The sequence below is a fragment of the Micromonospora solifontis genome (assembly GCF_003725545.1).
Classification (GTDB): Bacteria; Actinomycetota; Actinomycetes; order Mycobacteriales; family Micromonosporaceae; genus Micromonospora; species Micromonospora solifontis.
On sequence record NZ_RJLN01000029.1, the window covers coordinates 1 to 56312 of the forward strand.

A 56312-nucleotide genomic window follows, 5' to 3' on the forward strand; every position below is an offset into this window, starting at 1 on the left:
GCCTCGCCGGGGGCCTCGCCGGGGGCCTCGCCGTCCGGGCCGAGTTCGCCGCGCTGCTGCTTCGCGGTCCGCAGGTCGTCGATCCAGCCGAACTCCTCGCCGACGGTCGCCTCGTCCGGCTCGGCGTCGGCCCTGCCCCGGCCCCACCGCCGGCCCTTGGCACGAGGGTCGCGCCGCTCCTCGGGGCCGTCCTCGGGCCGCTCCGGACCACGCGCCATCACTGCTGACCCTCCCCGGCGGCGTCGCCGCCGCTCTCGTTCGCCCCGTGGACGCGCTCCGGACCCGCCGGGCGACCACCGTTCACGGCCGCCGGCACGCCGGCCTCCGCTCCCGCCACCGGGGCCGGCAGGCCGCGCACGATCCGGCGCAGCAGCGGCAGCCGGCCCGCCACCGCCCGCTCCGCACCGTGGCCGCTGGGCCGGTAGTAGTCGGTCCCGACGAGATCGTCCGGAGCGTACTGCTGGGTGACCACCCCACGGTGGTCGTCGTGCGGATAGCGGTAACCGGCACCGTGGCCCAGGCCCCGGGCGCCGGCGTAGTGGGCGTCCCGCAGGCCGCGCGGCACCGGGCCACCCAGGCCGGCGCGTACGTCGGCGAGGGCCGCGCCGATCGCCGTGGTGGCCGAGTTGGACTTCGGGGCGGTGGCGAGGTGGATCACCGCATGGGCCAGGTTGAGCTGCGCCTCGGGCAGGCCCACGTATTCGACGGCGTGCGCGGCCGCGGTGGCGACGGTCAGCGCGGTGGGATCGGCCATGCCGACGTCCTCGCTGGCGAAGATGACCATGCGGCGGGCGATGAACCGGGCGTCCTCGCCGGCCACCAGCATCCGGGCCAGCCAGTGCAGCGCGGCGTCCACGTCCGAGCCGCGCATGCTCTTGATGAACGCGCTGGTCACGTCGTAGTGGGCGTCACCGTCGCGGTCGTACCGGACGGCGGCGACGTCGACCGCCTGCTCGGCGGTGGCCAGGTCGATCCGCCCGGTGCCCCGCGCGGTGGCGGTGGCGGCCGCCGCCTCCAGCGCGGTCAGCGCCTTGCGGACGTCGCCGCCGGCGAGGCGGACCAGGTGGTCCTCGGCCTCGGCCGCCAGGGTGAGCGTGTCGCCCAGCCCGCGCTCGTCGGCGACCGCGCGGCGCAGCAGGCCGCGTACGGCGTCGTCGTCCAGCGGCTGGAGGGTGAGCAGCACGCAGCGGGACAGCAGCGGCGAGATGACCGAGAAGTACGGGTTCTCGGTGGTCGCCGCGAGCAGCGTGACCGTCCGGTCCTCGACCGCGGCGAGCAGCGAGTCCTGCTGGGTCTTGCTGAACCGGTGCACCTCGTCGATGAAGAGCACGGTCTGCGGGCCGCCGGACCGGCGCTGCCGCCGGGCGGTGTCGATCACGGCCCGGACGTCCTTCACGCCGGCGGTCAGCGCGGACATGGCGACGAAGCGGCGGTCGGTGGCCCGGGCGACCAGGTGGGCGATGGTGGTCTTGCCGCTGCCCGGCGGGCCCCAGAGGATCACCGACATCGGCGCGGCGCCCTCGACCAGCTGGCGCAGCGGCGCGCCGGGGGCGAGCAGGTGGTCCTGCCCGACCAGCTCGTCGATGCTGGCCGGCCGCATCCGAACGGGCAGGGGCGAATCGGCGCGCGCGGCGGTGAACGCGTCCACACCGCCGGAACCCGCGGGGGCGCTGGGCGCTCCGGCGGGTTCGCCGAGGGTGAAGAGGGCGTCGGACTCCATCACGAGAACAGTACCGGGCGCGGCCGACGGCGCTGGAATCGCGCCGTGGCCGCGCCCGGATGATCTGTTCCGGTCAGCCGCGTCCCGGCCGCCGGCCGCGGTACCAGCGGCCCCGGCCGCCGCCGCCCGGGCCGTTGCCGACCCCGGCCAGGTAGAGGGAGAGCAGCAGGAAGCCGATGAGCATGAGGGTGTGCGTGTTGAACAGGTCCGGCGCGCCGAGGTTGGTGTTCAGGAAATCGAGCAGGAGCGCGAAGCCGAACACGATGGCCGCGAGAATGGCGAGCATCTTCGTTCCTCCGGTGGGGGGTCCCAGTAGGTCGGCGAGGGATGTACCCAATCGGTCTGTTCGTCAATCTCCACCCTGGACCCGGCCGTCCGGCGGCACCGGTCGTACGCTGACGGCATGATCATCGCCGACCAGGTCCTGGTGGGTCGGGACACGCTTCTCGCCGCCGCCGACCACCACCCGTACGCCCGGCACGCGCTCTGGCGCGACCAGGAGGCGCGGGGGTGGCGGCGCGACGGCGCGGTGGGCTGGCTGCTCCCGCCGGGGCAGGGGCCGGCGGGTGGGGCGCTCGGGCCGGCCGGGCCGGCGCTGGAGGTCTTCGCCGGCCTCGTCGCGGACGGGACACTGCGCGCCGGCCACTGGCTGCACCTGCCCCGGACCTCGGCGGACCAGCTGGCCGGCCGGTTCACCGTCGCCCGGCTCGACGAGTGGGACTTCCTCTGGACCACGACGGCCCCGCCCGAGCAGGCCGGGGAGGACCGGGTGGTCCGCCTCACCGAGGCCGACCACCCGGCGCTCGACGCGCTCATCGAGTACTCCTTCCCCACCACGACCTCCCGCCCGGGCGACCCGCGCATCGTCGACTGGTACGGCATCCGGGACGGCGACCGCCTGATCGCCTGCGGCACCGACCGGAGCCGGGGCGACATCGGTTTCCTCGCCGGCCTCACCGTGGCGGCCGACCGGCGGGGGCGCGGCCTCGGCGCGGCGCTCACCGCGGGGATGACCCGGGCCCTGCTCGGCCGGTACGACCACGTCGCGCTCGGCGTGTACACCGACAACGTCGGCGCGATCCGGCTCTACCGCCGCCTCGGCTACACCGGCGCCGAGCCCCGCAGCTCGGTCCACCTGGGCTGATTCGTTCCGCTACAAACTTGATGACGCAGACGGATCGGGTGTCCCCGGGCCATCCGCCGGGCGTGACTCGTTCGCGTCATCAAGTTCGTGGCGTCCTGCCACCCTTGCCCGCCCGGCGGCGTTCGACCCGGGTCGGTCAGGCGGACCGGGTAGCGGCACCGGCCGCGCGGGCCGGGTCCGCTGTGGGGGCGGCCACCGGCGCGGGGCCGGCCAGGCTTCCGTCCGGACCGGTCGCCGCGGCCGGACTTGCCTCGCCGGACCGCACCGCCTCGGCCGTCGCGGGCGCGTCTTCTTTGGCGGACCGGCTCGCCCGCCAGGCCGGCAGGTAGAGCGGGGCGCCCAGGGCGAGCACCACCGCGCCGACCAGCATGGCGACGCTGACGCTGGTGCGGTCGGCGAGGGCGGTCAGCCCGACCGCGCCGAGCGCCCCGGCCGGCTGGGCCATCATCGAGTTCATCGACAGCACGCTGGTCCGGTACGGCCCGTCGACCTGCCGGTGCAGCAGCCCCATGTGCAGCGGGTTCGACGCCCCGTGCACGGTGTAGCAGGCCAGGTACGCGACGAGCACCCCGACCGGGCCGGCGAGCAGCCCCATGCCGACCACCGTGACGCCCTGGAGGATCCGCATGAGCGCCGCGGCGGGTGCGGCCCCCAGCCGGCGCAGCAGGAACGGGGTCAGCGCGGCGCCGGCCGCGTTGGCCAGCCAGGCCGCCGAGCCGGCCGGACCGAGCAGGGCCGCGGCGCGGTCCGCGCCCCCGACCACCTCGGCGAGCCGGACCGGCAGCAGCGACTCGAAGGTGACCATGCCGAAGCCCCAGAACAGCTCGACCGCGACGAGCGCCAGCAGCACCCGGGAACGGCGGAGCAGGCCGACCGCCTGCCCGATCATCCGGGGCGCCTCGACCACCGAGGCGCGCAGCGCGCTCACACCCTTGGCGGGCCGGTTCTCGACCAGCATCACCAGCAGCGCCACGACCGAGATCGCCTGGAGCACGATGGCCACCAGCACCGGCAGGGTCAGCGCGCTGATCGGCCCGACCGGGCCGAGCGCGACCAGGCCCCCGCTGAGCAGCGCACCGGCGCCGATGGCGAGACCGATGACCATGCCGGCGTGGCCGAGACCGTGCTCGTACTCGGCGTCCGGGTCGGCGGCCAGGGTGGCGTCGACGTACCAGGATTCGAGGGGGCCGCTGTCCAGCGCCCGGTAGATGCCCTGCAACGCCCAGACCAGCGCGAAGAGCCAGAATGAGTCGGCCACCGCGAACAGCACCAGCGAGACCAGGCAGATCAGCCAGGCGACGACGAGGACCGGCTTGCGGCCGAGCGCGTCGGCGAAGCCGCCGGTGGGCAGCTCCAGCGCGAGCACGACCAGCCCCTGGGCGGTGGCCACCAGGCCGATCTGGGACAGCGACAGGCCGCGCTCCTGCATCAGCAGGATCATCACCGGGATCAGCAGGCCGCCGGGGAGCCAGCGCAGCGCGTAGAGGGTGAGGTAGCGGAACCGGACCTGGCGTACGGACAGGGTGCTCACGGCTTCTCCTCGGCGGTGGGTGGGGTGGCGGGCCGCAGGTCCGCCGGGAGCGGCAGGGCGGCGAGGTAGATCTGCACCTGCTCGGCGCCGGGCTCGGTCGGGTCGGCCTCCTCGCGGTAGCGGTCGAGGATCTGCCACAGCTCCGCCTTCAGCGCCTCGAGCCGGGTGTGCGGGATCGTCATGAAGATGTCGCCCATGCCGAAGGCGTCGCGCCAGGCGGGCGACCACTCGTGGCGCACGGCGAACCACCGCTCGGCGATCTCGGCGAACTGCCGCACCTGCTCGCCCTCGATCCACTCGATCGCGGCGCGGGCGTCCGCGTCGTCGTCGAAGTCGGTGGGCTCCCAGTTGGTCACGTCGTGCGCCGCCCGCCAGAACCGCTGCCGGCCGGTGCCGAGCTCCGAATCCTCCGCGACCAGGCCGACCTCGGCGAGCTGGCGCAGGTGGTAACTGGTCGCCCCGGTGTTGGTGCCGAGCAGCTCGGCGAGCTTCGTGGCGGTCGCCGGGCCGCGGACCCGCAGCGCGCCGAGCAGCCGCGTGCGCAGCGGGTGTGCCAGGACGCGTACCTGCTGGTGAGAGAGCCGAACGGCCCGTGGCGCGGGACGCGCCCCTTCGTTCTCCATGCTGTGCACAATATCTGCGCACACTTCCTTTGCACAAGACTTCTGCAAAGGAAGTGTGCACAGCTCGAGCCGTCAGCGGATCACGGTTACCTCCGGCGAGGTCCACGTCTCGGTGCCCGGCGCCCGGTCCGGGTCACCCGACGCCTTGTCGAAGACCAGCCGCAACCGGTACGTGCCGGCCGGTGCGGGTGCGCCGTCGGCCAGGGTGGCGTCCCACCGGTAGAACTCGACGCCGGTGCCCGCGCCGGAGTTCCGGGCCACCCAGGAGGCGTCGTAGGGCGTGGCCACCACCGCGCCGGAGGCGTCCAGGACCTCGAGTCGCAGCCGCTCGAGCAGCGGATGCCCGTGCGACAGCATGACCCAGGCCGCGTCGTTGGCCGTGCCGGTGTCGGTGCGGTCGACGCTGATCGGCAGGTTCTTTCCGAAGCTGAAGTAGCCCGGGCGCAGCGCCGGATTGTCCAGCTTGGTGTTGACGGCGGTGAAGGTGGGGTTGATCGCGGAGACCGCGTCGTAGTCCCCGGCCAGCCCCAGGTAGGGCACCCGGATCTCCGGGCTGTCCGCGCCGGCCCGGGTGAACTCCACCCAGCCGCCGAACAGGGTGCCCACCGGCACCTCGGCGGGCTGGCGCAGGTGCACGGTGACGCTGGTGCTGCCGCCGGCCGGCACGCTGAACTCGCTCCGGCCCTCGACCGTCACCTCGCCGGCGGCGTCCAGCGGCTGCCAGTAGCTGGTGTAGGGCGGCGCGGCCGAGATCGCGGCGCGGTGCCCGACCACGTACGTGGCGGGATGGTCGGTCGGGTTGTGCACCGTGATCCGGCGGATCTCCTCGCGCCCCTCGAGGTCGCCCAGGGCCAGCCGGCTCGGGCTCGCGGCCGCCCGCCGGCCGGAGACCGCGGCGAGGGCGGCCACCGCGTCGACCCGGCCGGCGCCCTGCTGGGCGACGGGGTGCGGGCCACGCCGGCGGTCACCGGTCAGGGCGAGCGGGGTGGCGGTGTTCTGCAGGGCGGCGCGGACCTCCGCCGGGGTGAGGCCCGGGTGCGCCTGGAGCAGCAGCGCGACGACCCCGGCGACGTGCGGCGCCGCCATCGAGGTGCCGGAGTTCACCCCGTACCAGTTGAGGCCGCGCGGCAGCGCCGAGAAGATGTAGCCGCCCGGGGCGGCGATGTCGGGCTTGAACTCCAGCTCGTTGCCCGGACCCCAGGAGGAACCCTGGTCCATCAGTCCGGCCAGGTCGGCACCGAGCGGGCTGCCCGCGTACGCCCCCCAGGTGAGCCGGGTGCCGGCGGGCGCGGCGAGGATGCGGCGGGCGTCGGTCTCCCGGATGTTCACCACCGGGATCGGGCTCGAACCACAGCAGGGCTGACCGGCGATCACGTCGGGCGCGGTGGCCGGGTTGTGGTAGATGCCGGCGACCGCACCGGCGGCGGCGGCCGTCCGGGCCACGTCCATCGGGCGGCAGGTGTAGCCCCCGGCGGCCGGGGTGAAGACCGCGATCCGCCCGGCGAGGCTGCCCGCCGGCAGTGGATCGCAGCTCGCGACGATCGCGGTGGCCTCCGCGCCGCCGCTCGCCGGGGTGGCCGGGCCGCGCCCGGAGACCTCGTACGGGACGGGTGCCGCGGAGCCGTCGTCGAGGGTGAACGCGAGGTACGGGTAGCGGCTGCTGTAGGTGCTCCCCACCGCGATCGCGCCGTCGGCCACCGCCGGCGACCCGGCGTTGAAGGGGCCCGCGTACCCGTTGCCGACGGCGACGGCCACCGGCACGCCGGACTCGACGAGGCGGTTCACGGCGAGCGCGAGGACGTCGCTGCTCCGCTTGCCCTTCACGCCGAGGCTGAGGTTGACCACGTCCACGCCGTCGGCGGCGGCCTGGTCGAGCGCGGCGATGAGGAGGTCGTCCGTCGCCGCGCGCGGTCGACCGCGGCTCGGGCGGCGGGACGCTCGGCGGGAGCCGCCTGCTGGGCGGCGGGCGCACTGTCGAGCGCGACGATCCGGGTGACGGTGGGACCGGAGCCGGCGTCGCCGGCGGCCTGCGCCGCGCCACCCGGCACGGCGAGCGGCACCAGCAGGAGGGCAGCCGCCATGGTGAGTTTGCGTGGGGACATGGCCTGGCAGCGTAGACAGCAGAAAGCGCTGGTCAGCCGCTCCGCGCTGGCGAAGATCCGCCATGGCGGCGACCCGCCCCCGGTGCGCCGGTCCGTCAGCCCCCGGCCGGCGGTGCGAGCAGCTCGCGGACGCCGCGCAGCCGGGTACGGAGCAGGCCGGCGGCGCGGGAGGAATCGAGGCGTACCTCGGTGGGCCGGTGCAGGCCGGCGGCGACCGTGGTGGTGGTCTTCATGCCCGCCGGGTCGAGGCCGAACCGGCGGGCGACCAGCAGCCCCAACTCGTCCCGGCTGACCGCGTCCAGGCCGGCCACGTTGAGCGGGCCGGCGTGGTCGGAGCCGACCAGCTCCAGCACGGCGGCGGCCAGGTCCGCCACGTCCACCGGGCACCGGACCTCGTCGGTGAAGAGCGACATGCGGCCGGCCAGGGCGTCCCGGCAGAGCTGGATCTGCTTGCTCCCCTCCCCCACGATCAGCGAGGTCCGCACCAGCACCGCCCCCGGGTCGGCCGCCCGCACCGCCGTCTCCGCCGCCGCCTTCGCCGCCCCGTACGGGAACACCGGGGACGGCACGTCGTCGTCCCGGTACGGCTCCGGGCGCCCGCCGTGCAGCGCGTCGCTGGACAGGTGCACCAGCCGGGCCCCCACCTCGGCCGAGGCGTACCCGACGTGGGCCGCCCCGTCCGCGGTCACGGTCCAGTCGTCGTACCGGTAGGGGGTGCTGACCACGGCGTCGGGGCGTACCTCGGTCAGCAGCGCGCGCACGGCGGCGCGGTCGGTGACGTCGAGCCGGCGGGCCGCGACGCCCGGCACCGCGACGGCGGCCGAGTGGTACGTGCCGACCACCGACTCGCCGGCGGCGACCGCCTGCCGGCAGACCTCGGCGCCGAGGAAGCCGCTGGCCCCCACCACGAGCAGTGTCACGTCGTCCCCCAGACATCGAGAAGGCCCGCGTCATCCGGACGCGGGCCTTCTGATCAGGATCAGGTCGGGTCGGCCACCGGGGCGGCCGGGCCGGCGGTGCCGGCGTGCGGGCCGGTCGGCGCCTTGGGCTTGGCGTCGATGCCGGCCTCGGCGCGCTGCTGCCCGGTGATCGGCGTCGGCGCACCGGTCAGCGGGTCGAAGCCGCCCCGGGTCTTCGGGAAGGCGATGACCTCGCGGATCGAGTCGGCGCCGGCCAGCAGCATGCAGACCCGGTCCCAGCCGAACGCGATGCCGCCGTGCGGCGGGGCGCCGTACTTGAACGCCTCCAGCAGGAAGCCGAACTTGTCCTGCGCCTCCTCGGCGGTGATGCCGAGCAGGTCGAAGACCCGCTGCTGCACGTCGCCGCGGTGGATACGGATCGAGCCGCCGCCGATCTCGTTGCCGTTGCAGACGATGTCGTACGCGTACGCCAGGGCGCGGTCCGGGGCCTCCTCGAACCGGTCCACCCACTCGGCGTTCGGCGAGGTGAACGGGTGGTGCACGGCGGTCCAGCCACCCACTCCACCGTTCTCGTCCGACGTCCGTTCGAACATCGGCGCGTCGACCACCCAGCAGAACGCCCAGGCGCTCTCGTCGACCAGGTTGGCCCGCTTGGCGATCTCGACCCGGGCCGCGCCGAGCAGCTCCTGCGCCTCCCGGGCGTCGGTGCCGGCGGCGAAGAAGATCGCGTCGCCGGGCTTCGCGCCGACCGCGTCGGCCAGCCCGGCCAGGTGCGCCTCGGAGAGGTTCTTCGCCACCGGGCCGCGCGGCTCGCCGGTCTCCGCGTCGAGCACCACGTACGCCAGGCCGCGGGCGCCGCGCGCCTTGGCCCAGTCCTGCCAGCCGTCCAGCTCCTTGCGGGTCTGGGCGGCGCCGCCCGGCATCACCACCGCGCCCACGTACCCACCGGCGTCGATCGCGCCGGCGAACACCCGGAACTCGGTGCCGCGCAGGTAGTCGGTCAGCTCGGTCAGCTCGACGCCGTAGCGCAGGTCCGGCTTGTCCGAGCCGTACCGGGACATCGCGTCGTGCCAGGTGATCCGCGGGATCGGCCGGGGGATCTCGTAGCCGGCCAGGTCGGACCAGAGCGCCCCGACGATCGCCTCGCCGAGCTCGATCACGTCGTCCTCGGTGACGAAGGACATCTCGATGTCGAGCTGGGTGAACTCCGGCTGCCGGTCGGCGCGGAAGTCCTCGTCCCGGTAGCAGCGGGCGATCTGGTAGTACCGCTCCATGCCGCCGACCATGAGCAGCTGCTTGAACAGCTGCGGCGACTGCGGCAGCGCGTACCAGCTGCCCGGCTGGAGCCGGACCGGGACCAGGAAGTCGCGGGCGCCCTCCGGGGTGGAGCGGGTCAGCGTCGGGGTCTCGATCTCTAGGAAGTCCCGCTCGTGCAGCACCGTGCGGGCGAGCTGGCTGGCCCGCGAGCGCAGCCGCAGCGCCTTCGCCGGGCCGCTGCGGCGCAGGTCCAGGTAGCGGTACTTGAGCCGGATGTCGTCGCCGGCCTCCACCTGGTCGTCGACCGGCAGCGGCAGCGGCGCGGCCTCGGAGAGCACCTCCAGCGCGGTGGCGGTCACCTCGACCTCGCCGGTGGGCAGGTCGGGGTTCTCGTTGCCCTCCGGGCGGCGGGTCACCTCGCCGGTGACCTTCACGCAGAACTCGTTGCGCAGCGCGTGCGCGTCCTCCTCCCGGAAGACGACCTGCACCACGCCGGAGGCGTCGCGCAGGTCGACGAAGATGACGCCGCCGTGGTCGCGCCGGCGGGCCACCCACCCGGCGAGGGTCACCGTCGAGCCGGCGTCCGCCGCGCGCAGGCTTCCGGCATTGTGGGTACGGATCACGGCTTGCGTCTCCTCATCGCTGTACGGGCTGCCCCCGCATTCTGTCAGCTTGGCGGAGCGCGCCCCGCGCCACCCGGCAACCCGGTCACCCGGCCGACCGGGCTCGTACGCGGACGCCCACGAGGGCGCGCCGGTCACCCTCTCCGCCGACGTGGCCGGCGCCGACGAGCTGATCCTGTCGGTGCGCTGCCAGTTCCCCGGGTCCATCGTGGTGCGCACCGACGCCCGGATCACCCGGGCCTGACCCGCGACCGGCCGCCGGCGGTTACCGTGGCCGGATGCGAGCCGTACCGGTCTGGGCGGTGGCCACGGCCGCAGCGGCGCCGGTCCTGCTGGTGACCGGCTGGACGGTGGCGGGCGCCCGGCAACCGCCCGGGTACGACCCGGTCCGGGACACGCTCAGCGAACTCGCCAGCCCGGGTGCCACCGACCGGTGGATCATGAGCGGCTGCCTGGTCCTGCTCGGCTGCTGCTACCTGGCCACCGCCGCCGTGCTGCACGCCGCGGGGCTGCCCGCCCGGTTCCTGCTCGGCGTGGGCGGCGCGGCCACCGTCGCGCTGATCGCCGTTCCCCGCCCGCCGGTCGGCGGCTCGCCGGCACACGGCACCGTGGCGACGGTCGCCGTGCTCGCACTGGTCTTCTGGCCGGCCGGTACGGCCCTCGGGCTGCCCCGGGCGGCGGTCCACGCGGCGCCGCCGTGGGCGTTCCGGCGGCCGGTGGCGCTGACCGCGACGGCGCTGCTGCTGGTGCTCTTCGGCTGGTTCGTGGCGGAGGTGACCGACGGGTCCCGGACCGGCCTGGCGGAGCGGGTGACCGCCGTGGCGGTCGCGCTGTGGCCGCTGCTCGCGGTCCTCTCCGCCCGCCGGGCCCACCGGCGCTGGTCCGCGGGCCCGCCGCCACCGACCCGGCCGGTCAGTCCTGGTCGGCCGGCAGCAGGTGGTTGACCCGTACGTCGTCCTCGGCCAGGTCCAGGGCCCGCTCCTCGGCCGCCCGGTCCGCCCGGGTGAGCCGGCCGCCGTGCTGGCGTAGGTGCTCGTCCCAGGACGGCATCCGGTAGACCTCGACAAAGGCTGCGGAACGCGGCGATCCGCAGCGGCGCCCAGGCGGAGGCGGGCGGGTGGACCGTGGTCGCGGGGGTGCTCATCGGCGGGAACGTACCCCGCCGGTGGTGGCCCAGTCCCCGGTACGGGCCGTGCGCCGGGAAGCGCGGAGCGGGCCGCCGGTCGCCCGGCGGCCCGCTGGCGGGATCGATCAGTAGACGCTGACGCCGTAGACGCTCAGCGGCTCGGTGACCGGCTGGAAGTAGGTGGTGCCGCCGGAGGAGCAGTTGCCGCTGCCGCCGGAGGTGAGGCCCAGCGCGGTGCTGCCGGCGAAGAGCGAGCCGCCGCTGTCGCCGCCCTCGGCGCAAACGTTGGTCCGGATCAGACCGGACACGCTGCCCTCGGCGTAGTTCACCGTGGCGTTGAGCGCCTGGACGGAGCCGCTGCGCAGGCCGGTAGTGCTGCCGGAACGCTTCACTGCCTGGCCGACGTACGCGTTACCCGCGGCGGTGATGTCCTGGTAGCTGCCGTTGTAGAGGTAAACGTTGCCCGGCTGCGAGGCGATGCTGTACCGCACGATGCCGTAGTCGTTGCCGGGGAAGCTGGTGCCGGCCCGGGTGCCCAGCACGGACGTCTGGCTGGAGTTCGAGTACCAGGTCGAGCCCAGGTTGGTGCAGTGGCCCGCGGTGAGGAAGTAGTAGGTGGAACCGCTGCGCACGTTGAAGCCGAGCGAGCAGCGGTAGCCGCCCGTGTAGATGGCCTGGCCGCCGGAGATGCGGGTGGTGAGCACGCCGGGCTCGGCCTCGATGCGGACGGTGCCGCCGGTGCGGGCGGCGGCGGCCTTGACCCGCTCCAGCTTGGCGCCGGTGACCGTGCTGTCCACGGAGACGACGACCTGGTTGGTGGCCGGGTCGGTCCACCAGGCGGTGCCCGGGATCTTGGCGGAACGCTCCAGCTCGGCGGTGGCGGCGCGGAGCTGGTCGGCGCCGCGGGTGACGATCTTCGCGGTCGCGCCGGCGGCGCGCACCTGGCGGGCGGCCGCGGCGTCGGTCACCGCGACGATCATCTTGCCGCTGGCGTCGGCGTACGTGCCGGCGGCCCGGTCGCCGAGTCGGGTGGCGAGAGCGGCGGCGGCGTCGGGGGACGCGGGCGAGGCAGGGGCCGCCTGGGCGGGTGCGCCGAGCAGCGAGCCGGTGACCAGGGTGCCGGCCACGGCGATGGCGGCGGCGCGGCGCAGCGAGGACCTCGTGGGTCGCATGTAACAACCTCCGGATGGGGGTGACGGGCTCCGTCACAGGTACGGGCCCGAGGACAACCCGGCCGACCTGGGGAAACCGGCCGAGCGACCCAAGTATTCACATATTTAAGATCGTAGGCAAGAGGTCCTTTGCCCGAATTCGCCCCGCCGCCTCCGGTAACCGCCACGCAACATTGTGGACATAGAACAGCGCCTATACCATCTGGTCACCGCAGTCACGCCGGCACCCGTGATCCGGAGGCCACCATGACCCTCACCCGCCGCGCGCTGGCCGCCCTCGCCAGCGCCACCGCCCTCGTCCTGCTCGCCGCCAGTCCCGCCGTCGCCGCCGCCACCCCGCCACCCAACTCGATGGCCAGCCTGGGTGACTCGATCACCCGCGGCTTCAACGCCTGCGGCTGGTACTCCGACTGCACCTCGCGCTCGTTCAGCACCGGCGACTACTCCAGTGTGAACAGCCACTACCTGCGGATCCGCGTAGTCAACCCGAACATCCAGGGCCGCAACTACAACGACGCCAAGACCGGGGCCAAGTCCGCCGACATGTACGGCCAGGCGGGCAGCGCGGTCAGCCAGGGCGTCGAGTACGTCACCATGCTGATCGGCGCCAACGACGCCTGCACCAGCTCGGAATCCACCATGACCTCGGTGGCCACCTTCCGGGCGAACATCGACAGCGCGCTCAACCGGATCAAGGCCGGCCTGCCCAACGCCCGGGTGGCCGTGATCAGCATCCCCGACATCTACCGCCTGTGGTACGTGGGCCAGGGCAGCAGCAGCGCGCGTACGGCCTGGTCGCTCTTCGGGATCTGCCAGTCCATGCTGGCGAACCCGACGTCCACCAGCCAGACCGACGTGGACCGCCGGGCCCGGGTCCGGCAGCGGGTGATCGACTTCAACACCCAGCTCGCCCAGGCCTGCGCCGTGTACGGGGCGAACTGCGACTTCGACGACAACGCCGTGTTCAACTACCCGTTCGCGCTGAATCAGGTCTCCACCTGGGACTACTTCCACCCGAACACCAGCGGACAGGCGGTGCTCGCCAGCATCTCCTACGCCAACGGCTTCGGCTGGTAGCGCCCCCGCCCTCCCTCGCGCCGCAGCCATGGCCACTCTTTCGCGGAAAGAGTGGCCATGGCGCTCGACATGAGCCCTCTTTCCCGGAAACTGCGCCTACGGCGCGGCGAGCCGGACGCGGTGAGGCGGGGTCAGCGGGCGGCGGCGAGGCGGGCGGCGCGGGCGGCGCGCTTCTCCTCGAAGCGGGCGGCCTGGCTCTCCAGGGTGTCCAGGTGGGCGGCGATCTGGTCGCGGGCGGCCTCACCGTCGGCGTCCAGCCCGGTCGCCTCGAAGAGGTTCCACTGGCGCAGCACCGGCACGACCACCTCGTCGCGGTGCTGGCGCAGGTCGTAGATGCCGGCCAGGGCGATCGCCACCGACTTGCGCGCGAAGCCCTCGATGCCGACACCGGGCATCTGGAAGTCGGCCAGCACGTCGGCCACCGCCCGCATCGCCTGGTTCGGGGCCAGCTCGAAGGCCGCGCCGAGCAGGTTGCGGTAGAAGACCATGTGCAGGTTCTCGTCGGCGGCCACCCGGGCCAGCAGCGCCTCGCAGGTGGGATCGCCGGTGGCCCGGCCGGTGTTGCGGTGCGAGATCCGGGTGGCCAGCTCCTGGAACGAGACGTACGCCAGCGAGTGCAGGACCTCGTCGTCGTGGGTGTTCACGTAGCCGGCCGACATGTGCGTCATCCGGGCCCGTTCGAGGGCCACCGGGTCGACCGCCCGGGTCGCCGTGAGGTAGTCGCGGATGGCGGTGCCGTGCCGGCCCTCCTCGGCGGTCCACCGGTGCACCCAGGTCCCCCACGCCCCGTCCCGGCCGAAGAGCGTGGCGATCTCGTGGTGGTACGAGGGCAGGTTGTCCTCGGTGAGCAGGTTGACGATCAGCGCGGTCCGGGCCACCTCGGGCAGCGTGCTGTCCGCCTCCGACCAGGCCTCGCCGCCGAGCGGACCGTCGAAGGTGCGCCCCTCGCTCCACGGCACGTACTCGTGCGGGAACCACTCCTTGGCCAGTGACAGGTGCCGGTCGAGGTTCTTCTCGACGACGGGTTCGAGTTCGAGGAGCAGGGCGGTCTGGCTGAGCACGGTCACGACGATCTCCCTACGGTGGCGTAACTTACGCCACCGTAGGTCCAATCGTCGTCAGGCGCCAGCGGCGGCCGGTCCGACCAGCGGCTTCAGGTCGGCCCGCGGCGGGTTCCACTCCCCCGCCGCGGCGGCCACCTGCTCGCCCGAACGGATGTCCTTCACCTCGTCACCCTCGGCACCCGGGAACCAGACGTACGGGATGCCGCGCCGCTCGGCGTACCGGATCTGCTTGCCGAACTTGGCCGCGCTCGGCGACACCTCGGTGGGGATGCCCCGGGAGCGCAACGCCTCGGCGACCGCGTTGCTGGCCGACCGCTCCTCCTCGGTGGTCACCGCGACCAGCACGCAGGTCGGCACGTCCCGGGAGACCGCGAGCGCGCCCGCGCCGAAGAGCAGGCCGAGCAGCCGGGTCACCCCGATCGAGATGCCCACCCCCGGGAAGCGGACGTTCCCGGAGCTGGCCAGGTTGTCGTAGCGGCCCCCGGAGCAGATCGAGCCGAACCGCTCGTAGCCGATCAGCTGCGTCTCGTAGACCGTGCCGGTGTAGTAGTCCAGGCCCCGGGCGATGCGCAGGTCGGCGACGCAGAGCCCGGGCGAGTGCGCGGCGGCGGTCTCCACCACCGCGACCAGCTCCGCGATGCCCTCGTCGAGCAGCGGGTCGCTCACCCCGAGGGCACGCACCGCGTCGGCGAACGAGGCGTCCGGCGCGGAGATCTCCGCCAGCGCCAGGCACGCCTTGGCCTGCGCCTCGCTCGCCCCGGCGGTCTCCGCCAGCAGCTCGGCCACCCTCGCCGGACCGATCTTGTCGAGCTTGTCGACCGCGCGCAGGGCGGCCTCCGGGTCAGTGAGCCCGATGCCCCGGTAGAAGCCCTCGCAGATCTTGCGGTTGTTGACCTGGATCCGCACCGGCGGGATCGGCAGCGAGCGCAGCGCGTCGCCGATGACCAGCGGCATCTCGGCCTCGTAGTGGGCCGGCAGGGTGTCCCGGTCGACGATGTCGATGTCGGCCTGGAGGAACTCCCGGTAACGCCCCTCCTGCGGGCGCTCCCCCCGCCACACCTTCTGGATCTGGTAGCGGCGGAACGGGAACTGCAGCTTGCCGGCGTTCTCCAGCACGTACCGGGCGAACGGCACGGTCAGGTCGAAGTGCAGTCCGAGGGCGTCGTCGCCGGCCGGACCGTCGGTGTCGGCCTGGAGCCGGCGCAGCACGTAGACCTCCTTCGAGGTCTCCCCCTTGCGCAGCAGCTGGTCCAGCGGCTCGACCGAGCGGGTCTCCAGCGGCGCGAAGCCGTACAGCTCGAAGGTGGCGCGGATCCGGTCGAGCACGAACTGCTCGATCATCCGCTGGGCGGGCGTCCACTCCGGGAAGCCGGAGATGGGCGTGGGCTTGCTCATGGCGTACTCCCTTGGCGGCCGCGCGCCGCGCGGCGGGGTCTCCGTGGATCCCGCGCGGACCGCGCGGGGGCGTCGTGGGTGCGGCTACAGGCCGCGGGTGGGCGCGGCCGGACGCGCGCCGCCGGTCCCCGCCACCTCGAGGAGGTACGGGTTGGTCGCGCGCTCACGGCCGATGGTGGTCGCGGGGCCGTGGCCGGGCAGGACGACGGTGTCGTCGGCCAGCGGGAGGACCTTCTCCCGCAGGCTGGACAGCATCCGGGGCATGCTGCCGCCCGGCAGGTCGGTGCGGCCGATCGAGCCGGCGAAGAGCACGTCACCGGAGAGGCAGAGCTGCTCGGCCTCCCAGGGCGAGCCGGCGCCGGGCATCCGGAACAGCACCGACCCGCCCGTATGGCCGGGGGCGTGGTCGACGGTGATCTCCAAACCGGCGAGGCTCAGCGTCGCGCCGTCGGTCAGCACGGCCACGTCGTCCGGCTCGGTGTACGGCAGCCGGCCGCCGAAGAGCTGGGTGAGATCCATCGAGAGCGCCTTGGTGGGATCGGCCAGCAGCTCGCGGTCCTCCGGGTGGACGTACGCGGGGATGCCGCGCGCACCGCAGACCGGGGCCACGGAGAAAGTGTGGTCGAGGTGGCCGTGGGTGAGCAGCACGGCGGCCGGGTGCAGGCGGTGCTCGGCGAGCACGGCGTCGAGCCGGTCGAGCACCCCGATCCCGGGGTCGACCACCACGCACTGCTCCCCCGGCGCGGTCGCCACCACGTAGCAGTTGGTGCCGAAGGCGTCCGCGGGAAAGCCGGCCACGAGCACGTCCGCTCCCCTTCCGTCTGCAGTCGTCGTCCCGTTCAGCAGCCTAGTCGCACCGGCCACCGCTTTCCGCCGGCCCACGCGTCCCGGCAGCCCCGGCAACCACAGTGACAACGCCCGATACATCGAGGCCGGACCTCGTACACCACTTTCCCAGCCGGTAGCCGTACACTCTGGCGGGCGTGTGGCGTGGCGCACCTGCGCACGACCGGGCGGACGACGCCCGCGCGCCGGCGAGGACCAGGGTAGAGGAAGGGGAGCACGGGTGGCTTCCAGCAGGGACCGGCAGCGCAAACTGGCGCGGGCCAAGCTCGACCGGCAGCTCGCCCGGCGGGCCGCGGCCGCCAAGCGCCGCCGGCAGATCCAGGCCGGTGTCGGCGCCGCGGTGGTGCTCGCGCTGATCGTCGTCGGTACGGCCTGGGCGCTCGGCGCGTTCGACTCGAAACCGGAGAAGAAGGCCGCCGAGGACGTCTGCCTCTGGACGCCGCAGGACGCCAGCGCCAACAGCAACCTCAAGGATGTCGGCACCCCGGCCACCACCGGCCTGCCCACCTCGGGGACCCGGGCGATGACGGTCACCACCAACCAGGGCGCCCCGATCACCGCCGAGCTGGACCTCGCCTCGGCGCCGTGCGCGGCGGCCAGCATCTCGTACCTGGCCGGCAAGTCGTTCTACGACAACACCAAGTGCCACGAGATCACCGCCGAGGGCGCGCTGCGCTGCGGCGACCCGAGCGGCACCGGCATCGGCGGGCCGGCGTACTCGTTCTACGACGAGAACGTCCCGACCCCGGCGCCGAGCGCGTCCGCCTCGCCGGCCCCGGGCCAGGCCCCGGCGTACCCGAAGGGCACGGTCGCGATGATCGCGAACCCGCCGGGCGCCAACAGCAGCCAGTTCCTGATCTTCTTCAAGGACTTCAACCCGGCCGATCCGAAGTACCCGGTGATCGGCAAAGTCACCGGCGGAATGGACGTGCTGGCGAAGATCGGTGCCCTCCCGACCGTGGACAATGGGAGCGGAGCCAAGGTCAAGCCGAAGACGGACGTGGTGATCCAGAGCCTCACCGTCGGCGAGGTGAACGCGGCCCCGGCCGCCACCAGCGCGCCGGCGGCCAGCCCGAGCGCCGGCTGATCCGGCCCGTCCGCCCCTGAACGGCAGCGGCATCGCCGCACCCCAGAAGATCCGAAAGGAGTGATCGTGACGTCCACGAGAGAGCGGCAGCGCGCGGCCGCGCGGGCCCGACTCGAGCGGGAGATGGCCGAGCGCGCCACCAAGGCCCGCAAGCGCCGGCAGACCCAGGCCATCGTCGGTGCCGCGGCCGTGCTGGTGCTCGTGGTGGCCGGCACGGTCTGGCTGGTCACCTCGCTCGGCGGTGACGACAAGAAGGAGAACACCGCCAGCACGGCCGGCTACTCGCAGTGCGCCTACACCGAGGTCCCGAAGGACGCGCGCTCCAAGCAGATCAAGGACGTCGGGTTGCCCCCGAACCAGCAGGACAACAAGGGCACCCAGACCCTGACGATCGACACCAACCTCGGTCCGATCACCGCGACGGTCAACCGCGAGGAGGTGCCCTGCACCGCGGGCAGCTTCACCCACCTGGCCAGCAAGGGCTTCTTCGACAACACGAAGTGCCACCGGCTGGTCACCCAGGGCATCAAGGTGCTCCAGTGCGGTGACCCGAGCGCGACCGGCAAGGGCTGGCGGGCGAGCGACGGCACCGGCGGGCCCAGCTACAACATGCCCGAGGAGAACCTGCCGACCGACAAGCGGCCGCCGTACCCGGAAGGCGTCATCGCGATGGCCAACTCCGGCCAGCCGGGCAGCACCGGCAGCCAGTTCTTCATCGTCTACGGCGACTCGCAGCTCGACCCCAACTACACCGTGCTGGGCACCCTCACCGGCGGCATGGACGTGGTGAAGCAGGTCGCCGCGGCCGGGGACGACGGCGCCTTCGCCCAGCAGGCCGGCGGCGGTCACCCGAAGAAGGAGATCGTCATCAACAAGCTGACGATGAGCGACATCCAGGGCGGCTGACCCGCCCGTACCACGCGGAAGCGCCCACCGGCGGAGGGCCGGCGGGCGCTTCTGCTTGCGCGGACCGGGCGTCAGGCGCCCGAGGTGACCCGGTACGCGTCGAAGACCCCGTCGACCTTGCGGACCGCGGCCAGCAGGTGCCCCAGGTGCTTCGGGTCGGCCATCTCGAAGCTGAACCGGCTCACCGCCACCCGGTCGCGGGTGGTGGTGACGGTCGCGGAGAGGATGTTGACCCGCTCGTCGGAGAGGACCCGGGTGACGTCCGTGAGGAGCTTGTGCCGGTCCAGGGCCTCCACCTGGATGGCGACCAGGAAGGTCGAGGCGGAGGTGAGCTTCCAGCTGACCTCGACCACCCGCTCGCTCTGCGCGCGCAGGTCCTCGGCGTTGGCACAGTCGTCGCGGTGCACGCTCACCCCACCGGAGCGGGTGACGAAGCCGAAGACCGCGTCCGGCGGCACCGGGGTGCAGCAGCGGGCCAGCTTGATCCAGACATCGCTGACGCCGCGGACCACGACACCCGGGTCGGCGCTGCTCTGCCGGCTGCGCGGCGGCCGGGTGGCGACGGCGGTCTCGGCGATGTCCTCCGCCGCGCCCTCCTCGCCGCCGTACGCGGCCATCAGCTTCTGCACCACCGACTGCGCGGAGACCTGGCTGTCGCCGACCGCCGCGTAGAGCGAGGCCACGTCGGCCAGGTGCAGGTCCCGGGCGATCGCCATCAGCGCGTCGGAGGTGAGCATCCGCTGCAACGGCATGCCCTGCTTGCGCATGGCCTTGACGATCGAGTCCTTGCCGGCCTCGATCGCCTCCTCGCGCCGCTCCTTGTTGAAGTACTGGCGGATCTTGGTGCGGGCGCGCGGGCTCTTGACGAAGCCGAGCCAGTCCTGCGTCGGGCCGGCCGTGTCGGACTTCGAGGTGAAGATCTCGATCACGTCGCCGTTGGACAGCGTCGACTCCAGCGGCACCAGCTTGCCGTTGACCCGCGCCCCGATGCACTTGTGCCCGACCTCGGTGTGCACCGCGTACGCGAAGTCCACCGGCGTCGACCCGGTCGGCAGCGGGATGACGTCACCCTTCGGGGTGAAGACGTACACCTCCTGGCTGGACAGGTCGAACCGGAGCGCGTCGAGGAACTCGCTCGGGTCGGCCGCCTCGCGCTGCCAGTCGAGCAGCTGGCGCAGCCAGGTCATCTCGTCGATGTGCGCCGGCGGGCCGACCACCGGGGTGCCCTTGTGCTCCTTGTACTTCCAGTGCGCGGCGATGCCGAACTCGGCGGTGCGGTGCATCGCGTAGGTGCGGATCTGCATCTCCACCGGCTTGCCGGTGGGCCCGATGACCGTCGTGTGCAACGACTGGTACATATTGAACTTGGGCATCGCGATGTAGTCCTTGAACCGGCCCGGCACCGGCTGCCAGTTGGCGTGGATGACGCCCAGCGCCGCGTAGCAGTCCCGCACCGTGTCGACCAGGATCCGCACCCCGACCAGGTCGTAGATGTCGTTGAAGTCGCGGCCCCGCACGATCATCTTCTGGTAGATCGAGTAGAGGTGCTTCGGCCGGCCGGTGGTCTCCGCCTTGATCTTGGCGGCCTTGAGGTCGGTCGACACCTTCTGGGTCACCTGGCGCAGCAGCGCCTCGCGCTGCGGCTGGTGCTCCCCGATCAGGCGGTTGATCTCCTCGAACCGCTTCGGGAACAGGGTGCCGAAGGCGAGATCCTCCAGCTCCCACTTGATGGTGTTCATACCGAGGCGGTGGGCCAGCGGAGCCAGGATCTCCAGCGTCTCCTTGGCCTTCTGCTCCTGCTTGGGGCGGGGCAGGAAGGTCAACGTACGCATGTTGTGCAGCCGGTCGGCCAGCTTGATCACCAGCACCCGGGGGTCCTTGGCCATGGCCACGACCATTTTGCGGATCGTCTCCGCCTTGGCCGCGTCGCCGAGCTTGACCTTGTCGAGCTTGGTCACGCCGTCGACCAGCAGCGCCACCTCGCCGCCGAAGTCGGCGCGCATCGCGTCGAGGGTGTATTCCGTGTCCTCGATCGTGTCGTGCAGCAGCGCGGCGACCAGGGTGGTGGTGTCCATCCCGAGGTTGGCCAGGATGGTCGCCACGGCGAGGGGGTGGGTGATGTACGGATCACCGGACTTGCGGTACTGACCCGAGTGCCAGCGCGCGGCGGTGTCGAAGGCGCGCTGCAGCAGCCGGGCGTCAGCCTTGGGGTGGTTCTCCCGGTGGGTGGCGATCAGCGGCTCGAGGACCTCGCTCACCTGCGAGGTCTGCCACGGGGCGTTGAACCGGGCCAGCCGGGCGCGCACCCGCCGGCCGGTCGGCGCGTTGGAGAGGGCGAACCCCGCGCTGGGCGCGGGCTCACCCGCGGTCTCGGTCGGGAACGGCACGACGACCGCCCCGCCGTCCGCCCGCGCGTCGGGTCCGCCGCCGGAGCCACCGGTCACCCGGGCCGGCGGGTTGCCGCTCCGCTCGGTCACCGAGCCGTCCGCGTCGCCTGTCGGGTGCACCGTGCCCTCCACCGGAGGGACGACATCGTGGGACACCGGCCTCCTCACCGCTCGCCGGGAATGCGCCGGCCGTCCGGCCGACGTCCTGTTCAACCGGCCGAGGGGCCGGCGTTGTTCCGTGTCGACCGCCCCGGGCCGACATGGACCGCTCGGGCCACCCGGAACCTCGCGGCCCCGGCGGCCCCGCACCGGCCGTGCGGCCGGCCGTCACGCCGCCGGACGGGTCACCCGACCGGTCAGCAAAGGGCAATGCTACCCGCACGCACGGTACGCCGCCGCTCCGCCGGACGGACCGCGCCGGGTCGGCCCGACGGGCCGGGGTGTCAAACGGTCAGCAGGGCATGGACCGGACGCGGGGCGAGCCGCTCGCGCCCCTTGAGGAAGCCCAGCTCCAGCAGCACCGTGAAGCCCGCGACCGTGCCGCCGGCCCGCTCGACCAGGTCGAGGGTGGCCTCGGCGGTGCCGCCGGTGGCCAGCACGTCGTCCACCACGAGCACCCGGTGGCCGGCGGTGAACGCGTCCTGGTGCACCTCCAGGGTCGCCTCGCCGTACTCGAGGGCGTAGGAGGCGGAGTGGGTGGCCCGGGGGAGCTTGCCCGCCTTGCGGACCGGCACCACGCCCACCCCGGTGGCATACGCGATGGCCGCCGCGAGCACGAAGCCCCGCGCCTCGATGCCGGCCACCGCGTCGAACGAGTCGCGCCCGTGGTACGCGATGATCCCGTCGATCACCTCGCGGAAGACGTCGCCGTCGGCGAAGAGCGGCATCAGGTCCTTGAACACGACACCGGGCTTGGGGAAGTCCGGCACGTCCAGCACCCGGCTGGCGACCAGCTGGGCGACCTGCGGGCCGCTGTCCCCCCGTACCCCGGTGGTGTGGGTCTCGGTCACGGTGCGTCCTTGTCCCTTCGAACGACGACGGCGTCCGTCATGCTGCTCGCACAGCATGGCGGACGCCGTCCGGTCGATTTCTACCGGGTCTCCCCGGCCCGGTCAGCGGCGCTTCGCGCCGCCCGGCCGGTTGCCCCCGCCACCGGGACGGCCGCCCCGGGTGCCGGTGGGACGCTTGCCAACCGGCCGCGCGCCCACCTTCGGCGCGGCGCCGGCGAGGGCCGCCGCCTCCGGGTCGATGGTCTCGGCCGCGGCCGGAGTGGCCTTCGGCGCGCCCTTCGGGGCGATCTCGCCCCGGGCGATGGCGCCCCGCCGGGCCAGCACCCGCTTGTTGTGGGCGCTGATCCGCGGGTCCTGGTTCTTGAGCAGCACCAGCAGCGGCGTGGCCAGCAGGATCGAGGTCAGGAACGCGACGGCCATACCGACGAAGAGCACCAGGCCGAGGTCCTTGAGCGTGCCGGCGCCGAGCAGACCCGCCCCGATGAAGAGCAGACCACCGACCGGCAGCAGCGCGACCACGGAGGTGTTCAGCGACCGCATGAGGCTCTGGTTGAGCGCCAGGTTGGCCGCCTCGCCGTAGGTCATGTTGTTGTTCGCGGTGATGCCCCGGGTGTTCTCCTGGACCTTGTCGAAGACCACCACCACGTCGTAGAGCGCGAAGCCCAGGATGGTGAGGAAACCGATGATCGTCGACGGGGTGACCTCGAAGCCGACCAGCGAGTAGATACCGGCGGTGAGGACCAGGTTGGTGAGCAGCGAGGCGATCGAGGCGACCGCCATCCGCCACTCGAAGCGCAGCACGAGGTAGATCGCCACCACCGCGATGAAGATCAGCAGACCGAGCAGCGCCCGGGAGGTGACCTGGCTGCCCCATGCCTCGGAGACCTGGCTGCCGCTGATCTGGTCGGGCTGGATGCCGAACTCCTGGGCCATCCTGGTCTTGACCGCGTTGGCCTGGTCGGCGCTGAGCTGCGTGGTGCGCAGCTCGTAGTACTGGCCGCTGGTGCTGCCGACCTTCTGCGCGGTCACCACCTTAGCGCCGCCGCCCTCGGCCGCCAGCGCGGTGTTGACCTTGTCCTCGGCCTGGGCCATGGTGCCGACGCTGGCCGGCACCTGGAACGAGTTGCCGCCGGCGAACTCGATGCCGAGGCTGAAGCCCCGGATCGCGAAGCTGAGCACGGCGATCAGCACCAGCACGCCGGCGACGGTGAACCACAGCTTGCGCCGGCCGACGATGTTGAGATCGGCCTCGCCCCGGTAGAGCCGGGCGGCCAGACCAGTCTTAGCCATCTCAGGCCTCCTTGACGCGCGGGTTGCGGGCGGTGCCCTGCTCGGCCGACCGGGCCGGCAGGGCCCGGCCGAGACCGCTGACCCGCGGGGACAGGAACGCCCGGGTCCGGGCGAACATCGTCATGATCGGGTGACGGAAGAGGAAGACGACGACCAGGTCGAGGACCGTCGCCAGGCCGAGCGCGAAGGCGAAGCCCTTCACCGCGCCGACCGAGACGATGTAGAGCACCACGGCGGACATCAGGGTGATGGCGTTCGCCGAGATGATCGTCCGGCGGGCCCGGACCCACGCCCGCGGCACCGCGCTGCGCGGGCTGCGGCCCTCCCGGATCTCGTCCTTGAGCCGCTCGAAGTAGATGACGAACGAGTCCGCCGCGACACCGAGCGAGACGATCATGCCGGCGATGCCGGCGAGGGTGAGGGTGAAGCCGATCGACCGGCCGAGCACCACCAGCGCGCCGAAGACCAGCAGGCCGGAGAGCACCAGGCTGAGGAAGATCACCGAGCCGAGCAGCCGGTAGTAGAAGAACGAGTAGATGATGACCAGCAGCATGCCGATGCCGGCCGCGAGCAGGCCCGCCTGCAGGTGGCTGGAGCCCAGCGTCGCGGTGACGTTCTGCTGCTCCTGCGGCACGAAGGTCACCGGCAGCGCGCCGTAGCGGAGCTGGCTGGCGAGCTTGTTCGCGCTCTTGTTGTCGAAGCTGCCGGTGATCTGCGAGTCACCGGTCAGCACGCCCTGGATCTCCGGCGAGGAGACGATCTCGTTGTCCAGGACCACCGCCACGCGGCACTTGCCGTCCTGGCCGAGCGCGGTCTGGTCGCAGGCCTGGCCCTCGTTGTTGAACGCCTCGCGGGTCAACGCGGTCCACTTCTCCTGGCCCTTGCCGGTGAAGTTCAGGCTGACCACCCACTGGCTGGTCTGGTCGAGCACCGCGTTGGCGTCCTTGACGTCCGTGCCGAGCACCTTCGCCTTGTCGAGCAGGTACTTGGCACCGGCCTCGCAGGCCACGGCCTGCTGGTTCGGGTCCTTGATCGACGCCGCCGGCCGATCGTCCAGCTGGGCGCAGGTGATGGTCGGCACGTTGAACTGCATGTCGGCGGGCAGCACGCCGATCTCCTGCGCGGAGAGGGCGCCGAACGGCTTGAGCTTCTCCGCCAGCGACGGGTCGGTGGTGAGGTCGGCCGGGGCCTTCAGGCCGGTGGCGGCGGCCCAGGCGGCCGCGCCGACCTTCTGCTCGACGGCCTTGCGCTGCTGCTCGACGCTCTGCGGCACCGGCTCGGCGCTCGGGGTCGGCGCGGCGCTCGCCGAGGCCGACGGGGTCGGCGCCGCGGCGCTGGCGCTCGGCGTCGGGGCCATGCCGCCCTGACCACCGGCGCTCGGCGAGGCGGTGGCCTTGGCGCTGCCGCTCGGCTTCGCCTTCGGCGAGGCGCTGCCGGACGGCTTCGGCGTGGCGCTGCCGGACGGGGCCGGGGTGGCGCTCGCGCTCGGGGCCGGGGCGGCGGCCGCGCCGCTGCCGTCGGTGGCCTTGAGGACCTTGCGGAAGCGCAGCTCGGCGGCGCTGCCGACGTCGGTCAGGTCCCGGTTCTCACCGGGCAGGGAGATGACGATGTTGCGGTTGCCCTCGGTGACCACCTCGGCCTCGGCCACGCCGTACGCGTTGACCCGGCTCTCGATGATCTGGCGCGCCTCCTCGAGGTTGGCGGCCGTCGGAGGCTTGCCGTCCACGGTGTTGGTGGCCTCGAGCGTCAGCCGGGTGCCGCCGATCAGGTCCAGGCCGAGCCGGGGCTCCAGCCGGTCCTGCCAGCCGCCTTTGGCGCCGCCCGAGAAGAACACCAAGAGATAGAGGACGACGAAGATGAGCCCGAGCACGGCGAGCTGCCGTCCGGGCCGCATCTGTCCCTGAGGTGGTGCCACGGCTGTCTTGTCTCCCTGTACGGTCGCGCCGCTGGGCAGCGGCGACGAAGTCGGGCCGGGGGTGTCCGCCCGACTGCTCTGGCGGGTCGACGTCACCGGCCGACACGCCTCCCGGACCCGGCGCGGCGGCGGCGGGCGGGAGGTACGCGTGTCGGCGTCGGACGCCGACCCAACTATCCACTTGTATCGCTGAATCCGCTGCCCCTTCCGGGGCGCGCGATCACTCCTTGACCGGCTCGGCTTCCTCGGTGATCGTCTCGGCCTCCGGCTGCTCGGCCCGGGTGACCACGCGGGCGATCGCCGGGCGGGCGTACCGGGTCTGCACGCCCGGGGCCACCTCGAGCAGGACGGTCTCGTCCGCCACGTCGGTGACGGTGCCGTAGAGCCCGCCGATGGTGACGACCTCGTCGCCCGGGGAGAGCGCGGACTGCATCTGCTCGGCCTCGCGGCGCCGCTTCTGCTGGGGGCGGATCATCATGAAGTACATGACGCCGAAGAGCAGGGCGATCATGAGGATCGGCGTCAGACCGCCGGCCCCGCTGCCGGTTTGTGCGAGAGGCACAGTTGTTGACCTTCCCATTGGCCTCCACGCGACCCCGAGGGCGCCGGAGCGGAGGCGGATTCTCACGTCCTGTACAGACCGCGGCGAAGTCTAGTCCCTGCTCCTGGGAACACCGAATGCGACCCAGATCACGTTCGGATCACGGCTGATCGGTCTGCACCGAGAACAGATCGGGCACGGGAGGGGCATCCGCACCAAATGTACCATTCGGCGGCGTACGCCCCAGGTGATGCCAGGCGGCCTCGGTGGCGACCCGGCCCCGGGGCGTCCGGGCGAGCAGGCCGGCGCGCACCAGGAACGGCTCGCAGACCTCCTCCACCGTGTCCGGCTGCTCCCCCACCGCCACGGCGAGGGTGGAGAGGCCGACCGGCCCGCCCCGGAACGAGTCCACCAGCGCGGTGAGCACCGCCCGGTCCAGCCGGTCCAGACCGAGGGCGTCGACGTCGTACACGGTGAGGGCGGCGCGGGCGGTCTCCAGGTTGACCACCCCGTCGGCCCGGACCTCGGCGAAGTCACGCACCCGGCGCAGCAGCCGGTTGGCGATGCGTGGCGTGCCCCGGGACCGGCCGGCGATCTCGCTCGCGCCGTCGTCGGTGATCGGCACGCCGAGGATCCGGGCGGACCGCTTCAGCAGCACCTCCAGCTCGGCCGGGGCGTAGAAGTCGAGGTGGGCGACGAAGCCGAACCGGTCCCGCATCGGGCCGGTGAGCAGCCCGGACCGGGTGGTCGCGCCGACCAGGGTGAACGGCTCGACATCGAGCGGGATGGCGGTGGCGCCCGGGCCCTTGCCGACCACCACGTCGACCCGGAAGTCCTCCATCGCGCTGTAGAGCAGCTCCTCGGCCGGCTTGGCGATCCGGTGGATCTCGTCGATGAACAGGACGTCGCCCTCGGCGAGGCTGGTCAGGATAGCCGCCAGATCGCCGGAGCGTTCGATGGCCGGGCCGCTGGTCACCCGGATCCCCGAGCCCAGCTCGGCGGCCACGATATTGGCCAACGTCGTCTTCCCGAGGCCAGGCGGGCCCGAGAGGAGAATGTGGTCGGGCGGGGAGCCGCGCCGCATCGCCCCCTTGAGCAGCAGGTCGAGCTGGTCGCGGACTCGGTGCTGGGCGATGAACTCATCCAGCCGCTTCGGGCGGACGCTCGCCTCCGCGTCCCGTTCCGCGTCGCTGACGTACGCCGAGACGAGGTTCTCCCCGGTCATCGCGTGCGGCCCAGGAGGCGGATGGCCTGCTTGAGCAGGACCGGCACGGGCGGCACCTCGCCGTCGACGGTCTCCGCGACGGCGGCCACCGCCTGCTCGGCCTGGCCGGCCGTCCAGCCCAGCCCGACCAGGGCCTGGCGGACCTGCTCGGGCCAGGCGCCCGCGGTCACCCCGGCGGCGCCGTCCACGCCGACCGGCACCGGGCCGATCCGGTCGCGCAGTTCGAGGACGAGGCGCTCGGCGCCCTTCTTGCCGATGCCGGGCACCCGGGTCAGGGCGGCGGTGTCGGCGTTGGCGATGGCCTTGCGGACCGCGTCGGGGGTGTGCACGGCGAGCACCGCCTGGGCCAGCCGGGGGCCCACCCCGCTGGCGGTCTGGAGCAGCTCGAACAGCTGCTTGGCGTCGTCGTCGGCGAAGCCGTAGAGGGTGAGCGAGTCCTCCCGGACCACCAGGCTGGTGGCCAGCCGGGCCGGCTGGCCGACCCGCAGCTCGGCGAGCGTGCCGGGGGCGCACTGCACCGCCAGGCCGACGCCGCCCACCTCCACCACCGCGTGGTCCGGACCGGTCGCGGTCACCGTGCCGCGCACGCTGGCGATCATCGTCGTCCTCCTCGTCGTGCCCGCTCGGCCGCGACGGCCAGCTTGGACCGGGTGCCGCCGCGCCAGACGTGGCAGATGGCCAGGGCCAGCGCGTCGGCGGCGTCGGCGGGCCGGGGCGGCTCGGGCAGCCGCAGCAGTCGGGTGACCATGCTGGTCATCTGCGCCTTGTCCGCCTGGCCGGAACCGGTCACCGCCGCCTTGACCTCGCTCGGGGTGTACGTCTGCACCGGCAGGCCGGCCCGCGCCCCGGCCAGCACGGCGATCCCACTGGCCTGGGCGGTGCCCATCACCGTGCGGACGTTGTGCTGGGTGAACACCCGTTCCACGGCCACCGCGTCCGGCTTGTGCTCGGCGACCAGGTCGGTGAGCGAGCGGTCCAGGTGCAGCAGGCGCAGCGCCAACTCGTCGGCCGAGTCGGTGTAGACCACGTAGTAGGCGACCAGCGTGCAGGGGCGGCCCGGCACGCCCTCGACCACGCCGACTCCGCACCGGGTCAGCCCCGGGTCGACGCCCAGCACCCGCACGCCGCCTCCTCCCCCAGCCGCCAGCAGTACGTGTGTTCGACACCTTACTGGTCACCGGTGACGCCCACCGGATCGGACACGCCGGGGCCCGAGGGAGGGGGTAATCGCCACACACTGAAGCGGTCGAGTATGTGTCGTCGCCCCATGTGCCGCCGGCCACACAACTCGTAGCTTTGTGCGCCATGACGGCAGAACCCGTGGTGGTCCCCCACGTCGTACGCGTCGACCTCTCCGGTCGTAGCGCCCTGGTGACCGGTGGTGGCAGCGGCATCGGACGGGCCTGTGCCCTGCGCCTGGCGGCGGCCGGCGCGGCGGTGCTGGTGGTCGACCGGAACGTGGAGGCGGCCAAGGCGGTGGCCGCCGAGGCGGGCGGCCGGGCCGAGGGGATCGACCTGGCCGACCGGGCCGCCGTGGACCGGCTCGACGTCGACGTGGACATCGTCGTCAACAACGCCGGCCTCCAGCACGTCGCCCCGGTGCAGGACTTCCCGCCGAACCGCTTCGAGTACATCCAGCGGGTGATGGTGGAGGCGCCGTTCCTGCTGATCCGCCGGGCCCTGCCCGGCATGTACGCCAGGGGCTGGGGCCGGATCGTCAACATCTCCTCGGTGCACGGCTTGCGCGCCTCGCCGTACAAGTCGGCGTACGTCGCGGCGAAGCACGCCCTGGAGGGCCTGTCGAAGGTGGTCGCGCTGGAGGGTGCCGCGCACGGGGTGACCTCGAACTGCATCAACCCGGCGTACGTGCGGACCGCCCTGGTGGAGAGCCAGATCGCCGACCAGGCCGCCAGCCACGGGATCGGCGAGGACGAGGTGGTCGAGAAGATCATGCTGGCCCGGGCGGCGATCAAGCGGCTGATCGAGCCGGAGGAGGTGGCGGAACTCGTGGCGTACCTCTGCTCGCCGCCGGCCGCGTTCATCACCGGCGCGGCCATCGCCCTCGACGGGGGCTGGACGGCCAACTAGTGGCCCCGCGCACAATGTCGGTCATGTCATCGCCGGTCGAGTTTCTGGAACTGCTGGCCCGGGAGGCCGCCGCGGTCGAGTTCGAGGGCCCGCTGGTGGCCGCCCGGGCCGCCGGCCTGCCCGCCGAGCGGCTGGCCGAGCTGGAACAGGCGAAGGTGGTGGCGCTGCGGGTCCGCGCGCTGCTGGAGCGCCGGCGCCGCCGGGAGATCGAGCTGTCCGGCCTGTATGAGACCGCGAGCGACCTGGCCGGGCTGCGCGACCTGGACGACGTGCTGCGGGCGATCGTGCACCGCGCCCGGATCCTGCTCGGCACCGACGTGGCCTACATGACGCTCAACGACGACGAGCGCGGCGACACGTACATGCGGGTCACCGACGGCTCGATCTCGGCCCGGTTCCAGCGGCTGCGGCTGGGAATGGGCGACGGCCTCGGCGGGCTCGTGGCGCAGACCGGCACCCCGTACGTCACCGCCAACTATCAGGAGGACGAGCGGTTCCGGCACACCGGGGAGGTGGACAGCGGGGTCGGCGAGGAGGGCCTGGTGGCGATCCTCGGCGTGCCGCTGCGGCTCGGTTCCAGCGTGATCGGCGTGCTGTACGCCGCGAACCGCTCGGCCCGGCCGTTCGCCCGGGAGGAGGTGTCGCTGCTGGTCTCCCTCGCCGCGCACGCGGCGGTGGCGATCGACACCGCCCGGCTGCTGGCGGAGACCCGCGCGGCGCTCAAGGAGTTGTCCGCGGCGAACAGCACGATCCGGGCGCACAGCAGCTCGGTGGAGCGGGCCGCGGCCGCCCACGACCGGATGACGGCCCTGGTGGTGCGCGGCGGCGGGATGGAGGACGTGGCGGCGGCGGTCACCGAGGTGCTCGGCGGCGCGCTGCTGGCGCTGGACGCCGAGGGACGGCGGCTGGCCCGGGTGGGCGAGATCGAGGAACCGGACCGGGCGGACATCGTGGAGGCGGTGGCCGCGTCCCGTACGGAGGGGCGCAGCGTGCGCCGGGGTCCGCTCTGGTACGCGGCGGTGGTGGCCGGCGCGGAGAACCTGGGCGCGCTGGTGCTGCGCCCGGACGGCGAGCTGGTCGACGCCGACCAGCGGATCCTGGAGCGGGCCGCGCTGGTCACCGCGTTGCTGCAGCTGTTCCGGCGGACCGTGGCCGAGGCGGAGGGCCGGGTCCGGGGCGAGCTGCTGGACGACCTGATCGCCCGGCCGTTGCGGGACACCGACGCGTTGCGCAGCCGGGCCCGGCGGCTCGGCGTGGACCTGGACGCCCCGCACGTCCTGGTGGCGGTCGGCGACGACGCGATCGCCGCGACCGGCTCGGCCCGGCAGCGGGTGCTCTCCTGGGCCACCACGTACGCCTCGACCCGGGGTGGGCTGGCGGCGGCGCGGGACGGCCGGGTGGTGCTGATGCTGCCCGGCGGCGACGCGGGCGGGGCGGCCCGGGCGGTGGCCCGGGACCTGTCCCGGGTGACCGGCCGGCCGGTGACCGCCGGGGCGAGCGGGCCGTCGACCGGCCCGGCGTCGCTGGCCGTCACGTTCGCCGAGGCGGAGCGCTGCCTGACCGCGTTGGGCGCGCTGGGCCGCGCCGGGGAGGGGGCGAGCACCGCGGAGCTGGGCTTCGTGGGGCTGCTGCTGGGCGCGGTCGGCGACGCGGGCGACCGGGACGTGGCCCGGTTCCTGACCGGGACCGTCGGGCCGGTGGTCGACTACGACGCCCGGCGGGGCACCGCGCTGGTGAAGACGCTGGAGGCGTACTTCGGGGTGGGTGGCAGCCTGGCCCGGGCGGCCGAGCTGCTGCACGTGCACGTGAACACGGTGACCCAGCGGCTGGAACGGGTCGGGCAGCTGCTCGGCGCGGACTGGCAGAAGCCGGAGCGCGCCCTGGAGGTGCAGCTCGCCCTGCGCCTGCACCGCCTGCGCACCCCGCCCGGCTGACCAACCCCGCCCGGCTGATTAACCGCGGCCGGGTCGCCGGCCCGGCGGCGGTGCGGCGTCAGCGGACGCGCAGGCCGTCCAGGACGGCGTCGACGATCCGCTCGGGCAGGAGCCGGTCGTCCAGGTCGGGCTGCCAGCGCAGCATCCGCTGCATCAGCATCGGCCCGCTCAGCAGCGCCATCGCCAGCTCGATGTCCACGTCGGGGCGGAGCTCCCCGCTGCGCATGCCGCGTTGCAGCACCTGCCGCATCAGCTTCCGGCGCGGCTCGACCATGCTCTGGTAGAGCTGGTAGTGCACCGGGCTGCGGTTCACCTCGGGCACCAGGCACGGCATGATCTTGGCGGCCCGCGGGTCGATGTTGTGCCCGATGGCGCCGACCAGGAGCACCAGGTCGTCCCGGATGGAGTGGCCGGACGGTTGCGGCGGGGTGCCCTTGAGGGTGCGCAGCGCGTCCAGCAGCAGCGCGTCCTTGCCGGACCAGCGGCGGTAGATGGTCGCCTTGCCCACCCCGGCGCGGGCCGCGATCGCCTCGATGGAGAGCGCCTCGATGGTGCTGCCCTCGGCGAGCAGGTCGAGGGTGGCCTGCACGATCGCCTCGTCCGCGCGGACGCTCCGCGGTCGGCCGGGCGACCGCGGAGCGTCGGCGTGAGTACTCATGTCGGACATTGTCGCCGAACCTACGGGGTCCCGGCCAACTCCCGCTCGGCGGCCGGCCGGGTCTCGGTCACGACCAGCGGGCGGCCCGGCATCCAGCGCAGGACGATGACGATGCCGAGGGCGGCCACCAGGGCGGAGATCCCCGCCGCCCAGTGCATCGCGGCGACGAAGGAGTCGTTGGCCGCCGCGAGGAGCCGCGGCGCCGCCGGGCCGAGCCGCTCGGCGACCGCGTACGCGCCGGAGATCGACTCGCGGGCCGCGTCGTGGGCCGGGGTGGGCAGGCCGGCCAGCGCCGGGGTCACCTCGTCCCGGTAGACGGCGGACAGGACCGAGCCGAGCACCGCCACGCCGAGCGCGCCGGCCACCTGGCGGACGGTGTTGCTGACCGCCGAGCCGACGCCGGCCTTCTCCCGGGGCAGCGCCGACATGATCGACTCGGTGGCCGGCGGCATGATGTTGGCCATCCCGGCGCCCTGGACGAAGCCGAGCGCCGAGAAGAGCCAGATCGGCGTGTCCGCGTCGATGAACACGAACGCGCCGAGCGCGGCGGCGGTGAGCAGCAACCCGACCGCGGCGACCGCCCGGCCGCCGTAGCGACGCACCATCGCGGCGCTGCGCGGCGCGAAGATCAGCTGGGCGGCCGCGAAGGGCAGGAAGAGCAGGCCGCTCTCCAGCGGGCTGTAGCCGCGGACCAGCTGGAGGTAGAACGCGCCGAAGAACATCACGCCCATCGCGGCGAAGAAGACCAGCCCGACCAGCGCCACCGGGGCGGCGAACCGGGGCACCCGGAACAGCCGGACGTCCAGCGACGGGTGGTCGCTGCGCAGCTCGTGGGCGACGAACCAGCCCAGCACGGCGAGACCGCCGACGATCGCGGCCCAGACCTGGAGCCGGCCGAAGCCGTGCTCGCCGCCGTCGATGATGCCGTAGGTGAGGGCGACCAGGCCGACCACCGAGAGCAGCACGCCGAGCAGGTCCACCCGGCCGGGCTTCGGGTCACGGGACTCGGGCACCAGCGCGGCGACCAGGACCACGCCGAGCGCCACCACCGGCACGTTGATCAGGAAGACCGAGCCCCACCAGTAGTGCTCCAGCAGGGCGCCGCCGAGCACCGGGCCGATCGCCACGGCCAGGCCGACCGCGCCGGCCCAGATGCCGATCGCCTTGGCCCGCTCGCGGGGGTCGAAGACGTTGGAGATGATCGACAGGGTCACCGGCATGATGGCCGCGCCGCCGACCCCCATCAGCGCGCGGGCGGCGATGAGCTGGCCCGGGTCGTGGGCGTACGCGGACAGCAGCGAGGCCAGCCCGAACAGGGCCAGCCCGACCATCAGGAAGCGCTTGCGGCCGAGCCGGTCGCCGAGGACGCCGAAGGTGAACAGCAGCCCGGCGAAGACCAGGGTGTAGGAGTTGATCGCCCACTCCAGCTCGCCCTGGCTGGCCCCGAGGCCGTGCACCGGGTCGGCGAGGGTACGCAGGGCGACGTTGAGGATCGTGTTGTCGAGGACGACCACGAGGAGGCTGATCACCAGCACCCCCAGGATCGCCCACCTCCTCGGGTGTCCGGTGTTCTCGTGCGGTTCCATGTCCGGTTCTCCCCCCGGCTCACCCGCGTCGCAAATACGAAACGGGGCAGACTCGTAACATCGCCGAGCCTAGGTGAGCATATTTCGATACGGAACCGGTTCGTATTGTTTGTGTGCCAGGTCACCCCGCCGCGCCTCCCCCGCCCACCCGAACGGGTCAGGCGGGCGGCCCGGCGGCCAGGGCCAGCCGGAGCGCCGCGTTCCGCACCGGCAGCAGCCGGCGGGCCTGGGAGAGCCGAGCCGCCCACCGGGCCGCCGCGGCGATCCGCTGGGTCGACCGACGCCGGAGCCGGTCGTACGCGCGCAGCGCGCCGGGGACATCGGTGGTGTCGCGGAGGCAGCCGGCCAGCGCCACCGCGTCGATCAGCGCCTGGCAGGCGCCCTGCCCGAGGTCCGGGGTCATGGCGTGGGCGGCGTCCCCGAGCAGCGCCACCCGGCTGGACACGTAGCACGGCAGCGGGGTGAGATCGTGCACCTCGTGGCGCAGGATGCCGTCCGGGGTCAGCGCGTCCAGCAGGCGCGGGATCGGCTGGTGCCAGTCGTCGAAGAGGCGGCGCAGCTCGGCCCGGTCGTCGACGGGCGGCGGGTGGCCGGCGGGGAGCGCGACGGCCGCGTACCAGTTGGTCCGCCCGGATCCCTCCGGCGTGAGGCCGAACTTGCGGCCCCGCCCCCAGGTCTCGCCGCCGACGGGGACCTCGATGTCGGCCACCCCGCGCCAGGCCACCGTGCCGGCGTACCGCAGCGGATAGCGGTCGCCGTACAGGGCGGCCCGGACCACGCTGCCGATCCCGTCCGCCCCGACCACCAGGTCGTACGCCTCGACGAGGGCAGGGACGTCGGCGACCGGCGTGGCGAGGCGCAGCACCGGTCCGGGCAGCGCGCCGGCGAGGGCGGCGAGCAGCACCGGGCGGGTGACCAGGTGCACCGGCTCGCCGTGCCGGCGCTCCAGCCGGTCCACGTCGATGGTGACGATGCGGCTGCCGTCCGGGCGCCGGATGGACCCGGTGGCCTGCCGGCGTCCCCGCCGCCGCCAGACCGCCGATGCCGCCGCCGACCACCGCCGCACGCTTCGCCATGGCGACACCTTACTACAGATGTAGTGTCTGACACTACGGCTGTAGTATGTCGCCGTGACGGATCGCCGGCAGCTCCTCCTCGACGCGGCCATCCGGGTGCTCGGCACCCGGGGCCTGCGGCAGCTCACCCACCGGGCGGTCGACGCCGAGGCGGGCCTCCCGGAGGGCTCCGCGTCGAACGCGTTCCGGACCCGGGAGGCGCTGGTCACCGCCGTCTTCGGCCGCCTGGTCGAGGTGGAGACGGCGGCGTGGGACCAGCTCGCCCGGCAGCTGCCGCCGGGCGACCCGGCCGCCTTCGCGGCGGTGCTCGGCGGACTGATCCGGCAGCTCAGCACCGAGGGGCGGGTGCTCACCCTGGCCCGGTACGCGCTCTTCGCCGAGGCGGCCGTCCAGCCGGCGCTGCGCGCCGAGGTCACCGCCGGCCGGCGGCGGCTGGCCGAGTGGGGCCTGCCGGTGCTCGCCGCGCTCGGTTCGGCCGATCCGCCGGCCCACTTCCCCATGCTGCTCGCCCTGGTGGACGGGCTGCTCACCAACCAGCTCGCCGGCCCGGAGGACGACTTCGACCCGGAGTCGGCGGTGGCCGCGCTGCTCCGCGGCATCCTGCCCGGCTGACCCGCCCGCACCCGGCCGGAGTGTTGACCGGGGCCCTTCCTCACCGACAGGCGGCGGTCGCCTCGGCCAGGCTGGTCAGGCGGGCCGAGGGGGGCGGGACCGGCTCGATCCAGCCGGGCCCGGCGGCGTGCACCCGTACCCCGGGGAAGCCCCGCCGGAAGCGGACCAGGCGGTACGCGCGGCCGGTGGCCGGGGTCTGCGACCAGAGCACCACGACCCGCGGGCGGGTCCGGGCCACGGCGGTGGCCAGCGCGGCCCAGGGCAGCGCCGGTCCGAGGTGCAGGCACCCCCGGCCCTGCTCGCGCAACGCGGCGGCGAGGGCGTGCAGGCCCAGGCAGTGCGTCTCGTGCTCGACGCCGGCCAGCAGCACGCCGCGCGCCGGCAGCGGCCGGCCGGGGTCCCGGCCGGAGACGTCCAGGCCGACCCGGACGCCCTCGGCGAGGGCGTGTTCGACGGCGATCTCGGCGGCGCTGTCCCCCCGCAGCGTGGACAGCACCGGCCGGCAGACCCGCTCCCAGGCCGCCGCCACGCCGGCCTCGGCGACGAGGTCGAGCACCAGCGCGGCGACCCGGATGTCGTCCAGGTCCTCGGCGGCGGCGCGGAGCCGCTTGCGGGCCGCCTCGACGTCCCCCGCCGGTATCGGATCGGTCAGCACCAGACGCACCCCCGGGTAGTTCGTCGCTACCCGGGGGTTCGTCGGGACGGCGGCGTCCGGATGCGCCGCCGGGGAACTCATCGGCGCCGGGCGGCTCCCCGACGCAGCGCCAGGTGGGCGATCGTGCCCCAGATCCCCCGCCGGAACAGCAGCACGACGAGGACGAAGATGCCGCCGGTGACCAGGCCGATGGCCTCGAATCCGGAGAACGACAGCCAGTCCTCCAGTCGGACCACCAGGGCCGCGCCGAGCACCCCGCCCCAGAGGGTGCCGATGCCGCCGAGCACCACCACGATGACCGCCTTGCCGGAGGTGGTCCAGTGCAGCACGTCGAGGGAGACGAACCGGTGGCCGACGGCGAACAGGCCGCCGCCGAGCCCGGCGAGGAATCCGGAGAGGACGAACGCGGTCAGCTTGTAGCGGTGCACGGGGTAGCCCAGCGCCCGGGCCCGGGCCGGGTTGTCGCGGATGCCGACCAGCACCCGGCCGAACGGCGAGTGCACGATCCGCCACGCGGCGAGCAGGCCGAGCAGCACGATCGGCAGGATCGTGTAGTAGAAGTAGTAGTCGTCGGAGAGGTCGACGCCGAAGAAGGTGCGGGGCACCCCCTGCAGGCCGTTCTCGCCCTGGGTGACCGACCGCCACTCGTTGGCCACGTAGTAGACCATCTGCGCGAAGGCCAGCGTGACCATCGCGAAGTAGATCCCGGTGCGCTTGACCGCCAGGTAGCCGATCGGCAGCGCGAGCAGCGCCGCCGCCAGGGCCCCGACCAGCACCGCCGCCGGGAAGGGCAGCCCGGCGTGGATCGCGACCAGGCCGGTGACGTACGCCGAGGTGCCCCAGAACGCGGCGTGCCCGAAGGACATCAGCCCGGTGAAGCCGAGCAGCAGGTCCACCGAGACGGCGAACAGGGCCCAGCAGAGGATGTCCACCGCGACCGCCGGGTAGAGCCCGTTGGGCAGCCAGAGCGCCACGACCAGGCCGGCCGCGAGCAGCGCGTACCGGACCCAGCCGGGGGCCCGGGCGACGGTGAGCAGCCCGGACGGCGGGGTGGGCCGGGCCGACTCCTCGGCGGGGGTGTCGACAGCGCTGCTCATGGCCACCTCGGTTCGCGACTGCGGGGCTCGCAGACCCGGCTCACTCCTCGCGCTCACGCCGGGGCCTCCTCACGGCCGAACAGGCCGGCCGGGCGCCAGAGCAGCACCACGGCCATCACCACGAAGACGACGGTCTGCGACACGATCGGGAAGTCCGACAGGTACGCCTCGCCCCACGCCTGGATCAGACCGATGCCGAAGCCGGCGGCGACCGAGCCGAAGATCGAGCCGAGGCCGCCGATCACCACCACCGCGAAGACCACGATGATCAGGTCGGCGCCCATCAGCGGATTCACCGCGCGCATCGGGGCGGCGAGGACCCCCGCGAGCCCGGCCAGGGCGATGCCGAAGCCGAACACGGGGGTGACCCACTTCCCCACGTCGATGCCGAAGGCCCGGGTCAGCTCCGGCCGCTCCGTGGCGGCCCGGACCACCATGCCCACCCGAGTGCGGCCCAGCACCCACCACACCGCGACGCAGAGCAGCACGGTGAAGGCGAGGATGAACACCCGGTACGTGGGGAAGTCGAACAGTCCGAAGTCGACCGACCCGCTCAGCTCGTCCGGGGTGTGGTACGGGCTGGACTGCGTGCCGTACCGGGACTTGACGAGGTCCTGGAGGATCAGCGTGAGACCGAAGGTGAGCAGGAAGTTGTAGAGCGGGTCGAGCCGGGTCAGCCGGTGGATCACCGCCCGCTCCAGCACCATGCCGAGCAGCCCCAGCGCCAGCGGCATGATCACCAGCGCCGCCCAGAACGGCACGCCCGCCTCGGCAAGCAGCACGTACGCCCCGAAGGCGCCGAGCATGTAGAAGGCGCCGTGGGCGAAGTTCACCACCCGGAGCATGCCGAAGATGACCGCGAGCCCGAGGGCGAGCAGGGCGTAGAACGCCCCGCTCACCAACCCGTTGAACGTGTTCTGCAGGAAGCCCGACATCAGCCCGTCACATCTTGCAGTCGGCCGACGGGGCGCGGAACGCCTCGGCCGCCGGAATGGTCTTGAGGATCTTCACGTAGTCCCACGGCTCGGAGACCTCGGCCTGCGGCTTCACCTGGGCCAGGTACGCGTCGTGGATGACCCGGTGGTCCTCGGCGCGGATCTTGCCGTTGCGCAGGAAGAGGTCGTTGACCTCCTTGCCTTCGAGCTTCTTGACCACGGCGTCCGCGTCGTCGGTGCCGGCGGCCTGCACCGCCTCCAGGTACTGCATGGCGGCGGAGTAGTTGGCCGCGTGCGCGAAGGACGGCCGGGTGCCGGTCTCCTTCTGGAACTTGTCGGCCCAGTCGCGGTTCTGCTGGTCGAAGTTCCAGTACCAGGCGTCGGTGTAGGTGGTGCCGGCGAGCGCGGCCGGGGTGAGCGAGTGGATGTCGGAGATGAACATCAGGCCCACGGCCAGGCCGATCCCCTTGTCCCGCAGCTTGAACTCGTTGTACTGCTTCACCACGTTGACCAGCTCGGCGCCGGCCTGCATGGTGCCCAGCACCTGCGGCTTCGGGTTCATCGCCGCGGCCTTGAGCAGGAACGACGAGTAGTCGCCGCTGGTGTTCGGGAACGGCGCGCCGTCCTTGCCGATGACCTGCCCGCCGGCGGCGGTGATCGCGGCGGAGAAGCTCTTCTCCATGTCCTGCCCGAAGGCGTAGTTCGGGTACAGGATGTACCAGTTCTTGCCGACCTGCTCGGTGGTCACCGTGCCGGTGCCGTGGGCCAGCATGTACGTGTCGTACGCGTAGTGGAAGGTGTACTTGTTGCAGCTCTTGCCGGTCAGGTCGGTGGTCGCCGCGCCGATGTTGAAGTAGAGCTTCTTCTTCTCCTTGGCCACATCGGCGACCTTGAGGGCGGCCGACGAGGTCGGCACGTCCAGGATGGCGTCCACGCCCTTGCGGTCGTACATCTCCTGGGCCTTGCTGTTCGCCACGTCCGGCTTGTTCTGGTGGTCGGCGGTCTCCACGGTGATGTCCTTGGTGATCGCCTTGTCGCCGTACTTGGCCTTGAAGTCGGCGATGGCCATCTCCACGGCCTTGACCGAGTTCTTCCCGGACAGCTCCGAGTAGGCCCCGGACTGGTCGTTCAACACGCCCAGCACGATCTTGTCGCCGCTCAGCTTCGAGTCGCCACCGGACTGCGGGCCACCTCCGCCGCAGCCGGCGACCAGCAGCACAGCCGCCGAGGCGGCGGCCACACCCACGCTCTTCCGCATGTCAATCCCCTTCGTACCGCGCGGTCCGCGCGGGTCAGCCGTCGTTTCAGATGCCGAGGTACGCCAGCAGCTCGCGCTCCCGCGAGCGCACCTCGGAGTTGTCCATCGCCTCCGCGATCCGTCCCTCGGCCAGCAGGTAGTGCCGGTCGGCGACGCCGGTGGCGAAGTGCAGGTTCTGCTCGACCAGCAGCACGGTCACGCCGTGCTGCTTGGCCTCCCGCAGCAGGTCGCCGACCTGCTGCACGAGCAGCGGCGACAGCCCCTCGGTGGGCTCGTCGCAGAGCAGCAGCCGGGCGCCCATCCGGAGCACCCGGGCCAGGGCGAGCATCTGCTGCTCGCCGCCGGAGAGCATGGTGGCCGCCGAGTCGCGCCGGGTGTGCAGCGCCGGGAACGCCTCGTAGATCCGGTCCAGGGACCACGGGTCGGGGCCGACCCGGGGCGGCAGGGTGAGGTTCTCGGTGACGGTCAGCGTCGCGTACGCGCCGCGGTCGTCCGGGACCCAGCCGAGCCCCGCCCGGGCCCGCTTGTACGCCGGCAGCCGGGTGACGTCCCGGCCGTCGAGGGTGATCGTGCCGCGCTGGCCCGGGTGCAGCCCCATCACGCTGCGCAGCAGGGTGGACTTGCCGGCCCCGTTGCGGCCGACCAGGGTGACCACCTCGCCGGCGGCCACCTCCAGGCTCACCTCCCGCAGCACCTGCGCCTCGCCGTACCAGGCGGAGAGGTTCTCAATGCGCAGCATCCGCGGCTCCCAGGTAGGCGGTGATGACCCGCTCGTCGGCCCGGACCTGCTCGTACGGCCCCTCGACCAGCACCTTGCCGGCCTGCAGGACGGTCACGGTGTCGGCGAGCCGGCCGACGACGCTCATGTTGTGCTCGACCATCACCACGGTCCGGCCCTTGCGGACGGCGGCGATCAGGCCGACGGTGCGATCGACGTCCTCCAGCCCCATCCCGGCGGTGGGCTCGTCGAGCAGCAGCACCTTGGGGTCGAGGGCGAGGGCGATGGCCAGCTCCAGGGCCCGCTTGCGGCCGTACGCCAGCGCCTCGGCCGGCGCCTCCGCCAGCTCGGCGAGGTCGACCATGGCGAGCAGCTCGTCGGCCCGGTCCCGGTAGCGGCGCATCAGCGTGGCCGAGCGCCAGAACCGCCAGCCCAGCCCGCTGGGCGACTGGAGGGCCAGCTGCACGTGCTCCCGGGCGGAGAGCTGCGGGAAGAGGCTGGTGATCTGGAAGGAGCGGGCCACGCCCAGCCGGGCGACCCGCTCCGGCGGCAGGCCGGTGATGTCCCGGCCGTCCAGCTCAATCCGCCCGCCGCTGGCCGGCAGGAAGCCGGTGAGCAGGTTGAACAGGGTGGTCTTGCCGGCGCCGTTCGGCCCCACCAGGGCGTGCACGGTCTCCGGCGCCACGTCGAGGTCGACCCCGTCGACGGCCCGGAAGCCCCGGAAGTCCCGGGTCAGCCCACGGGCCGACAGGATCGCTTGCCCGGCCATCGCCTCACCCTCCGCAGGTGCGTCCGGCGACGACCAGGTCGGTGACCACGGTCACAGGGTCGTCGCGTGCAGGAAACCTACGGTGCGCCGAAGCGGTCGAGCCATGTCGATCGCCCACACATTCGGGCGGCGTCGAGCGGGCCCGCCCTCCATAGGGACGGGCCCGCGCGCCCCTTTCGACCGGGCCCGACCGGGATCGGCGAGCGTCGACATGTGGCGCCGCCACCGTCACCGGGTGGCGGCGTACTCCGGCAGGGTGAGGCCGTCGGCGTGGCTGAAGAACAGCTTGGTGGCGAGCCCGCGCAGCGGGCGGGAGGTCATCGCCCGCATGGACGCGTCCCGCATCCGGATCGCGGTCCGGCTGGCCGGCAGGAACCCGGAGATCCCGCCGCCCGGCAGCTCCTGCCCCTTCTTGACGTGCGCCCGCAGCAGCTCCTCGTACCGGCGGTACGCGACCCGGTGGTCACCCCCGGCGGCGGCCAGCTCCCCGGCCAGCAGGTACGCCCCGACCAGGGAGAGGCTGGTGCCCTGCCCGGTCAGCGGGGAGGGGCACCAGGCGGCGTCGCCGAGCAGCGCCACCCGCCCGGCACTCCAGGAGTCCATCCGCACCTGCCCGTACCGGTCGAAGTAGAAGTCCGGCGCGTCGCCCATCGCGGCCAGCAGCTCGGCGGCGCGCCAGCCGACGTCGGCGAAGCGCGCCGCGAGCAGCCGCTGCTGGGCCGCCCGGTCCCGGCGGTCCACGTCCAGTTCCGGCGAGGCGAAGCTGAAGAAGGCGCTGGACCGGCCGTGCCGGTTCGGGCGGGTGCCGACCACCCGGCCGCCGGGGGCGTTGTGCAGCAGGAACCAGCCGGTCTCGTCCGGGTTCGGGGTGGTGAAGTACGCCAGGTACGCCCCCAGCGGCCGGACGTACGCCGATTCGGGGCCGAAGGCGAGGGCCCGGGTGCGCGAGTGCGAGCCGTCCGCGCCGACCACCAGGTCGACGGTGCGCGGCGCGGAGCGGGTGAAGGTGAGCCGCACCCCCTCGTCGGTCTGGGTGAGCGACTCGATCGAGTCGTCGAAGACGTACTCCACGTCGGCGCGGGTCTTCTCGTACAGCAGCCGGGCCAGGTCGCCGCGCTCGATCTCGATGTCGGCGACGATGCCCTCGCCGGCGAAGGCATGCACCGGCATCCGGGCGCGCACCTCGCCCCGCGCGTCCACGTACGCCAGGCCCTGCTCGCGGACGCACTCGGCCCGGATCCGGTCGGTCAACCCCATCCGCCCGACCACCTCGCGGGCGGTCCCCCGCACGTCGACCGCCTGCCCGCCGGGGCGCAGCCCCGGTGTGCGTTCCACCACCGTGACGGCGAAGCCGTACCGGCGCAGCCAGAAGGCCAGGGCGGGGCCGGCGATGCCGGCGCCGGAGATGAGTACCGTCCTGTCGTTCATCAGAGCGCTCCCGAGTTCGTGCGTACACCGTCAACCCGGCCCGCGCCGGGTCTGCGTCGGACGGTATGCGCGCGGCGTTCCCCGCGCCCGCGGCGAACTAGTACGCTGCGCCCACGAGGGCCGGCCGGCCCCGCTCGCACTAGTACGCTCCGCCGGGGAGGACCGCGATGACCGGTGTCGAGCCGCCGTACCGGCGGATCGCCGCGGAGATCCGCCGCCGCATCGACCTCGGGGAGCTGCGCCCCGGCGACCCGGTGCCCTCGGCCCGCCGGCTCACCCGCGAGCACGGGGTGGCGATCGCCACCGCCACCAAGGTCCTCGCCCTGCTCCGCGACGAGGGCCTCGTGCTGACCCGACCGGGTGCGGGCACCGTGGTCGCCCCGGCCCACCGGCCCTCCGGGCCGGGCACGTCCACCGCCGCGCCGCGACCCGGGACCGCCGGGGCGCCGTCCGGCCCGCGGCGCGGCCCGGACGGCGGTGAGCCGGAGCTGAGCCGGGACGCCTTGATCCGTCGGGCCGTCGCCCGCGCCGACGCGGGCGGCCTCGGCGCGGTCTCCATGCGCCAACTCGCCGCCGAGCTGGGCACGGCCACCATGTCGCTCTACCGGCACGTACGCGGCCGGGACGACCTGATCCTCGCCATGGCCGACGCGGTGCTGGGCGACGCCCCGCTGCCCGCCGTGCCGCCGGCCGGCTGGCGGGCCCGGCTCGACCTGCTGGCCCGGGCGCAGTGGGCGGTCTACCGGCGGCACCCCTGGCTGCCGCACGTCATCTCGATGGCCCGCCCGCAGCCGCTGCCCAACGGCATGGGGCACACCGAGTGGGCGCTGCGGGCCACCGACGGACTGGGCCTGGACCGGCACGTGCGCTGGCACGTGACGATCACCCTGATGGCGTACGTGCGGGGCATCGCCACCAACCTGGAGCCGGGCGAGCAGGCGGTGCAGGACACCGGCCTCAGCGACGACCAGTGGGTGGACCGTCACCGGGACACCTTCCAGCGCATGTTCAGCACCGGTGGCCTCACCAGGATGGCCGCGCTGACCGGCCCGGGCCAGGTCGACATCGACCTGGAGACCGTCTTCGACTTCGGCCTGCGTCGCCTCCTCGACGGCTACGCCGCCCTGATCGAGGGCCGCGACGGCGAGGCCGGCCCGGGCCGCTGACCGGCTGCGGCCGGAACGTCAGCCGGCCAGCGCGTCCAGCGCCAGGTCCACGTCCTCCTCGGTGGTGTAGAGGTGGAACGAGGCGCGGACCCGGCCCGCCCGGACCGCCGCGCGCACCCCCGCCCGGGCCAGCCTCTCCTGCGCGCCGGGCACCTCCACCGTCACGATCGCGCTGTCGCCGGACGGCCGGCCCAGCCCGGTCAGGAACCGGTTGGCCAGCGCGACGTCGTGCGCGTGGACGGCGGGCAGCCCGATCTCGGCGAGCAGTTCCAGGGCCGGCGCCGCCCCGACCCAACTGAACCAGGCCGGGGAGATGTCGAACCGCCGGGCGTCCTCGGCGAGCCGGAGCGGCGGGCCGTAGTAGGAGGCGTGCGGGTCGGCGCCCGCGTACCAGTTCGCGGCGTCGGGCCGCATCCGGTCACGCAGCCCGGGGGCCAGGTAGGCGAAGGCCACCCCCCGCGGCGCCATCAACCACTTGTACGCGGACACCACCACCGCGTCCGCCCGGGCGGCCGCGAACGGCAGCCAGCCGCAGCCCTGGGTGGCGTCCACCGCCACGAGGGCGCCGTGCGCCCGGGCCGCCGCGACGATCTCCTCGTACGGGGCGACCGTGCCGTCGGCGGACTGCACCAGGCTGAACGCCACCAGGTCGGTGCCGGCGTCGATGGCCTCGACCAGCCCGGCGGCCGGCACCGTCCGCACCCGCACCCCGCGCTCCTCCTGCACCAGCCAGGGGAAGAGGTTGGAGGTGAACTCGATCTCCGGCACCAGCACGGTCGCGCCGGCCGGCAGCGCGGCGGCGACCGGGGCCAGCAACTGCGAGGCGGTGCTGCCGATCGCCACGTCGGCCGGGGCCACCCCGACCAGGCCGGCGAACGCGGTCCGCGCCCGGCCGACCGACTCGGCCCAGCCTTCCCACGAGACCCGCCCCACCCGCCAGTCGGCGAGCACGTCCTGCACCGCCGTCCAGGCCGGTTCGGGCGGCAACCCGTACGTGGCGGTGTTCAGCCACCCGGGGTCCGGCTGCCACAGCTTCTGCGCCTGCTCGAGTTCCATGCCGCCGACGCTAGCCGCGCCGACGGGGTCCCGGTCAGCGCCAATCACCCGGTCGTGGCCTGGCCGGACGCTGGTGTCACCGGATCACGACGGATAGCGTCAGCGTCGCGTCCACTCCGGAGGTCACCGATGATTCTCGAGATCCGCACCTACCGCCTGAAGCCCGGCACGATCGACGAGTTCGTCCGGGTGATGCGGGAGGAGGCCAGCCCGCTGCTCGGCCGCTTCGGCATCCGGGTGGTGGCCGCCGGGGCCTCCCTGGTCCGCGAGGACGGCCATGAGGAGGCGTACCTGATCCGGGGGTTCCCGTCGCTGGCGGTCCGGGACGAGCAGGAGGCGGCGTTCTACGGCAGCGACGCCTGGCGGGACGGCCCCCGCGAGGCGATCCTGTCCCGCATCGAGAGCTACCACACCGTGGTGCTGGAGACCTCCGACGCCGCCGGCGACGTGCTCTGCGGCCACCGACCCTGACCCCGGACCGCACCGCTGTCCGCGCCAGACCGGCCAGGGGCGCGCTCGAATGCGGATGTGGTGGCCTCCCGCCGTCGGCGAGGCCACCACTTCCCGGATCGAGCGCGATCTCGGCGGCGGCGGAGCGGGTCAGCTGACGTTGGCGGGGCCGAGGACGCTCTTCAGGTCGCCCATCAGGGCGGTGGTGGCGGCGACCCGGAACGGGCCGAGGCGCAGCGTGGTGACCTTGCCGCCGTTGAGCAGCTTGACGTGCACCTCGGTGTCGCCGGGGTGCAGCACCAGGGTCTCCTTGAGCTTCTCCACCAGCGGCGGGGTGCACCGGTGCACCGGGATGGTGAGGGTGACCGGCTTGTTCGCCGGGTTGCTGCTGATGTCCGGCATGGACATGTCCATCGCCATGATCCGCGGGATGTCGTCGCGCCGGTCGACCCGCCCCTTGACCACCACGATCGCGTCCTCGGCGATGTACTGGCCGATCACCTCGTAGGTGTTGGGGAAGAAGAGCGTCTCGACCCCACCGGCCAGGTCCTCCAGGGTGGCCGACGCCCAGGCCCGGCCCTGCTTGGTGACCCGGCGCTGCACCCCGGAGAGGATGCCGGCCAGGGTGACCACGGCGCCGTCGGGCACCGCGCCCTCCTCGGCGAGCGAGGCGATGGTGGTGTCGGCCGCCGCGTTGAGGATGTGCTCCAGGCCGAACAGCGGGTGGTCGGAGACGTACAGGCCGAGCATCTCGCGCTCGAAGGCGAGCTTGTCGCGCTTGTCCCACTCCCCCTCGGCGATGGTCGGCATGACCGTGGTGCTGCCGCCGGTCTCGGCCTCGCCGAAGCCGGCGCCGAAGAGGTCGTACTGGCCGACGGCCTCCTTGCGCTTGACGTCGGCGTACGCGTCGATCGCGTCGGCGTGCACCGCCAGCAGGCCCTTGCGCGGGTGGCGCATCACGTCGAACGCCCCGGCCTTGATCAGCGATTCGATGGTCTTCTTGTTGCAGACCACCGCGTCCACCTTGGACAGGAAGTCGTAGAAGTCGGCGTACGCGCCCTTCTCCTCCCGGCACCGCATGATCGAGGTGACCACGTTCGCGCCGACGTTGCGGATGGCCGCCAGGCCGAACCGGATGTCCTTCCCGACCGGGGTGAACGGCCCGGCCGAGGTGTTCACGTCCGGCGGCAGCACCTGGATGCCCATCCGGCGGCACTCGGCGAGATAGAGCGCCATCTTGTCCTTGTCGTCGCCGACGGAGGTGAGCAGCGCCGCCATGTACTCGGCCGGGTAGTGCGCCTTGAGATACGCCGTCCAGTACGAGACCAGCCCGTACGCGGCCGAGTGCGCCTTGTTGAAGGCGTAGCCGGCGAACGGGACGAGGACGTCCCAGACGGCCTGGATGGCCTGGTCGGAGTAGCCGCGTTCGCGGCAGCCGTCCCGGAACGGGATGAACTCCTTGTCGAGGATCTCCTTCTTCTTCTTGCCCATCGCCCGGCGCAGCAGGTCGGCCTGGCCGAGGCTGTAGCCGGCGAGGATCTGCGCGGCGCGCTGCACCTGCTCCTGGTAGACGATCAGGCCGTAGGTGGGCGCGAGGATCTCCCGCAGCGGCTCCTCCAGCTCCGGGTGGATCGGGGTGATCTCCTGGAGCCCGTTCTTGCGCAGCGCGTAGTTGGTGTGCGAGTCGACGCCCATCGGGCCGGGCCGGTAGAGGGCCAGCACGGCGGAGATGTCCTCGAAGTTGTCCGGCTTCATCAGCCGCAGCAGCGAGCGCATCGGCCCGCCGTCGAGCTGGAACACGCCCAGCGTGTCACCGCGGGCGAGCAGCTCGTAGGCGGCCTTGTCGTCCAGCGGCAGGGCCAGCAGGTCCAGCTCCTTGTTGTGGTTGAGCTGGATGTTCTTGACCGCGTCGTCAATGATCGTCAGGTTGCGCAGGCCGAGGAAGTCCATCTTCAGCAGCCCGAGCGACTCGCAGGTCGGGTAGTCGAACTGCGTGATGATCACGCCGTCGGAGTCGCGCCGCATCAGCGGGATGTGTTCGATGATCGGCTCGGCGGACATGATCACGCCGGCCGCGTGCACGCCGGTCTGGCGGATCAGGCCCTCGATGCCCTTCGCGGTCTCGATGACCTTCTTGACGTCCGGGTCGGACTCGTAGAGGCCGCGGATCTCGCCGGCTTCGGCGTAGCGCGGGTGCTTCGGGTCGAAGATGCCGGACAGCGGGATGTCCTTGCCCATCACCGCCGGGGGCATCGCCTTGGTGATCCGGTCGCCCACCGCGTACGGGTAGCCCAGCACCCGGGCCGAGTCCTTGATCGCGGCCTTCGCCTTGATCGTGCCGAAGGTGGCGATCTGCGCGACCTTGTCCTCGCCCCACTTGTCGGTGACGTACCGGATCACCTCACCGCGCCGGCGCTCGTCGAAGTCGATGTCGACATCCGGCATGGAGACCCGCTCGGGGTTGAGGAACCGCTCGAAGATCAGGCCGTGCGGGATCGGGTCCAGGTCGGTGATGCCCAGCGCGTACGCGACCAGCGAGCCGGCGGCCGAGCCACGGCCCGGGCCCACCGCGATGCCCTGGCTCTTCGCCCACTGGATGAAGTCGGCGACCACGAGGAAGTACGACGGGAAGCCCATCTGGATGATGACGCCCAGCTCGTACTCCGCCTGGACGACGTGCCCCTCCGGGATGCCGTTCGGGAAGCGGCGCTGCAACCCCGCGAACGTCTCCTTGCGGAACCAGGACTCCTCGGTCTCCCCCTCCGGGATGGGGAAGCGCGGCATCAGGTTGTGGAACTCGAACATCCCGGCCGGGTCGACCTTCTCGGCGACCAGCAGGGTGTTGCGGCAGCCCTGCTGCCACAGCTCGGACGAGTCGACCGCGCGCATCTGCTCGGCGGACTTCACGAAGTAGCCGCCGCCCTCGAACCGGAACCGGTTGGGGTCGGCGATGTTGCTGCCGGTCTGCACGCAGAGCAGCACGTCGTGCGCCTCGGCCTGCGCCTCGTGCGTGTAGTGCGAGTCGTTCGTGACCACCGGCGGGATGTCGAGCTTGCGGGCGATCTCGGTGAGCCCGTCGCGGACCCGGCGCTCGATGTCGAGGCCGTGGTCCATGATCTCGAGGAAGTAGTTGTCCTTGCCGAAGATGTCCTGGTACGCGGCGGCGACCTTGAGCGCCTCGTCGAACTGGCCGAGCCGCAGCCGGGTCTGCACCGCGCCGGACGGGCAGCCGGTGGTGGCCATGATGCCCGCGGCGTGCTCGGCGATCAGCTCCATGTCCATCCGGGGCCACTTGACGTAGTGGCCCTCCATGGAGGCGCGTGAGTTGAGCCGGAACAGGTTGTGCAGGCCGGTCTTGTTGGCCGCCCACATGGTCATGTGGGTGATCGCGCCGTTACCGGAGACGTCGTCGCTCTTCTGCTCGGGGCGGCCCCACTTGACCCGCTGCTTGTGGAAGCGCGACTCCGGCGCCACGTACGCCTCGACGCCGAGGATCGGCTTGACTCCGGCGGCCATCGCCTGCTTGTAGAAGTCGTTCGCGCCGTGCATGTTGCCGTGGTCGGTGATCGCAACCGCCGGCATGCCGAGCCGCGCGGCCTCGGCGAAGAGGTCCTTGAGCCGGGCCGCCCCGTCGAGCATCGAGTACTCGGTGTGCACGTGCAGATGCGCGAACGAATCGGCCATGCGTGGCGCCCCCCGGCGGTGTGGATCTTGTTGGTCGGAGCCGACCGGCACCTACCCTACCGACGCCGCCCGACGGCCTCCACCGTCCGCGCCGGGGGTGGCCCGGGTCTCTCCGCTCAATGCCCCCGCTTCACGCAACGCTGTAACGTTGGCCAATAGTGTGTGACACACGGTATGGTGTGAGACATGGTGAGCGAGGAGGTCCTCCGGACCCATCTCCAGGAGCTGCGGCGGGGCACCGTGGTGGTGGCCAGCCTGGTCGCGCTGCGTCAGCCCGACTACGGCTACGCGCTGCTGCAACGGCTGGGCGCGCACGGCTTCCCGGTCGACGCGAACACGCTCTATCCCCTGCTCCGGCGGCTGGAGGAGCAGGGGCTGCTGACCAGCGAGTGGAACACCGAGGAGAGCCGGCCGCGCAAGTTCTACCGCACCAGCGCCGACGGGGAGGGGGTACTGCGCCGCCTCCTCGACGACCTGGCCGCGGTGCAGGACTCCGTCGCCGGGCTGATCGAAGGAGTGGGCCGATGAGCACCCTGACCGACCGCTACCTCGCCGCCACGCTGCGGGCCGTGCCGGCGCAGCGCCGGGCCGAGCTCGACGAGGAGCTGCGCGGATCCATCGCGGACATGATCGACGATCGGACCGCCGGCGGGCAGGACCGGGCCACGGCCGAGCGGGAGGTGCTCACCGAGCTGGGCAACCCCGAGCAGCTCGCCGCCCGGTACGCCGACCGACCGCTCCAGCTCATCGGCCCGCGCTACTACCTGGTCTGGTGGCGGGTGCTCCGTATGCTGCTCACCTTCGTCCCGGCCGTCGCGGGCGTGGTGGCCGGCGTGGCCAAGGCGACCGTCGGCGGTGAGCCGGGCGCCGCGATCGGCGCCGGGATCGTCGGGGCACTGCAGGCGACGGTGCAGACCGCGTTCTGGATCACCGCCGTCTTCGCGGTGGCCGAACGCGTGAACCCGGAGCCGAAGCTGCCCGCGTGGAGCGTCGACCAGCTGCCCGAGGCGCCGAAGGAGCGGCAGGTCACCCTGGTCGACAGCTGCGGGTCGATAGCGTTCCTGCTGTGCGCGGCCGCGTTTCTGTCGTGGCAGCACTTCCAGCCCTGGATGTCCGGCGACGGCTCCCGGCTGCCGATGCTCGACCCGGCACTGTGGAGCTTCTGGCTGCCGTTCCTGATCGCGGTGCTCGTCGCCACCGTCGGTCTGGAGATCGCCAAGTACCGGGCCGGCCGGTGGACGTGGCCGCTGGTCGCGGTCAACGCCGTACTGGACCTGGCGTTCGCCGTGCCGGTCGCCTGGCTGCTGCTCACCGACCGGCTGCTCAACCCCCAGCTGGTGCAGCGGTTCGACTGGCTGCGCGAGGGCGGCGCGCAGGACGTGGCCCGGATCGCGGTGGTGGTCACCGTCGCGATCACCGTCTGGGACCTCGTCGACAGCGCCGTCAAGGCCCGGCGGCAGGCCGGCTGAGCCCGGCGTGAGCCCGGCGCACCCGGGGGCGCCGGGCTCACCCCGCAGTCGCGGCGGCCCGCCGCGCGCCGCGGCTGGTCACCCGAGTTTCCCGGCGATGCCGTCGAGCACGATCTCCAGGCCGGCGTCGAACGCCTCCACCGCGTCCAGCTGGCGCCCCTGCGCGAAGAGCCGGGCCAGCGCCGGATGGCGCCCGTCGCCGACGGCCCGGGCGAGGTAGCGCAGCTGCTCCTCGGGCGGCACGTGGGCGGTCGCGCCGGCCGGCACCCGCAGCAGCTCCAGGTGCAGCTGGCCGACCAGGTAGCCGAGGAAGGCGTTCGCGGCGTGCATCAGCGTGTCCGGCGCCAGGCCCGGCCGGTCCAGGGCGGCGAAGAGCCACTCCTGGTACGCCAGCCCGTTCGGCCCGTACGGGGGACGGCTGCCGAGCAGCGGCACGTACCAGGGGTGGCGGCGCGCGACGGCGACGGTGGCGGCGGCGAGCGCCCGCAGCCGGTCCCGCCAGTCGCCCGAGGGCGGGTCGGGCAGTTCGATCTCGCCGCAGGCCGCGTCGGCCAGCAGGTCCAGCAGGTCGTCCCAGGAGTCGAGGTGCCGGTACAGGCGCATCGGCAGGACGTCGAGCCGGGCGGCGACGCCGCGCAGGGTCACCGCGTCGAGGCCGCCGGCGTCGGCGAGGGCGCCGGCCGCGGCCACGATCATCGCGCGGTCCAGCGCCGGCCGGTGCCGGCGGGACGGCTCCGGGCGTTCCCAGACCACACCCACGAGATACAGTGTATCGGAATTGATACGGCGTATCAGAAAGGGGTGGCGATGCGGATCCGGGGCGTCGTCTACGACACCGGCGTGGAGCTGCTGCCCGGCCGGCCGTCCCGGCCGGCGTTCGACCCGGACCGGGTCCGCGCCGACCTCCGGACGATCGCCACCGAACTGCACGCCACCGCGGTCCGCCTGGTCGGGCAGGACCTGGGCCGGCTGCGGCTGGCCGCCGAGGCCGCCGCCGACGCGGGCCTCGCGGTGTGGCTCTCCCCCGCCCTGCCCGACGCCACCCCCCGCGCGGCCCGGGAGCAGCTCGCCGCCTGCGCCGACGACGCCGAACGGCTGCGCGCGCAGGGCGCCGAGGTGGTGCTGGTGGTCGGCTGGGAGGCCACCCTCTTCCTGCGCGGCATCGTCGCCGGGGCCACCGCCGCCGACCGGATGGCGACCATGACCAGCCCGCGCCGGCTGCTGTGGAGCACGCTGCGGCACGGGCCCTTCCCGTACGCCCTCAACCGGCACCTGCGCCGTGCCGCCAGCACCGCGCGGGCGCGGTTCCACGGCCCGATCACGTACGCCGCGCTGGGCTTCGAGAGCGTTGACTGGCGCCCGTTCGACCAAGTGGGGGTGGACCACTACCGCGGCGGGGAGTCACCGGAGGCCTGGGCGGCGGCGATCGGGCGGCGGCAGCGGCACGGCCGGCCCGTGGTGCTGACCGAGCTGGGCTGCGCCACGTACGCGGGCGCCGAGACGCGGGGGGCGCTGGCCTGGACGGTGGTCGACCGTGCCGCCGACCCACCGCGGCTGCGCGAGCCGGTGGTCCGGGACGAGCAGGCACAGGCGGTGGAGCTCGGCCGGCTGCTGGACCTCGCCGACCGGGCCGGGGTCGAGGGCGCCTTCGTCTACACCTACGCGGCGTTCAGCTACCCCCACCGGCCGGAGCCGGAGCTGGACCTGGACACCGCCGGCTACGGCCTGGTCGCGGTGCTGCCCGACGGCTCGGTCCGCCGCAAGGCGGCCTTCGACGCGGTCGCGCGGCGCTTCGATTCACCGGGCGAGGGGTCCCGGCTCGCGGGCTGACCCTGGCCCGGTCCCCCGGTCCCCCGGTCCGCCCGGCACGGGGCGGGGCGGACCGATGGGGCACGGTGGGCGGCCCGGGCCGGACGATCGTCTCGCCCGGCCCGAGCCGCCCGCCGGTCGCGGTCAGCCGACCGCGGCCATCACCTCGTCGGAGACGTCGAAGTTGGCGTACACGTTCTGCACGTCGTCGCAGTCCTCGAGGACGTCGATCAGCTTGAAGATCTTGCGCGCGCCCTCCTCGTCCAGCGGCACGTTGACGCTGGGGATCAGGGAGGACTCGGCCGACTCGTACTCGATGCCGGCGTCCTGCAGCGCGGTGCGCACCGCGATGAGATCGGTCGGCTCGGAGACCACCTCGAACGCCTCGCCGAGGTCGTTGACCTCCTCGGCGCCGGCGTCCAGGACCGCCATCATCACGTCGTCCTCGCTGGTGCCGGCCTTGGGCACGATCACCACGCCCTTGCGGGAGAACATGTACGACACCGAACCGGCGTCGGCGAACGAGCCGCCGTTGCGGGTCAGCGCGGTGCGTACCTCGGTGGCGGCGCGGTTGCGGTTGTCCGTCAGGCACTCGATGAGCAGGGCGACGCCGTTCGGGCCGTAGCCCTCGTACATGATCGTCTGGTAGTCGGCGCCGCCGGCCTCCAGGCCGGAGCCCCGCTTGACCGCGCGGTCGATGTTGTCGTTCGGGACGGAGTTCTTCTTCGCCTTCTGGATGGCGTCGTAGAGGGTCGGGTTGCCGGCCGGGTCGCCGCCGCCGGTCCGGGCCGCCACCTCGACGTTCTTGATCAGCTTGGCGAACATCTTGCCGCGCTTGGCGTCGATGACGGCCTTCTTGTGCTTGGTGGTCGCCCACTTTGAGTGGCCGGACATCTCATACCTCCGTCTGTTGACTCACGCCTGCGTCGACTGTCCGCGCCCGCGCCACACCGGGACCGACGTGCGGTCGGATGGGGGGCGGCGGCGGGCGGTGAGCCCTGCCGAACCGCGGCAATCCTACCGAGGTCGGCCCGGTCGGTGTCACACACGGCACCGCTCGGGGTGGCTGGGACGCCGTCGGGGCGGCCTCAGGCGGCCCGGACGAGGTCCACGAAGTAGCGGTGCAGCCGCGGGTCGCCGGTCAGCTCCGGGTGGAACGAGGTGGCCAGCAGGTTGCCCTGCCGGACCGCCACGATCCGATCCGCGGCCGGCCCGTCGGTGACCCGGCCGAGCACCTCCACCCCGTCGTCCACCCGCTCGACCCAGGGCGCGCGAATGAATACGGCGTGGAACGGACCGCCGTCGACCCCGTCGAGCCGCACCGGCGCCTCGAACGAGTCGACCTGTCGACCGAACGCGTTGCGCCGCACGGTCATTCCGATGCCCTGGAATCCGCGCTGGTCGGGACGGCCGTCGAGGACCTCGGCGGCCAGCATGATCATGCCGGCGCAGGAACCGTAGACGGGCATCCCGGCGGCGATCCGCTTGTCGATCGGCTCGCGCATCTCGAAGATGTCGGCGAGCTTGCTGATCGTGGTCGACTCGCCGCCCGGAATGACCAGCCCGTCGACCGCGTCCAGCTCCGCCGGCCGACGCACCGGACGGGCGTCCGCGCCGGCCGCGGCCAGGGCGGCGACGTGTTCGCGTACGTCGCCCTGCAGGGCGAGCACGCCGATGCGGGGTGCCCCCACCATCGCTCCTCTCAGGTGTTGGGAAGGGGCCCCTGCTCTACCGGAGGCGTTAACAGGGGGCCCCTCCTTCACGTCACCAGCCGCGGTCGGCCAGGCGGTGCGGGACCGGGATGTCGTCGACGTTGATGCCGACCATCGCCTCGCCGAGGCCGCGGGAGACCTTGGCCAGCACGTCCGGGTCGTCGTGGAAGGTGGTGGCCTTCACGATCGCGGCGGCGCGCTGGGCCGGGTTGCCCGACTTGAAGATGCCCGAGCCGACGAAGACCCCCTCGGCGCCGAGCTGCATCATCATGGCCGCGTCGGCCGGGGTGGCGATGCCGCCCGCGGTGAACAGCACGACCGGCAGCTTGCCGCTCTCCGCGACCTCCTTGACCAGCTCGTACGGCGCCTGCAGCTCCTTGGCGGCGACGAACAGCTCGTCGGCCGGCAGCGACTGGAGCCGGCGGATCTCCTGGCGGATCTTGCGCATGTGGGTGGTGGCGTTGGAGACGTCGCCGGTGCCGGCCTCACCCTTCGAGCGGATCATGGCCGCGCCCTCGGTGATCCGGCGCAGCGCCTCGCCCAGGTTGGTCGCGCCGCAGACGAAGGGGACGGTGAAGGCCCACTTGTCGATGTGGTTGGCGTAGTCGGCCGGGGTGAGCACCTCGGACTCGTCGATGTAGTCGACGCCGAGGGACTGCAGGATCTGCGCCTCGACGAAGTGGCCGATCCGGACCTTGGCCATCACCGGGATCGAGACGGCGTTGACGATGCCGTCGATCATGTCCGGGTCGCTCATCCGGGACACGCCGCCCTGCGCGCGGATGTCGGCCGGGACCCGCTCCAGCGCCATGACGGCGACGGCGCCCGCGTCCTCGGCGATCTTGGCCTGCTCGGGGGTCACCACGTCCATGATCACGCCGCCCTTGAGCATCTCGGCCATGCCCCGCTTGACGCGGGCGGTGCCGACGACCGGGGTGGCGTTGCTGTTCGGGGAGGTGGATTCGGACACGGGTCATCGCTCCTTGGACATGTGGGGTGGCTTGTGAACCGAGGCTACGACGGCGTCAACGCCGGTCCGACAGCCAATCAGACCCCCGGTGGCCTGCTCTGTGGCCGGGGTCACCCGGCCCGGGCGGCGCGGGTCAGCCGGTGGGCACGTCCGCCGGAACGCTCAGCGTGGGATCGTCGATGTCGAAATAGCGCGGCCACTCGCGGCCCCGCCCCATCCGCAACAGCCGTACCAGCGGGCGGCCGCGGGCCGCCCGGGCGTCCCGGACCAGATCGGTGTGCACCTGCCGGGCCAGGGCCAGCCGCCGGCTCGCCGCGATCACCGCCTCGCAGGCGGGGTCGTCGGGGTCCAGCTCGACGGCGCGCAGCTGCCGGGTGAGGTCGTTCTCGGCCGCCTCCCGCTCCTCCGGGACGGCGTCGAGGGCGATCCGGGCCGCCGCGTACAGCTCCACGCCGTACCGCCGCTCGGCCAGCACCGCCGCGGCCGCCGCGCGGCGCAGCAGGTGGGCGTCGAGCGCCCGGGCCGCCGACTCCGCCCGGGTCTGCAGCCGCTGCACCCGGCCGGCCGTCCAGATCAGGTACGCCGCGACCAGCCCGACGACCAGGACGGCGCCCACCACCCACCACATGCCCGGCATCGTAGTGCTGCTCCTCCTCCCGCCCGATCCGCGCGGCTCCCGCCCCGACCCCTCGTCCCACCGGCCGCACCGGTCACGCAGGTCAGCCCAGCCCCGCCCACTCCTGGTCCATGACCCGGCCGTCGGTGGCCTCGATCGCCGCTGCGTATACCTCCAGAACCCGGCGGGCAACCACGGGCCAGTCGAAATTCGCCACCACCTGGTCGCCGCAGGCGGTCAGCTCGGCCCGCCGGTCCGCGTCGTCGAGCAGCTCGGCCAGGGCGGTGCGCAGCGCCGCCGCGTCCCCGGTCGGGAAGAGCCGGCCGGCCCGGCCGCCGTCCAGCACCCGGCGGAACGCGTCCAGGTCGCTGGCCACCACGGTGGTGCCGGCGGCGAGGGCCTCGGTGAGGATCATCCCGAAGGACTCGCCGCCGGTGTTCGGCGCGACGTAGAGGTGCACGCTGCGCAGCATGCGCGGTTTGTCCGCCTCGGAGACCATGCCGAGGAAGGTGATCCGGTCCCGCAGCTCGGCCGGAAACCGCCCGTACAGGTCCTCCGGGTCGCCGGGACCGGCGACCAGCAGGCGCAGCCCGGGGCGGTCCGGGGCGAGCGCGACGAAGGCGTCCCGCAGGATCGGGAAGCCCTTGCGCGGCTCGGTGAACCGGCCGAGGAAGCCCAGCGTCCCGCCGGTGCCCGGAGCACACTCCCCCGGCCAGCCGGGCAGCGGCGCCACCCCGGCGAACTTCGCCACCGCCACCCCGTTCGGGATCTCCACCGCGCCGCCGTCCATGTGCTCGACCTGCACCTTGCGGGCCAGAGCGCTGACCGCGATCCGGGCGGTGATCCGTTCCAGCAGGATCTGCAACACCCCCTGCGCCGCGGAGAGCACCCGGGAGCGGGTCATCGCGGTGTGGAAGGTGGCCACCACGGGACCCCGGGCGCAGAGCACCGCCAGCATCGACAGGCTGGGGGTCAGCGGCTCGTGCACGTGCAGCACGTCGAACTCGCCCCGGGTGATCCAGCGCCGCACCCGGGCGGTGGAGACCGGGCCGAAGGCGATCCGGGCCACCGAGCCGTTGTACGGCAGCGGCACCGCCCGGCCGGCCGACACCACGTACGGCGGCAGCGCCGCGTCCTCGTCGGCCGGGGCCAGCACGCTCACCTCGTGGCCCGCCGCGAGCAACGCCTCGGCCAGGTCCATCACATGGTTCTGCACGCCGCCCGGCACGTCGAAGGAGTAGGGGCACACGATGCCGATCCGCACGTCAGTGCCCTCTCCCTCAGATCGTCCCGGTCGTCGTCGGCGCGGGGGCGTCCGTGCCGCCGTCCGTCCCGCGCCGGTCCAGCCACATCCGCTGCAACATGTGCCAGTCTTCCGGATGCCGGGCGATACCCGCCGCCAGACCGTCGGCAATCCGCTGGGTCACCGACCGGACCCGGTCGTCCAGCGGCGCGCTGTCCGGATCCGGCAGGGCCACCGGGCCCTCCAGGGCGGCGCAGGCGGCGTCCGGCTCGTACCACATCGAGGCGACGTAGAGCGGGGCTCCGGTCCGGATGGCCAGCAGCGCCGGACCGGCCGGCATCCGGGTGCGGCCGCCGAAGAAC

General features: G+C 73.2%; 55 protein-coding genes (1 of these 55 running past the window's edge). 14 read left to right on the forward strand and 41 right to left on the reverse strand.

The window, feature by feature from the left end:
* From EFE23_RS12630 to EFE23_RS12640, 3 genes are all read right to left on the reverse strand, one after another.
* The coding region (locus EFE23_RS12630; protein ID WP_148058440.1) for a hypothetical protein at window positions 1–218 on the reverse strand (218 nt) is incomplete at its 3' end.
* Window positions 218–1720 (reverse strand): replication-associated recombination protein A, encoded by a 1503-nt coding sequence (locus EFE23_RS12635; protein WP_123241105.1) that lies wholly within the window; start codon window positions 1718–1720, stop codon window positions 218–220. The genes EFE23_RS12635 and EFE23_RS12630, both read right to left, overlap by 1 nt.
* Window positions 1721–1793: 73 nt before the next feature.
* Window positions 1794–2006: a hypothetical protein gene (locus tag EFE23_RS12640; RefSeq protein WP_123241106.1), complete on the reverse strand. Its 213-nt coding sequence runs from the start codon at window positions 2004–2006 to the stop codon at window positions 1794–1796.
* Between the two features lie 117 nt (window positions 2007–2123).
* Between EFE23_RS12640 and EFE23_RS12645 the strand changes: the two genes are divergently transcribed.
* On the forward strand, window positions 2124–2864 hold the full coding sequence (locus tag EFE23_RS12645; protein ID WP_123241107.1) for a GNAT family N-acetyltransferase: 741 nt from the start codon (window positions 2124–2126) through the stop codon (window positions 2862–2864).
* A 136-nt stretch (window positions 2865–3000) separates the two neighbouring features.
* Here the strand turns inward: EFE23_RS12645 and EFE23_RS12650 are convergent, their stop codons facing one another.
* From EFE23_RS12650 to aspS, 6 genes are all read right to left on the reverse strand, one after another.
* Window positions 3001–4395 (reverse strand): MFS transporter, encoded by a 1395-nt coding sequence (locus tag EFE23_RS12650; RefSeq protein WP_123241108.1) that lies wholly within the window; start codon window positions 4393–4395, stop codon window positions 3001–3003.
* On the reverse strand, window positions 4392–5018 hold the full coding sequence (locus EFE23_RS29535; protein WP_123241109.1) for an ArsR/SmtB family transcription factor: 627 nt from the start codon (window positions 5016–5018) through the stop codon (window positions 4392–4394). Before EFE23_RS29535 ends, EFE23_RS12650 begins: the two co-directional genes overlap by 4 nt.
* 72 nt (window positions 5019–5090) lie before the next feature.
* Window positions 5091–6863, reverse strand: a complete 1773-nt coding sequence (locus tag EFE23_RS29280) for a S8 family serine peptidase (RefSeq protein ID WP_305034503.1) — start codon at window positions 6861–6863, stop codon at window positions 5091–5093.
* Window positions 6839–7120 carry a hypothetical protein gene (locus EFE23_RS28875; protein WP_233600956.1) on the reverse strand — a complete coding sequence of 94 codons (282 nt, stop codon included), beginning with the start codon at window positions 7118–7120 and terminating at the stop codon, window positions 6839–6841. Before EFE23_RS28875 ends, EFE23_RS29280 begins: the two co-directional genes overlap by 25 nt.
* A 95-nt stretch (window positions 7121–7215) precedes the next feature.
* Window positions 7216–8040, reverse strand: coding sequence for an SDR family oxidoreductase (locus tag EFE23_RS12665; protein ID WP_123241111.1), 825 nt, complete (start codon window positions 8038–8040; stop codon window positions 7216–7218).
* A 59-nt stretch (window positions 8041–8099) separates the two neighbouring features.
* Window positions 8100–9920 carry an aspartate--tRNA ligase gene (gene aspS / locus EFE23_RS12670; RefSeq protein ID WP_123241112.1) on the reverse strand — a complete coding sequence of 607 codons (1821 nt, stop codon included), beginning with the start codon at window positions 9918–9920 and terminating at the stop codon, window positions 8100–8102.
* Between the two features lie 49 nt (window positions 9921–9969).
* Between aspS and EFE23_RS12675 the strand changes: the two genes are divergently transcribed.
* Window positions 9970–10164 carry a hypothetical protein gene (locus tag EFE23_RS12675; RefSeq protein ID WP_123241113.1) on the forward strand — a complete coding sequence of 65 codons (195 nt, stop codon included), beginning with the start codon at window positions 9970–9972 and terminating at the stop codon, window positions 10162–10164.
* 34 nt (window positions 10165–10198) lie between these two features.
* Window positions 10199–10864, forward strand: a complete 666-nt coding sequence (locus EFE23_RS12680) for a DUF998 domain-containing protein (RefSeq protein ID WP_123241114.1) — start codon at window positions 10199–10201, stop codon at window positions 10862–10864.
* On the opposite strand, the gene EFE23_RS12685 is transcribed toward EFE23_RS12680, so the two are convergent.
* Both EFE23_RS12685 and EFE23_RS12690 read right to left on the reverse strand, forming a co-directional pair.
* Window positions 10833–10970: a hypothetical protein gene (locus tag EFE23_RS12685; RefSeq protein WP_123241115.1), complete on the reverse strand. Its 138-nt coding sequence runs from the start codon at window positions 10968–10970 to the stop codon at window positions 10833–10835. The genes EFE23_RS12680 and EFE23_RS12685 overlap by 32 nt on opposite strands.
* A 201-nt stretch (window positions 10971–11171) precedes the next feature.
* Entirely contained in the window at window positions 11172–12218 is a 1047-nt protein-coding gene (locus EFE23_RS12690) for a S1 family peptidase (RefSeq protein ID WP_123241116.1), read from the reverse strand.
* Window positions 12219–12464: 246 nt separating this feature from the next.
* Between EFE23_RS12690 and EFE23_RS12695 the strand changes: the two genes are divergently transcribed.
* Entirely contained in the window at window positions 12465–13295 is an 831-nt protein-coding gene (locus EFE23_RS12695; RefSeq protein WP_123241117.1) for an SGNH/GDSL hydrolase family protein, read from the forward strand.
* 131 nt (window positions 13296–13426) lie between these two features.
* Here the strand turns inward: EFE23_RS12695 and EFE23_RS12700 are convergent, their stop codons facing one another.
* The 3 genes from EFE23_RS12700 to EFE23_RS12710 all read right to left on the reverse strand — a co-directional run bounded on the left by EFE23_RS12700 (window position 13427) and on the right by EFE23_RS12710 (window position 16558).
* Entirely contained in the window at window positions 13427–14362 is a 936-nt protein-coding gene (locus tag EFE23_RS12700) for an acyl-ACP desaturase (RefSeq protein WP_123241118.1), read from the reverse strand.
* Window positions 14363–14413: 51 nt separating this feature from the next.
* Window positions 14414–15754 (reverse strand): histidine--tRNA ligase, encoded by a 1341-nt coding sequence (hisS, locus tag EFE23_RS12705; protein WP_123241119.1) that lies wholly within the window; start codon window positions 15752–15754, stop codon window positions 14414–14416.
* 84 nt (window positions 15755–15838) lie between these two features.
* The gene (locus EFE23_RS12710) at window positions 15839–16558 is read right to left on the reverse strand and encodes an MBL fold metallo-hydrolase (protein WP_123241120.1); all 720 of its coding nucleotides are present in this window, start codon (window positions 16556–16558) and stop codon (window positions 15839–15841) included.
* 262 nt (window positions 16559–16820) lie between these two features.
* On the opposite strand from EFE23_RS12710, the gene EFE23_RS12715 reads away from it, so the two are divergent.
* Together EFE23_RS12715 and EFE23_RS12720 are read left to right on the forward strand one after the other, a co-directional pair.
* Entirely contained in the window at window positions 16821–17687 is an 867-nt protein-coding gene (locus tag EFE23_RS12715; RefSeq protein WP_123241121.1) for a peptidylprolyl isomerase, read from the forward strand.
* Between the two features lie 66 nt (window positions 17688–17753).
* The gene (locus EFE23_RS12720) at window positions 17754–18593 is read left to right on the forward strand and encodes a peptidylprolyl isomerase (RefSeq protein ID WP_123241122.1); all 840 of its coding nucleotides are present in this window, start codon (window positions 17754–17756) and stop codon (window positions 18591–18593) included.
* A 71-nt stretch (window positions 18594–18664) separates the two neighbouring features.
* On the opposite strand, the gene EFE23_RS12725 is transcribed toward EFE23_RS12720, so the two are convergent.
* From EFE23_RS12725 to ruvC, 8 genes are all read right to left on the reverse strand, one after another.
* Window positions 18665–21112, reverse strand: a complete 2448-nt coding sequence (locus EFE23_RS12725) for a RelA/SpoT family protein (protein ID WP_199737048.1) — start codon at window positions 21110–21112, stop codon at window positions 18665–18667.
* 311 nt (window positions 21113–21423) lie between these two features.
* Window positions 21424–21990: an adenine phosphoribosyltransferase gene (locus EFE23_RS12730; protein WP_123241124.1), complete on the reverse strand. Its 567-nt coding sequence runs from the start codon at window positions 21988–21990 to the stop codon at window positions 21424–21426.
* A gap of 102 nt (window positions 21991–22092) precedes the next feature.
* Entirely contained in the window at window positions 22093–23280 is a 1188-nt protein-coding gene (gene secF, locus EFE23_RS12735; RefSeq protein WP_123241125.1) for a protein translocase subunit SecF, read from the reverse strand.
* 1 nt (window position 23281) lies between these two features.
* On the reverse strand, window positions 23282–25195 hold the full coding sequence (gene secD, locus EFE23_RS12740; RefSeq protein ID WP_199737044.1) for a protein translocase subunit SecD: 1914 nt from the start codon (window positions 25193–25195) through the stop codon (window positions 23282–23284).
* Between the two features lie 220 nt (window positions 25196–25415).
* Complete coding sequence (gene yajC / locus EFE23_RS12745) at window positions 25416–25757, reverse strand: preprotein translocase subunit YajC (RefSeq protein WP_373684009.1); 342 nt, start codon at window positions 25755–25757, stop codon at window positions 25416–25418.
* 139 nt (window positions 25758–25896) lie between these two features.
* Entirely contained in the window at window positions 25897–26961 is a 1065-nt protein-coding gene (ruvB, locus tag EFE23_RS12750; RefSeq protein ID WP_123241127.1) for a Holliday junction branch migration DNA helicase RuvB, read from the reverse strand.
* Window positions 26958–27560 (reverse strand): Holliday junction branch migration protein RuvA, encoded by a 603-nt coding sequence (gene ruvA / locus EFE23_RS12755; protein WP_123241128.1) that lies wholly within the window; start codon window positions 27558–27560, stop codon window positions 26958–26960. The genes ruvB and ruvA overlap by 4 nt, the downstream gene beginning before the upstream one ends.
* Window positions 27557–28084 carry a crossover junction endodeoxyribonuclease RuvC gene (ruvC, locus tag EFE23_RS12760; protein WP_123241129.1) on the reverse strand — a complete coding sequence of 176 codons (528 nt, stop codon included), beginning with the start codon at window positions 28082–28084 and terminating at the stop codon, window positions 27557–27559. The genes ruvA and ruvC overlap by 4 nt, the downstream gene beginning before the upstream one ends.
* Before the next feature lie 182 nt (window positions 28085–28266).
* On the opposite strand from ruvC, the gene EFE23_RS12765 reads away from it, so the two are divergent.
* Both EFE23_RS12765 and EFE23_RS12770 read left to right on the forward strand, forming a co-directional pair.
* The gene (locus EFE23_RS12765) at window positions 28267–29049 is read left to right on the forward strand and encodes a 3-hydroxybutyrate dehydrogenase (protein WP_123241130.1); all 783 of its coding nucleotides are present in this window, start codon (window positions 28267–28269) and stop codon (window positions 29047–29049) included.
* A 14-nt stretch (window positions 29050–29063) separates the two neighbouring features.
* Window positions 29064–30983 carry a helix-turn-helix domain-containing protein gene (locus tag EFE23_RS12770; protein ID WP_123241131.1) on the forward strand — a complete coding sequence of 640 codons (1920 nt, stop codon included), beginning with the start codon at window positions 29064–29066 and terminating at the stop codon, window positions 30981–30983.
* A 58-nt stretch (window positions 30984–31041) separates the two neighbouring features.
* Here EFE23_RS12770 and EFE23_RS12775 read toward each other — a convergent pair whose 3' ends face one another.
* The 3 genes from EFE23_RS12775 to EFE23_RS12785 form a co-directional block, all read right to left on the reverse strand.
* Window positions 31042–31650, reverse strand: coding sequence for a TetR/AcrR family transcriptional regulator (locus EFE23_RS12775; RefSeq protein WP_123241132.1), 609 nt, complete (start codon window positions 31648–31650; stop codon window positions 31042–31044).
* An 11-nt stretch (window positions 31651–31661) separates the two neighbouring features.
* Window positions 31662–33227: an MFS transporter gene (locus EFE23_RS12780; RefSeq protein ID WP_123241133.1), complete on the reverse strand. Its 1566-nt coding sequence runs from the start codon at window positions 33225–33227 to the stop codon at window positions 31662–31664.
* Between the two features lie 157 nt (window positions 33228–33384).
* On the reverse strand, window positions 33385–34293 hold the full coding sequence (locus tag EFE23_RS12785) for an FAD-dependent monooxygenase (protein WP_233600957.1): 909 nt from the start codon (window positions 34291–34293) through the stop codon (window positions 33385–33387).
* A gap of 64 nt (window positions 34294–34357) precedes the next feature.
* Here EFE23_RS12785 and EFE23_RS12790 point away from each other — a divergent pair, with 64 nt between their 5' ends.
* Entirely contained in the window at window positions 34358–34915 is a 558-nt protein-coding gene (locus tag EFE23_RS12790) for a TetR/AcrR family transcriptional regulator (protein WP_123241134.1), read from the forward strand.
* Window positions 34916–34955: 40 nt separating this feature from the next.
* On the opposite strand, the gene EFE23_RS12795 is transcribed toward EFE23_RS12790, so the two are convergent.
* The 7 genes from EFE23_RS12795 to EFE23_RS12825 all read right to left on the reverse strand — a co-directional run bounded on the left by EFE23_RS12795 (window position 34956) and on the right by EFE23_RS12825 (window position 41775).
* The gene (locus EFE23_RS12795) at window positions 34956–35570 is read right to left on the reverse strand and encodes a transcriptional regulator (protein WP_233600958.1); all 615 of its coding nucleotides are present in this window, start codon (window positions 35568–35570) and stop codon (window positions 34956–34958) included.
* A gap of 77 nt (window positions 35571–35647) precedes the next feature.
* The gene (locus tag EFE23_RS12800; protein WP_123241135.1) at window positions 35648–36667 is read right to left on the reverse strand and encodes a branched-chain amino acid ABC transporter permease; all 1020 of its coding nucleotides are present in this window, start codon (window positions 36665–36667) and stop codon (window positions 35648–35650) included.
* Between the two features lie 53 nt (window positions 36668–36720).
* Window positions 36721–37602 (reverse strand): branched-chain amino acid ABC transporter permease, encoded by an 882-nt coding sequence (locus EFE23_RS12805; protein ID WP_123241136.1) that lies wholly within the window; start codon window positions 37600–37602, stop codon window positions 36721–36723.
* A gap of 7 nt (window positions 37603–37609) precedes the next feature.
* Window positions 37610–38860, reverse strand: a complete 1251-nt coding sequence (locus EFE23_RS12810; RefSeq protein ID WP_199737045.1) for an ABC transporter substrate-binding protein — start codon at window positions 38858–38860, stop codon at window positions 37610–37612.
* Window positions 38861–38906: 46 nt separating this feature from the next.
* A complete protein-coding gene (locus EFE23_RS12815) occupies window positions 38907–39599 on the reverse strand; it encodes an ABC transporter ATP-binding protein (protein ID WP_123241138.1) in 693 nt (230 codons plus the stop codon).
* Window positions 39586–40347 (reverse strand): ABC transporter ATP-binding protein, encoded by a 762-nt coding sequence (locus tag EFE23_RS12820; RefSeq protein ID WP_123241139.1) that lies wholly within the window; start codon window positions 40345–40347, stop codon window positions 39586–39588. The genes EFE23_RS12815 and EFE23_RS12820 overlap by 14 nt, the downstream gene beginning before the upstream one ends.
* Window positions 40348–40575: 228 nt before the next feature.
* On the reverse strand, window positions 40576–41775 hold the full coding sequence (locus tag EFE23_RS12825) for an FAD-dependent monooxygenase (protein WP_123241140.1): 1200 nt from the start codon (window positions 41773–41775) through the stop codon (window positions 40576–40578).
* 167 nt (window positions 41776–41942) lie between these two features.
* Here EFE23_RS12825 and EFE23_RS12830 point away from each other — a divergent pair, with 167 nt between their 5' ends.
* Window positions 41943–42941 (forward strand): GntR family transcriptional regulator, encoded by a 999-nt coding sequence (locus tag EFE23_RS12830; protein WP_123241141.1) that lies wholly within the window; start codon window positions 41943–41945, stop codon window positions 42939–42941.
* An 18-nt stretch (window positions 42942–42959) separates the two neighbouring features.
* Here the strand turns inward: EFE23_RS12830 and EFE23_RS12835 are convergent, their stop codons facing one another.
* The gene (locus EFE23_RS12835; protein ID WP_123241142.1) at window positions 42960–43997 is read right to left on the reverse strand and encodes an aminotransferase class V-fold PLP-dependent enzyme; all 1038 of its coding nucleotides are present in this window, start codon (window positions 43995–43997) and stop codon (window positions 42960–42962) included.
* Window positions 43998–44126: 129 nt separating this feature from the next.
* On the opposite strand from EFE23_RS12835, the gene EFE23_RS12840 reads away from it, so the two are divergent.
* Entirely contained in the window at window positions 44127–44468 is a 342-nt protein-coding gene (locus tag EFE23_RS12840; RefSeq protein ID WP_123241143.1) for an NIPSNAP family protein, read from the forward strand.
* Between the two features lie 129 nt (window positions 44469–44597).
* On the opposite strand, the gene dnaE is transcribed toward EFE23_RS12840, so the two are convergent.
* The gene (dnaE, locus tag EFE23_RS12845; protein ID WP_123241144.1) at window positions 44598–48131 is read right to left on the reverse strand and encodes a DNA polymerase III subunit alpha; all 3534 of its coding nucleotides are present in this window, start codon (window positions 48129–48131) and stop codon (window positions 44598–44600) included.
* A gap of 186 nt (window positions 48132–48317) precedes the next feature.
* Between dnaE and EFE23_RS12850 the strand changes: the two genes are divergently transcribed.
* Window positions 48318–48659, forward strand: coding sequence for a PadR family transcriptional regulator (locus EFE23_RS12850; protein ID WP_123241145.1), 342 nt, complete (start codon window positions 48318–48320; stop codon window positions 48657–48659).
* The gene (locus EFE23_RS12855) at window positions 48656–49600 is read left to right on the forward strand and encodes a permease prefix domain 1-containing protein (RefSeq protein WP_123241146.1); all 945 of its coding nucleotides are present in this window, start codon (window positions 48656–48658) and stop codon (window positions 49598–49600) included. The genes EFE23_RS12850 and EFE23_RS12855 overlap by 4 nt, the downstream gene beginning before the upstream one ends.
* Window positions 49601–49678: 78 nt before the next feature.
* Here EFE23_RS12855 and EFE23_RS12860 read toward each other — a convergent pair whose 3' ends face one another.
* Window positions 49679–50359 carry a TetR/AcrR family transcriptional regulator C-terminal domain-containing protein gene (locus tag EFE23_RS12860; protein WP_199737046.1) on the reverse strand — a complete coding sequence of 227 codons (681 nt, stop codon included), beginning with the start codon at window positions 50357–50359 and terminating at the stop codon, window positions 49679–49681.
* 42 nt (window positions 50360–50401) lie between these two features.
* On the opposite strand from EFE23_RS12860, the gene EFE23_RS28155 reads away from it, so the two are divergent.
* Window positions 50402–51430, forward strand: a complete 1029-nt coding sequence (locus EFE23_RS28155) for a glycoside hydrolase family 113 protein (RefSeq protein WP_158675852.1) — start codon at window positions 50402–50404, stop codon at window positions 51428–51430.
* Between the two features lie 123 nt (window positions 51431–51553).
* Here EFE23_RS28155 and EFE23_RS12870 read toward each other — a convergent pair whose 3' ends face one another.
* The 6 genes from EFE23_RS12870 to EFE23_RS12895 all read right to left on the reverse strand — a co-directional run.
* Complete coding sequence (locus EFE23_RS12870; RefSeq protein WP_123241147.1) at window positions 51554–52303, reverse strand: YebC/PmpR family DNA-binding transcriptional regulator; 750 nt, start codon at window positions 52301–52303, stop codon at window positions 51554–51556.
* 194 nt (window positions 52304–52497) lie between these two features.
* Complete coding sequence (gene pdxT / locus EFE23_RS12875; RefSeq protein WP_123241160.1) at window positions 52498–53100, reverse strand: pyridoxal 5'-phosphate synthase glutaminase subunit PdxT; 603 nt, start codon at window positions 53098–53100, stop codon at window positions 52498–52500.
* Window positions 53101–53173: 73 nt separating this feature from the next.
* Window positions 53174–54091: a pyridoxal 5'-phosphate synthase lyase subunit PdxS gene (pdxS, locus tag EFE23_RS12880; protein WP_123241148.1), complete on the reverse strand. Its 918-nt coding sequence runs from the start codon at window positions 54089–54091 to the stop codon at window positions 53174–53176.
* A 133-nt stretch (window positions 54092–54224) separates the two neighbouring features.
* Window positions 54225–54728 (reverse strand): hypothetical protein, encoded by a 504-nt coding sequence (locus tag EFE23_RS12885; protein WP_123241149.1) that lies wholly within the window; start codon window positions 54726–54728, stop codon window positions 54225–54227.
* A gap of 82 nt (window positions 54729–54810) precedes the next feature.
* Complete coding sequence (locus EFE23_RS12890; RefSeq protein ID WP_123241150.1) at window positions 54811–55971, reverse strand: glycosyltransferase family 4 protein; 1161 nt, start codon at window positions 55969–55971, stop codon at window positions 54811–54813.
* A gap of 16 nt (window positions 55972–55987) precedes the next feature.
* Window positions 55988–56312: the 3' end of a phosphatidylinositol mannoside acyltransferase gene (locus EFE23_RS12895; RefSeq protein WP_123241151.1), read on the reverse strand. Its footprint extends 617 nt past the window's final position; the window shows 325 of its 942 coding nt (coding positions 618–942); its start codon lies beyond the right edge, outside the window; the stop codon is at window positions 55988–55990.

Bases quoted from the DNA above. Each gene is read 5' to 3' on its own strand.
- EFE23_RS12820 (WP_123241139.1), bottom strand. From the start codon at position 40,347: ATGGCCGGGCAAGCGATCCTGTCGGCCCGTGGGCTGACCCGGGACTTC.
- EFE23_RS12835 (WP_123241142.1), bottom strand. From the start codon at position 43,997: ATGGAACTCGAGCAGGCGCAGAAGCTGTGGCAGCCGGACCCCGGGTGG.
- EFE23_RS12680 (WP_123241114.1), top strand. From the start codon at position 10,199: ATGCGAGCCGTACCGGTCTGGGCGGTGGCCACGGCCGCAGCGGCGCCG.
- EFE23_RS12805 (WP_123241136.1), bottom strand. From the start codon at position 37,602: ATGTCGGGCTTCCTGCAGAACACGTTCAACGGGTTGGTGAGCGGGGCG.
- ruvA (WP_123241128.1), bottom strand. From the start codon at position 27,560: ATGATCGCCAGCGTGCGCGGCACGGTGACCGCGACCGGTCCGGACCAC.
- EFE23_RS12695 (WP_123241117.1), top strand. From the start codon at position 12,465: ATGACCCTCACCCGCCGCGCGCTGGCCGCCCTCGCCAGCGCCACCGCC.
- EFE23_RS12635 (WP_123241105.1), bottom strand. From the start codon at position 1,720: ATGGAGTCCGACGCCCTCTTCACCCTCGGCGAACCCGCCGGAGCGCCC.
- EFE23_RS12830 (WP_123241141.1), top strand. From the start codon at position 41,943: ATGACCGGTGTCGAGCCGCCGTACCGGCGGATCGCCGCGGAGATCCGC.
- EFE23_RS12815 (WP_123241138.1), bottom strand. From the start codon at position 39,599: ATGCTGCGCATTGAGAACCTCTCCGCCTGGTACGGCGAGGCGCAGGTG.
- EFE23_RS12825 (WP_123241140.1), bottom strand. From the start codon at position 41,775: ATGAACGACAGGACGGTACTCATCTCCGGCGCCGGCATCGCCGGCCCC.
- EFE23_RS12870 (WP_123241147.1), bottom strand. From the start codon at position 52,303: ATGTCCGGCCACTCAAAGTGGGCGACCACCAAGCACAAGAAGGCCGTC.
- EFE23_RS12800 (WP_123241135.1), bottom strand. From the start codon at position 36,667: ATGAGCAGCGCTGTCGACACCCCCGCCGAGGAGTCGGCCCGGCCCACC.
- EFE23_RS12850 (WP_123241145.1), top strand. From the start codon at position 48,318: ATGGTGAGCGAGGAGGTCCTCCGGACCCATCTCCAGGAGCTGCGGCGG.
- EFE23_RS12840 (WP_123241143.1), top strand. From the start codon at position 44,127: ATGATTCTCGAGATCCGCACCTACCGCCTGAAGCCCGGCACGATCGAC.
- EFE23_RS29535 (WP_123241109.1), bottom strand. From the start codon at position 5,018: ATGGAGAACGAAGGGGCGCGTCCCGCGCCACGGGCCGTTCGGCTCTCT.
- EFE23_RS12645 (WP_123241107.1), top strand. From the start codon at position 2,124: ATGATCATCGCCGACCAGGTCCTGGTGGGTCGGGACACGCTTCTCGCC.
- EFE23_RS12640 (WP_123241106.1), bottom strand. From the start codon at position 2,006: ATGCTCGCCATTCTCGCGGCCATCGTGTTCGGCTTCGCGCTCCTGCTC.
- secF (WP_123241125.1), bottom strand. From the start codon at position 23,280: ATGGCTAAGACTGGTCTGGCCGCCCGGCTCTACCGGGGCGAGGCCGAT.
- ruvB (WP_123241127.1), bottom strand. From the start codon at position 26,961: ATGACCGGGGAGAACCTCGTCTCGGCGTACGTCAGCGACGCGGAACGG.
- EFE23_RS12885 (WP_123241149.1), bottom strand. From the start codon at position 54,728: ATGCCGGGCATGTGGTGGGTGGTGGGCGCCGTCCTGGTCGTCGGGCTG.
- EFE23_RS12775 (WP_123241132.1), bottom strand. From the start codon at position 31,650: ATGTCCGACATGAGTACTCACGCCGACGCTCCGCGGTCGCCCGGCCGA.
- EFE23_RS12685 (WP_123241115.1), bottom strand. From the start codon at position 10,970: ATGCCGTCCTGGGACGAGCACCTACGCCAGCACGGCGGCCGGCTCACC.
- EFE23_RS12770 (WP_123241131.1), top strand. From the start codon at position 29,064: ATGTCGGTCATGTCATCGCCGGTCGAGTTTCTGGAACTGCTGGCCCGG.
- EFE23_RS12765 (WP_123241130.1), top strand. From the start codon at position 28,267: ATGACGGCAGAACCCGTGGTGGTCCCCCACGTCGTACGCGTCGACCTC.
- EFE23_RS12855 (WP_123241146.1), top strand. From the start codon at position 48,656: ATGAGCACCCTGACCGACCGCTACCTCGCCGCCACGCTGCGGGCCGTG.
- dnaE (WP_123241144.1), bottom strand. From the start codon at position 48,131: ATGGCCGATTCGTTCGCGCATCTGCACGTGCACACCGAGTACTCGATG.
- EFE23_RS12780 (WP_123241133.1), bottom strand. From the start codon at position 33,227: ATGGAACCGCACGAGAACACCGGACACCCGAGGAGGTGGGCGATCCTG.
- EFE23_RS12690 (WP_123241116.1), bottom strand. From the start codon at position 12,218: ATGCGACCCACGAGGTCCTCGCTGCGCCGCGCCGCCGCCATCGCCGTG.
- hisS (WP_123241119.1), bottom strand. From the start codon at position 15,754: ATGAGCAAGCCCACGCCCATCTCCGGCTTCCCGGAGTGGACGCCCGCC.
- EFE23_RS12810 (WP_199737045.1), bottom strand. From the start codon at position 38,860: ATGCGGAAGAGCGTGGGTGTGGCCGCCGCCTCGGCGGCTGTGCTGCTG.
- EFE23_RS28875 (WP_233600956.1), bottom strand. From the start codon at position 7,120: ATGTCCCCACGCAAACTCACCATGGCGGCTGCCCTCCTGCTGGTGCCG.